Source organism: Pseudolysinimonas kribbensis (assembly GCF_039531715.1).
GTDB classification, from domain to species: Bacteria; Actinomycetota; Actinomycetes; order Actinomycetales; family Microbacteriaceae; genus Pseudolysinimonas; species Pseudolysinimonas kribbensis.
Map to the genome: position 1 here is coordinate 93,754 of NZ_BAAAQO010000003.1, position 57,671 is coordinate 151,424.

Annotated in this window: 46 protein-coding genes and 2 pseudogenes (1 of these 48 running past the window's edge); 28 read left to right on the top strand and 20 right to left on the bottom strand. The window is 69.7% G+C overall.

Annotation, left to right across the window (positions count from 1 at the left end; all coding sequences use genetic code 11):
* Nucleotides 1–270 precede the first annotated feature (270 nt).
* The 3 genes from ABD285_RS07070 to ABD285_RS07080 all read right to left on the bottom strand — a co-directional run bounded on the left by ABD285_RS07070 (nt 271) and on the right by ABD285_RS07080 (nt 3,059).
* A complete protein-coding gene (locus ABD285_RS07070) occupies nt 271–510 on the bottom strand; it encodes an acyl-CoA carboxylase epsilon subunit (RefSeq protein WP_344201468.1) in 240 nt (79 codons plus the stop codon).
* 151 nt (nt 511–661) lie between these two features.
* Complete coding sequence (locus ABD285_RS07075) at nt 662–2,263, bottom strand: acyl-CoA carboxylase subunit beta (RefSeq protein WP_344201471.1); 1,602 nt, start codon at nt 2,261–2,263, stop codon at nt 662–664.
* 4 nt (nt 2,264–2,267) lie between these two features.
* Nucleotides 2,268–3,059: a polyprenol monophosphomannose synthase gene (locus tag ABD285_RS07080; RefSeq protein WP_344201474.1), complete on the bottom strand. Its 792-nt coding sequence runs from the start codon at nt 3,057–3,059 to the stop codon at nt 2,268–2,270.
* A 45-nt stretch (nt 3,060–3,104) separates the two neighbouring features.
* Between ABD285_RS07080 and ABD285_RS07085 the strand changes: the two genes are divergently transcribed.
* Entirely contained in the window at nt 3,105–4,424 is a 1,320-nt protein-coding gene (locus ABD285_RS07085; RefSeq protein WP_344201477.1) for a UDP-glucose dehydrogenase family protein, read from the top strand.
* Nucleotides 4,421–5,188 (top strand): biotin--[acetyl-CoA-carboxylase] ligase, encoded by a 768-nt coding sequence (locus tag ABD285_RS07090; protein ID WP_284253262.1) that lies wholly within the window; start codon nt 4,421–4,423, stop codon nt 5,186–5,188. The genes ABD285_RS07085 and ABD285_RS07090 overlap by 4 nt, the downstream gene beginning before the upstream one ends.
* A 103-nt stretch (nt 5,189–5,291) precedes the next feature.
* Here ABD285_RS07090 and ABD285_RS07095 read toward each other — a convergent pair whose 3' ends face one another.
* On the bottom strand, nt 5,292–5,798 hold the full coding sequence (locus tag ABD285_RS07095) for a GtrA family protein (RefSeq protein ID WP_284253261.1): 507 nt from the start codon (nt 5,796–5,798) through the stop codon (nt 5,292–5,294).
* 66 nt (nt 5,799–5,864) lie between these two features.
* Here ABD285_RS07095 and ABD285_RS07100 point away from each other — a divergent pair, with 66 nt between their 5' ends.
* The 3 genes from ABD285_RS07100 to ABD285_RS07110 are packed head-to-tail and all read left to right on the top strand — an operon-like array spanning nt 5,865 to nt 9,072.
* Complete coding sequence (locus ABD285_RS07100) at nt 5,865–6,974, top strand: 5-(carboxyamino)imidazole ribonucleotide synthase (RefSeq protein ID WP_344201480.1); 1,110 nt, start codon at nt 5,865–5,867, stop codon at nt 6,972–6,974.
* 17 nt (nt 6,975–6,991) lie between these two features.
* Complete coding sequence (gene purE, locus ABD285_RS07105; protein WP_344201483.1) at nt 6,992–7,561, top strand: 5-(carboxyamino)imidazole ribonucleotide mutase; 570 nt, start codon at nt 6,992–6,994, stop codon at nt 7,559–7,561.
* On the top strand, nt 7,558–9,072 hold the full coding sequence (locus ABD285_RS07110) for an LCP family protein (RefSeq protein ID WP_344201486.1): 1,515 nt from the start codon (nt 7,558–7,560) through the stop codon (nt 9,070–9,072). The genes purE and ABD285_RS07110 overlap by 4 nt, the downstream gene beginning before the upstream one ends.
* 15 nt (nt 9,073–9,087) lie before the next feature.
* Here ABD285_RS07110 and ABD285_RS07115 read toward each other — a convergent pair whose 3' ends face one another.
* Both ABD285_RS07115 and rfbB read right to left on the bottom strand, forming a co-directional pair.
* Nucleotides 9,088–10,206: a glycosyltransferase family 4 protein gene (locus ABD285_RS07115; protein WP_284253257.1), complete on the bottom strand. Its 1,119-nt coding sequence runs from the start codon at nt 10,204–10,206 to the stop codon at nt 9,088–9,090.
* Between the two features lie 4 nt (nt 10,207–10,210).
* Nucleotides 10,211–11,197 (bottom strand): dTDP-glucose 4,6-dehydratase, encoded by a 987-nt coding sequence (gene rfbB, locus ABD285_RS07120; RefSeq protein WP_284253256.1) that lies wholly within the window; start codon nt 11,195–11,197, stop codon nt 10,211–10,213.
* 71 nt (nt 11,198–11,268) lie between these two features.
* Here rfbB and ABD285_RS07125 point away from each other — a divergent pair, with 71 nt between their 5' ends.
* The 6 genes from ABD285_RS07125 (at nt 11,269) to ABD285_RS07150 (ending at nt 17,939) form a co-directional block, all read left to right on the top strand.
* Nucleotides 11,269–11,871, top strand: coding sequence for a dTDP-4-dehydrorhamnose 3,5-epimerase family protein (locus tag ABD285_RS07125; protein WP_344201490.1), 603 nt, complete (start codon nt 11,269–11,271; stop codon nt 11,869–11,871).
* Nucleotides 11,868–12,734 (top strand): glucose-1-phosphate thymidylyltransferase RfbA, encoded by an 867-nt coding sequence (gene rfbA / locus ABD285_RS07130; protein WP_284253255.1) that lies wholly within the window; start codon nt 11,868–11,870, stop codon nt 12,732–12,734. Before ABD285_RS07125 ends, rfbA begins: the two co-directional genes overlap by 4 nt.
* 2 nt (nt 12,735–12,736) lie before the next feature.
* The gene (locus ABD285_RS07135; protein WP_344201494.1) at nt 12,737–14,107 is read left to right on the top strand and encodes a polysaccharide biosynthesis protein; all 1,371 of its coding nucleotides are present in this window, start codon (nt 12,737–12,739) and stop codon (nt 14,105–14,107) included.
* Nucleotides 14,104–14,919 carry an NAD-dependent epimerase/dehydratase family protein gene (locus tag ABD285_RS07140; protein ID WP_284253254.1) on the top strand — a complete coding sequence of 272 codons (816 nt, stop codon included), beginning with the start codon at nt 14,104–14,106 and terminating at the stop codon, nt 14,917–14,919. Before ABD285_RS07135 ends, ABD285_RS07140 begins: the two co-directional genes overlap by 4 nt.
* A 9-nt stretch (nt 14,920–14,928) precedes the next feature.
* Nucleotides 14,929–15,714 carry a hypothetical protein gene (locus ABD285_RS07145; protein ID WP_344201498.1) on the top strand — a complete coding sequence of 262 codons (786 nt, stop codon included), beginning with the start codon at nt 14,929–14,931 and terminating at the stop codon, nt 15,712–15,714.
* A gap of 167 nt (nt 15,715–15,881) precedes the next feature.
* Entirely contained in the window at nt 15,882–17,939 is a 2,058-nt protein-coding gene (locus ABD285_RS07150; protein ID WP_344201501.1) for a cell wall-binding repeat-containing protein, read from the top strand.
* Nucleotides 17,940–17,958: 19 nt separating this feature from the next.
* On the opposite strand, the gene ABD285_RS07155 is transcribed toward ABD285_RS07150, so the two are convergent.
* The 3 genes from ABD285_RS07155 to ABD285_RS07165 are packed head-to-tail and all read right to left on the bottom strand — an operon-like array spanning nt 17,959 to nt 20,913.
* Entirely contained in the window at nt 17,959–18,810 is an 852-nt protein-coding gene (locus ABD285_RS07155) for a glycosyltransferase family 2 protein (protein WP_284253250.1), read from the bottom strand.
* Nucleotides 18,807–20,003, bottom strand: a complete 1,197-nt coding sequence (locus tag ABD285_RS07160) for an ABC transporter ATP-binding protein (RefSeq protein ID WP_284253248.1) — start codon at nt 20,001–20,003, stop codon at nt 18,807–18,809. Before ABD285_RS07160 ends, ABD285_RS07155 begins: the two co-directional genes overlap by 4 nt.
* Before the next feature lie 10 nt (nt 20,004–20,013).
* On the bottom strand, nt 20,014–20,913 hold the full coding sequence (locus ABD285_RS07165; protein ID WP_284253247.1) for an ABC transporter permease: 900 nt from the start codon (nt 20,911–20,913) through the stop codon (nt 20,014–20,016).
* Nucleotides 20,914–21,027: 114 nt separating this feature from the next.
* On the opposite strand from ABD285_RS07165, the gene ABD285_RS07170 reads away from it, so the two are divergent.
* From ABD285_RS07170 to ABD285_RS07205, 8 genes are read left to right on the top strand one after another with little or no spacing between them, the layout of a single operon-like run.
* Nucleotides 21,028–23,496, top strand: a complete 2,469-nt coding sequence (locus ABD285_RS07170; protein WP_344201506.1) for a glycosyltransferase — start codon at nt 21,028–21,030, stop codon at nt 23,494–23,496.
* The gene (locus ABD285_RS07175) at nt 23,493–25,502 is read left to right on the top strand and encodes a DUF7657 domain-containing protein (RefSeq protein ID WP_284253244.1); all 2,010 of its coding nucleotides are present in this window, start codon (nt 23,493–23,495) and stop codon (nt 25,500–25,502) included. Before ABD285_RS07170 ends, ABD285_RS07175 begins: the two co-directional genes overlap by 4 nt.
* A complete protein-coding gene (locus tag ABD285_RS07180; protein ID WP_344201509.1) occupies nt 25,499–27,523 on the top strand; it encodes a DUF7657 domain-containing protein in 2,025 nt (674 codons plus the stop codon). Before ABD285_RS07175 ends, ABD285_RS07180 begins: the two co-directional genes overlap by 4 nt.
* Entirely contained in the window at nt 27,520–28,584 is a 1,065-nt protein-coding gene (locus ABD285_RS07185; RefSeq protein WP_344201512.1) for an NAD-dependent epimerase/dehydratase family protein, read from the top strand. Before ABD285_RS07180 ends, ABD285_RS07185 begins: the two co-directional genes overlap by 4 nt.
* A gap of 34 nt (nt 28,585–28,618) precedes the next feature.
* A complete protein-coding gene (gmd, locus tag ABD285_RS07190; RefSeq protein WP_344201515.1) occupies nt 28,619–29,647 on the top strand; it encodes a GDP-mannose 4,6-dehydratase in 1,029 nt (342 codons plus the stop codon).
* Nucleotides 29,644–30,579, top strand: a complete 936-nt coding sequence (locus tag ABD285_RS07195; RefSeq protein ID WP_284253239.1) for an NAD-dependent epimerase/dehydratase family protein — start codon at nt 29,644–29,646, stop codon at nt 30,577–30,579. The genes gmd and ABD285_RS07195 overlap by 4 nt, the downstream gene beginning before the upstream one ends.
* Nucleotides 30,576–31,772 (top strand): DegT/DnrJ/EryC1/StrS family aminotransferase, encoded by a 1,197-nt coding sequence (locus tag ABD285_RS07200; RefSeq protein WP_284253238.1) that lies wholly within the window; start codon nt 30,576–30,578, stop codon nt 31,770–31,772. The genes ABD285_RS07195 and ABD285_RS07200 overlap by 4 nt, the downstream gene beginning before the upstream one ends.
* The gene (locus ABD285_RS07205) at nt 31,769–32,671 is read left to right on the top strand and encodes a glycosyltransferase family 2 protein (protein ID WP_284253237.1); all 903 of its coding nucleotides are present in this window, start codon (nt 31,769–31,771) and stop codon (nt 32,669–32,671) included. Before ABD285_RS07200 ends, ABD285_RS07205 begins: the two co-directional genes overlap by 4 nt.
* 583 nt (nt 32,672–33,254) lie before the next feature.
* Here the strand turns inward: ABD285_RS07205 and ABD285_RS07210 are convergent.
* The gene (locus ABD285_RS07210) at nt 33,255–33,692 is read right to left on the bottom strand and encodes a hypothetical protein (RefSeq protein ID WP_284253236.1); all 438 of its coding nucleotides are present in this window, start codon (nt 33,690–33,692) and stop codon (nt 33,255–33,257) included.
* A gap of 48 nt (nt 33,693–33,740) precedes the next feature.
* Nucleotides 33,741–34,139 (bottom strand): annotated as a pseudogene (locus ABD285_RS16985) (CHAP domain-containing protein); the annotation flags it as partial.
* A 173-nt stretch (nt 34,140–34,312) separates the two neighbouring features.
* Here ABD285_RS16985 and ABD285_RS07215 point away from each other — a divergent pair.
* Nucleotides 34,313–35,293 (top strand): annotated as a pseudogene (locus tag ABD285_RS07215) (IS481 family transposase).
* Here the strand turns inward: ABD285_RS07215 and ABD285_RS07220 are convergent.
* On the bottom strand, nt 35,290–36,138 hold the full coding sequence (locus ABD285_RS07220; protein ID WP_284253235.1) for an NAD-dependent epimerase/dehydratase family protein: 849 nt from the start codon (nt 36,136–36,138) through the stop codon (nt 35,290–35,292). The pseudogene ABD285_RS07215 and the gene ABD285_RS07220 overlap by 4 nt on opposite strands.
* 130 nt (nt 36,139–36,268) lie before the next feature.
* On the opposite strand from ABD285_RS07220, the gene ABD285_RS07225 reads away from it, so the two are divergent.
* On the top strand, nt 36,269–38,173 hold the full coding sequence (locus tag ABD285_RS07225) for a rhamnan synthesis F family protein (protein ID WP_344201521.1): 1,905 nt from the start codon (nt 36,269–36,271) through the stop codon (nt 38,171–38,173).
* Entirely contained in the window at nt 38,170–40,290 is a 2,121-nt protein-coding gene (locus tag ABD285_RS07230; RefSeq protein ID WP_284253232.1) for an acyltransferase family protein, read from the top strand. Before ABD285_RS07225 ends, ABD285_RS07230 begins: the two co-directional genes overlap by 4 nt.
* Nucleotides 40,291–40,338: 48 nt before the next feature.
* Here ABD285_RS07230 and ABD285_RS07235 read toward each other — a convergent pair whose 3' ends face one another.
* Genes ABD285_RS07235 through ABD285_RS07245 form a run of 3 tightly spaced genes read right to left on the bottom strand, consistent with a single transcriptional unit; the run spans nt 40,339 to nt 43,926 of the window.
* Entirely contained in the window at nt 40,339–41,589 is a 1,251-nt protein-coding gene (locus ABD285_RS07235) for a glycosyltransferase family protein (RefSeq protein WP_344201524.1), read from the bottom strand.
* Between the two features lie 36 nt (nt 41,590–41,625).
* Nucleotides 41,626–42,759: a glycosyltransferase family 4 protein gene (locus tag ABD285_RS07240; protein WP_284253228.1), complete on the bottom strand. Its 1,134-nt coding sequence runs from the start codon at nt 42,757–42,759 to the stop codon at nt 41,626–41,628.
* 3 nt (nt 42,760–42,762) lie between these two features.
* Nucleotides 42,763–43,926 carry a glycosyltransferase family 2 protein gene (locus ABD285_RS07245; RefSeq protein ID WP_284253227.1) on the bottom strand — a complete coding sequence of 388 codons (1,164 nt, stop codon included), beginning with the start codon at nt 43,924–43,926 and terminating at the stop codon, nt 42,763–42,765.
* A gap of 99 nt (nt 43,927–44,025) precedes the next feature.
* On the opposite strand from ABD285_RS07245, the gene ABD285_RS07250 reads away from it, so the two are divergent.
* The 3 genes from ABD285_RS07250 to ABD285_RS07260 are packed head-to-tail and all read left to right on the top strand — an operon-like array spanning nt 44,026 to nt 47,464.
* On the top strand, nt 44,026–45,261 hold the full coding sequence (locus ABD285_RS07250; RefSeq protein WP_344201528.1) for an acyltransferase family protein: 1,236 nt from the start codon (nt 44,026–44,028) through the stop codon (nt 45,259–45,261).
* Entirely contained in the window at nt 45,258–46,496 is a 1,239-nt protein-coding gene (locus ABD285_RS07255) for a hypothetical protein (protein ID WP_344201531.1), read from the top strand. The genes ABD285_RS07250 and ABD285_RS07255 overlap by 4 nt, the downstream gene beginning before the upstream one ends.
* Nucleotides 46,493–47,464 carry a glycosyltransferase gene (locus ABD285_RS07260; RefSeq protein ID WP_344201534.1) on the top strand — a complete coding sequence of 324 codons (972 nt, stop codon included), beginning with the start codon at nt 46,493–46,495 and terminating at the stop codon, nt 47,462–47,464. Before ABD285_RS07255 ends, ABD285_RS07260 begins: the two co-directional genes overlap by 4 nt.
* On the opposite strand, the gene ABD285_RS07265 is transcribed toward ABD285_RS07260, so the two are convergent.
* Together ABD285_RS07265 and ABD285_RS07270 are read right to left on the bottom strand one after the other, a co-directional pair.
* A complete protein-coding gene (locus tag ABD285_RS07265; RefSeq protein WP_284253221.1) occupies nt 47,461–48,741 on the bottom strand; it encodes an O-antigen ligase family protein in 1,281 nt (426 codons plus the stop codon). The two genes, ABD285_RS07260 and ABD285_RS07265, sit on opposite strands and share 4 nt — an antisense overlap.
* Nucleotides 48,738–50,048 (bottom strand): O-antigen ligase family protein, encoded by a 1,311-nt coding sequence (locus tag ABD285_RS07270; RefSeq protein WP_344201539.1) that lies wholly within the window; start codon nt 50,046–50,048, stop codon nt 48,738–48,740. The genes ABD285_RS07265 and ABD285_RS07270 overlap by 4 nt, the downstream gene beginning before the upstream one ends.
* 140 nt (nt 50,049–50,188) lie before the next feature.
* Here ABD285_RS07270 and ABD285_RS07275 point away from each other — a divergent pair, with 140 nt between their 5' ends.
* Nucleotides 50,189–52,648, top strand: coding sequence for a cell wall-binding repeat-containing protein (locus ABD285_RS07275; RefSeq protein WP_344201542.1), 2,460 nt, complete (start codon nt 50,189–50,191; stop codon nt 52,646–52,648).
* 6 nt (nt 52,649–52,654) lie between these two features.
* Here ABD285_RS07275 and ABD285_RS07280 read toward each other — a convergent pair whose 3' ends face one another.
* Nucleotides 52,655–53,842, bottom strand: a complete 1,188-nt coding sequence (locus ABD285_RS07280) for an acyl-CoA dehydrogenase family protein (RefSeq protein ID WP_284253216.1) — start codon at nt 53,840–53,842, stop codon at nt 52,655–52,657.
* Between the two features lie 82 nt (nt 53,843–53,924).
* Between ABD285_RS07280 and manA the strand changes: the two genes are divergently transcribed.
* Together manA and ABD285_RS07290 are read left to right on the top strand one after the other, a co-directional pair.
* On the top strand, nt 53,925–55,052 hold the full coding sequence (gene manA / locus ABD285_RS07285) for a mannose-6-phosphate isomerase, class I (protein ID WP_344201545.1): 1,128 nt from the start codon (nt 53,925–53,927) through the stop codon (nt 55,050–55,052).
* Nucleotides 55,053–55,190: 138 nt separating this feature from the next.
* Nucleotides 55,191–56,516 (top strand): HNH endonuclease signature motif containing protein, encoded by a 1,326-nt coding sequence (locus tag ABD285_RS07290; protein WP_344201548.1) that lies wholly within the window; start codon nt 55,191–55,193, stop codon nt 56,514–56,516.
* Between the two features lie 17 nt (nt 56,517–56,533).
* On the opposite strand, the gene ABD285_RS07295 is transcribed toward ABD285_RS07290, so the two are convergent.
* Nucleotides 56,534–57,550: a Gfo/Idh/MocA family protein gene (locus tag ABD285_RS07295; RefSeq protein WP_284253213.1), complete on the bottom strand. Its 1,017-nt coding sequence runs from the start codon at nt 57,548–57,550 to the stop codon at nt 56,534–56,536.
* A protein-coding gene (locus ABD285_RS07300) for a Gfo/Idh/MocA family protein (RefSeq protein WP_344202459.1) crosses the window boundary here: on the bottom strand, nt 57,547–57,671 show its end. Its footprint extends 910 nt past the window's final position; 125 of the gene's 1,035 nt are visible here — the last part of the coding sequence; the start codon falls outside the window, past its right edge; its stop codon occupies nt 57,547–57,549. The genes ABD285_RS07295 and ABD285_RS07300 overlap by 4 nt, the downstream gene beginning before the upstream one ends.

Consider the following 57,671-nt stretch of genomic DNA (forward strand, 5'->3'; position numbering starts at 1 on the left):
ACCCGAATATCGCCCTGACCCGCCCCCACGTCATCGGCTCGCTTACCCTTGTCAGCCGATGAATGGCGGCGTGCACTGAGAGGCACGCCTGACATGACCACTATGCGCGATCCGGGAAATCCTGTGCAGTCATCATTTCGGGGGACACGTCGCCCGGAATTCCGGGGAAGTCGGCGAAACCGGGGGACAGGGTGCCCGGGGACCGTGCAGATGGACGGCCGACCGGCATCTGGACAACCGGATCCGTCGCAAAGTCGACGGAAACCGTTGTCAGCGGATGGGATGCCGCCAGTCTCCGCGGTTCAGCGGGCGCCGTACCCCGCGCCGGCTGAGTTCCCAGGGGGTGGGCGTCTCATCCTCGCGCCGCCGGTCCTCCTCGGCCAGCTGCTCGAGGGCCGCGGCGACGACGGCGGTGACCGCCGCGACCTCCACGGGGGTCGGCGATCCGGATGTCACACGGATCCGCGCCGCGTAGTCGACGGCATCCGGATCGTCCTGCGGGATCGTCATCGTGCGCTCACAGCGGGACCGATGCGTGCGCTCACAGCGGGATGTTCCCGTGCTTCTTGGGCGCGCTGGAGCTGTAAGCGGACGTCCTTTCGGACGTCCGCCGCGACGCCAGCGCCGACGCCCGTCCCGGGCGGCGGGTACGGATGCGCGCTCACAGCGGGATGTTCCCGTGCTTCTTGGGTGGCTGTTCCGCGCGCTTGGTGCGCAGCGCCCGCAGCGCCTTGACCACCACGATGCGCGTGGCCGCCGGCTCGATCACGCCGTCGAGCTCGCCGCGCTCCGCCGCGAGGAACGGCGACGCGACGTTGTAGAGGTACTCGTTCGCGAGCCGGGAGCGCACGGCCGCGATGTCCTCGCCCGCCGCCTCCGCCTGCTTGATCTCGTTGCGGTACAGGATGTTGACCGCGCCCTGACCGCCCATCACCGCGATCTCGGCGGTCGGCCAGGCGTAGTTGAGGTCGGCCCCGAGCTGCTTGGATCCCATGACGATGTACGCGCCGCCGTAGGCCTTGCGGGTGATGACGGTCACGAGCGGCACGGTCGCCTCCGCGTAGGCGTACAGCAGCTTCGCCCCGCGCCGGATGACGCCCGTCCACTCCTGGTCGGTGCCGGGCAGGTAGCCGGGCACGTCGACGAGGGTCAGGATCGGGATCGAGAACGCGTCGCAGAAGCGCACGAAGCGCGACGCCTTCTCACCTGCCTCGATGTTGAGGGTGCCGGCCATCGCCTGCGGCTGGTTGGCGATGATCCCGACCGAGCGGCCCTCGATGCGCGCGAACCCGATGACGATGTTCGGCGCGTACAGCGGCTGCACCTCGAGGAAGTCGGCGTCGTCGACGAGGTGCTCGATGACCTCGTGCACGTCGTACGGCTGGTTCGGCGAGTCGGGGATGATCTGGTTGAGCCGCTGGTCGGCATCGGTGATCTCGAGCTCGACCTCGGTCTCGTAGTGCGGCGGGTCGACGAGGTTGTTGTCGGGCAGGAACGACACGAGGGTGCGCGCGTAGTCGAGCGCGTCGTTCTCGTCCGAGGCGAGATAGTGGGCGACCCCGGAGGTCTTGTTGTGGGTGAGGGCCCCGCCGAGCTCCTCGAAGCCGACGTCCTCGCCCGTCACGGTCTTGATGACATCCGGGCCCGTGACGAACATGTGGCTGGTCTTGTCGACCATGATCACGAAGTCGGTGAGCGCGGGGGAGTAGACGGCACCGCCCGCGGCCGGGCCCATGATGATCGAGATCTGCGGGATGACGCCCGAGGCCTTCGTGTTCAGCCGGAAGATCTCGCCGTACTTGCCGAGCGCGACGACGCCCTCCTGGATGCGCGCCCCGCCCGAGTCGAGCATGCCGATGATCGGCACGCCGGTCTTGAGGGCCAGCTCCATGACCTTGATGATCTTCTCGCCGGCGACCTCGCCGAGCGAGCCGCCGAAGATGGTGAAGTCCTGTGCGTAGACGGCGACCTGGCGGCCGTGGATGGTGCCCGTTCCGGTCACGACCGCGTCGCCGTATGGGCGGTTGCGCTCCATGCCGAAGGCGTGGGTGCGGTGCCGCACGAACTCGTCGAGCTCGACGAAGCTGCCCTGGTCGAGCAGCTCCTCGATGCGCTCGCGGGCGGTCTTCTTGCCCCGCTTGTGCTGCTTCTCGATCGCGGCCTCGCCGCTCGCCGTCACGGCCTCGTGGTACCGGACCTTGAGGTCGGCGATCCGGCCCGCGGTGCTGGACAGGTCGGGCGTCGGGGTGGCGTCGGGGGTCACCCGGTCAGCCTAGCGAGCGCTCTGCGGCCGATCCGTTGGAGGTTCTCGACAAGGATCGGGGCCGGAACCAGCGGCGCAGGCCCCACTGCGTCACCCGCAGCATCGCCTCCGCGACGATGCCCGAGCTCATCTTCGAGGTGCCGCGCAGCCGATCGCGGAACGTGATCGGCACCTCGGCGACACCGAAGCCGGCATCGAGCGTGCGCAGCGTCATGTCGATCTGGAAGCAGTAGCCGTGCGAGTGCACGTCGTCCAGCGGGATGGCGCGGAGGGTCTCGGCGCGGTACGCGCGGTAGCCGGCGGTCGAGTCGCGCACCCGGATGCGCAGGGCGATCCGCGCGTACGCGTTCGCCCCCTCGCTCAGCCACCGCCGGCGGGCGGGCCAGTCCACGACCTCGCCCCCGGCGACCCAGCGCGAGCCGATCACGACGCCGGGGCGGTCGGCGGCATCGAGGCGGGCGAGGAGCGCGGGGAGGGCCGATGCCGGGTGCGAGCCGTCGGCATCCATCTCGACCAGCACCTCGTGGCCGGCGGCGAGCGCGGTGCGGAAGCCCGCGAGGTAGGCCTGGCCGAGCCCGGCGCGCTCGGTGCGGTGCAGCACCGTGACCCGGGGATCGGCGGCGGCGAGCCGGTCGGCCAGGGCGCCGGTGCCATCCGGGCTGTCGTCGTCGACGACGAGGATGGCGACATGCGGGTCGGCTGTGAAGACCGCCGCGACCGCCCCCTCGAGATTCTCGATCTCGTCGAAGGTGGGGATGATCACGACGGTACGGGCGGGAGCCGATCCGGGGACCATGATCCGTTCAGCGTATGGGAACGACTCACGGCATGATGGACGATCGTGATCATCTCCGTCATCGGATGCGGCTACCTCGGTGCGGTCCATGCGGTCGCCATGGCCTCGCTGGGTCACCAGGTGATCGGCGTCGATGTCGACGGTGAGAAGGTCGCGAGACTCTCCGCGGGTCGAGCACCATTCTTCGAGCCCGGTCTTGATGAGTTCCTCACCCAGGTGATGGCCACGGGCCGCCTGACGTTCTCGACCGACATGGCGCAGATCCATCCGGCTGAGGTGCACTTCGTCGCGGTCGGCACACCCCAGAGCGCGACCGGGGCCGCCGACTTGCAATACGTGGACGCCGCCGTGGACGCGGCCCTGCCGCACGTTGTGGCGGGATCGCTGTTCGTCGGCAAGTCCACGGTGCCGGTGGGAACGGCGGATCGCCTCGCGACCGCGATCTCGCCGAGCGGCGCCCGGGTCGCCTGGAATCCCGAATTCCTCCGCGAGGGCCATGCCATTCAGGACACGCTCAGGCCGGATCGGATCGTCTACGGGGTCGGAACGGGTGACGAGGAGTCGGTGCGGATGCTCGATGCCGTCTACGCCGACGCTCTCGCGCACGGCGTTCCCCGCATGGTCACGGACTTGCGCACGGCGGAACTCGTGAAGGTCGCGGCGAACGCCTTCCTGGCGACGAAGATCTCGTTCATCAACGCGATGGCCGAGGTCGCCGAGACGGTGGATGCGGACGTTGTGGCGCTGGCCGACGCCATCGGGCAGGACGCGCGGATCGGTCGGCGCTTCCTCGACGCCGGCGTCGGTTTCGGCGGGGGGTGCCTGCCGAAGGACCTTCGGGCGTTCATCGCGCGCTCCGAGGAGCTCGGCTCCGGCGAGGCCACCTCCTTCCTCCGAGAGGTCGATCGGATCAATTCGCGCCGCCGTCAGCGGGTCGTCGACGTCCTCGCCGAGGAGCTCGGCGACCTGAACGGTGCGAGGATCGCCGTGCTCGGCATCGCGTTCAAGCCCGAATCCGACGATGTGCGCGACTCGCCGGCGCTCGAGGTCGTGCGTCGACTCGTGGAGGCGGGCGCCCATGTGACGGCGACGGACCCGCGCGCCATCGCATCGGCTCGTCGCGCTCATCCGGAGCTCACTGTGGACTACCGGGAATCCGCGGAGGAGACGATGCGCGACGCCGACGCGGTCGTCCTCCTCACGGAGTGGGTCCAATTCCGCGACCTCGATCCTCGCGCGGCACGGGCGCTTGTGCGCCGCGCCCTCCTCGTCGACGGACGCAATGCTCTCGACGCGACGGTCTGGGCAGACGCCGGCTGGCGTGTCCGCGGATTGGGCCGAGCTGCCGTCGGCCCCGGCCGGTGAACCTCAGCCGCGCCCGTCATTGTGCGCCCGAGCTCATCGTGCTCGACGAGGCCGGGTCGACCAACGATGAACTCGCCGACCGGGCGGCCGTCGAAGCTCTGCCGCCGTACACGGCGCTCGTCACTGCGCACCAGACCGCGGGCCGCGGGCGGCGCGATCGCGGATGGAGCACTCCGGCCGGCCGGGGCCTGGCGATCTCGGTGCTCCTGCCGTCGCCGCCGCCCGGTGAGGCGGCGTGGCTGCCGCTCGCCGCGGGACTCGCGATGCGCGACTCCGTGGCGGCGCTGCTGCCGCACTCCGACGTGAACGTGAAGTGGCCGAACGACGTACTCGTGGGTGAGCGCAAGGTGTGCGGGGTGCTCGGTCGGCTGACGGCGCAGGGCGTCGTCATGGGTGCCGGCGTGAACGTACGGCTGCGCGCGGACGAGCTGCCCGTCCCCACCGCGACCTCGCTCGTGCTGGCGGGGGCCGCGGACGGGCCGGACCTCGACGACCGGCTGCTCGCGGGTTACCTGGCGCGGATCACCGAGCTCGTCGGCGGGCTGCTCGAGCGGGGTGCGGAGGCGTCGGGGCTGCGCTTGGCCGTCACCGCCGCGTGCGGCACCCTCGGCCGCGAGGTGCGGGTGGAGCTGCCCGGCGGCTCCGAGTTCCGGGGGCGGGCGGTCGCGATCGCGCCGGATGCCCGCCTCGTCGTGCGCACGGCATCCGGCGATGAGAGCGTCGCCGCGGGCGATGTCGTGCACGTGCGCCCGGCGTCGTCGTAGCGCGGGCGAACCGATCGACCCCTCGCCATCCGATCAGGCCCGCGCGGCCTCGATCCGATGGCAAACCGGCGATCGGTTTCTGGAGACCGGGGGCCTGCAGGAGTCAGGCAGCGGGCTCCCCGGTGGCGGGAGCCGGATCGGGGTCGTCGGCGCCGACGGGCGGGAACACGGCGGGCGCCGGGTCGCCCCGGCGGGGGCTGAACACCCACAGCCGGTAGAACGTGAACCGGAAGATCGTGCCGAGCCCGAGGCCGACGACGTTGTTCGCGATGTTGTCGGCGAGCTTGCTCTCGAACCCCAGCACGCGGTGCGAGATCCAGAGGCAGGCGAGCCCGATGAGCAGCCCGCCGAGACTCACGAGGCCGAACTCCACGCCCTCGCGCAGGAGCTGGCGGCCCCGGTGGGCGCGGAAGGTCCAGTGCCGGTTGCCGATCCAGTTGACGACGATCGCGACGAGCGTCGCGATGACGTTCGCATAGAGCTCGCCGTACGCGACCCGCTTCGGGTCGAAGACCGTGAAGAGCAGCAGGTTGAAGACGCCGAGGTTGACCAGGAAGCCGACGGCTCCGACGACGCCGAAGCGCGCGAACTGGCCGAACAGGGTGCGCATGGGGCAGGGGTCTCGATCCGGGATGATGGGGATGTCCGCGCAGTTTAACGACGTCAGGAGGAGCGCGTGCGCGTCGGGGTGATCGGGGGCGGCCAGCTCGCCCGCATGATGGTGCCGCCGGCGATCGCGCTCGGGATCGACATCCGGGTGCTCGCCGAGGCCGAGAACAGCTCGGCCGCGATCGCTGCCACGGCCGTCGGCGACTACACGGATGCCGCGACCGTGCTCGCATTCGCCCGCGATGTCGACGTGGTCACCTTCGATCACGAGCACGTGCCGCAGGACGTTCTCGCCGCCCTCGTCGCGGACGGCGTCGTCGTTCGTCCCGCACCGGATGCGCTGGCGGTGGCGCAGGACAAGCTCGTCATGCGCCGCCGGCTCACGGCGATCGACGCACGCGTGCCGGACTGGGCGGAGGTCGCCGACGCGGAGCAGCTCGGCGCGTTCCTCGCCGATCACGGCGGCCGCGCCGTCGTGAAGACCCCGCGCGGCGGCTACGACGGCAAGGGCGTGCGCGTCGTCGATGCTGCCGACGGCGCGGACGACTGGTTCGCGACCGGCGGCACGCTGCTCGCCGAGGAACTGGTCGACTTCCGCCGCGAGCTCTCGCAGCTCGTCGCGCGCCGCCCGTCCGGCGAGGTGCGGGCGTGGCCCCTCGTGGAGACGGTGCAGCGCGACGGGGTGTGCGCCGAGGTCTTCGCCCCGGCACCGCGGGCGGGCGAGCTGCCCGAGAGGGCGCGCCGCCTGGCGACCCGGATCGCCGAGCGGCTCGACGTCACGGGGGTGCTCGCCGTGGAGCTGTTCGAGACCGCGGAGGGCGGCCTCGCCGTCAACGAGCTCGCGATGCGCCCGCACAACACCGGCCACTGGTCGATCGACGGCGCCGTCACGAGCCAGTTCGAGCAGCACCTGCGGGCGGTGCTCGACCTGCCGCTCGGCGACCCGTCGCCGACCGCGCCGTGGAGCGTCATGATCAACGTGCTCGGCGGCCCCGAGGGGCAGACGATGCCGGAGCGCTACCCGGGTGCCATGGCCGACCGGCCCGAGGTGAAGCTGCACTCCTACGCCAAGACGTCGCGGCCGGGGCGCAAGGTGGGGCACGTCACGGCGACCGGCGACGAGCTGGACGACGCGCTCGCCCGGGCGCGCGCGGCTGCCGCGTTCTTCCAGGGCTGACCCGTACCCTGAGGGGCGTGACCGCCCCCCTCGATCGCACGCCGGCCGGCTCGAGCCCCCTCGACCCGTCGTCGCGAGGCCTCGCTCCGCAGGTCAGTGTCGTCATGGGCTCCGACTCCGACTGGAGCGTCATGGCCGACGCCGCCGCCGCGCTCGACGACTTCGGCATCGCGCACGAGGTCGAGGTCGTCTCGGCGCACCGGACGCCGCGGAAGATGATCGACTTCGGCTCCGAGGCCGCGGGCCGCGGCATCCGGGTCATCATCGCCGGCGCCGGGGGAGCGGCCCACCTGCCCGGCATGCTCGCCTCGGTCACGACGCTGCCGGTCATCGGGGTGCCGGTGCCGCTCGCGAAGCTCGACGGCCTCGACTCGCTGCTGTCGATCGTGCAGATGCCGGCAGGCATCCCCGTCGCGACGGTGTCGATCGGGGGCGCCCGCAACGCGGGGATCCTCGCGGCGCGGATCCTGGCATCCGGAGATGCCGCCCTCACCGCCCGCCTCGCCGCCTACGCCGCCGACCTCGAGCGCCTCGTCGCCCAGAAGAGCGAGGCGCTGAAGAACGCGAAGCTGCAGCCCGACCGGTGAGCCAGAACGCGCTCCGCGCGGCGGATCCCGCGTCGCCCGAGGTCATGAGCAAGCGGGCCTGGTGGCTCGTGGGGCTCAACATCCTCGTGCCCGGGTCGGCGCAGACCCTCGCAGGCAACCGGCGGTTCGGCCGGTTCGCGATGGGGCTGTCGATCCTGTTCTGGATCCTGCTCGCGGCGACGATCGTCGCCGCGCTCGTGCTGCGCGGGCAACTGCTCCTCGTGCTCGCGAACCCGATCGTGCTCTGGGCGCTCGCGGCCGTGCTGGGCCTCTACGGGCTGCTCTGGGTCGTCTGCACGCTCGACACGGTGCGGCTCAGCCGGCTGGTGCGGGTGCGACCCGCGTCGCGGGCGGGCGTCGCCCTGCTCGCGATCGTGGCTCTCGTCGCGACCGGCGGTGCCGCCTTCGCCGGGGCCGCGTTCGCGGGGCGTGCGGCCCACGTGCTGGCCGAGGTCGGCTCCAACACGATCCAGATCATCGGACCCGACGGCAAGCCGATCCAGGTGGGACCGTTCACGGGCAGCGCGAACGTGCTCCTGGTGGGCAGCGATTCGGGCGATGGGAACCCCGCGTACGGGGAACGCGGCGAGGCGCTCAACGACGTCACGATCCTCATCCACCTCTCGACGAAGTCGCAGTCGGCGACGGCGGTCAGCATTCCCCGTGACCTCTACGTGGGTCAGCCCGCGTGCCGCAAGCCGGATGGCACGACCGTCCCCGCGGTGCAGCAGGCCCGCTTCAACACGGCCCTCTCGCGCGGAGGGCTCAGCTGCGTGGTGGCCGCCGTGCAGCAGCTGACGGGCCTGACCATCCCGTACGCGGCTCTCGTGCAGTTCGACGGGGTCGTCGCGATGAGCGACGCCGTGGGCGGCGTGACGGTGTGCCTCGCGGCGCCGATCGACGACCCGTACACCGGGCTCAAGCTGCCCGCGGGGGCGAACACGCTGCAGGGTCAGACCGCGCTGTCGTTCCTCCGGACGCGACACGGGCTCTCGACCGGCAGCGACCTGCAGCGGATCAGCAATCAGCAGGTCTTCCTGTCGGCGCTCGTGCGGCAGATCACGAGCGGGAACACCCTGGGCGACCCGAACAAGGTGCTCGGCCTCGCCGATGCCGCCGCCAAGAACATGCAGCTCAGCACGCAGCTCGGCCAGACCGGCACCCTCGTCTCGATGGCGCTCGCACTCAAGAGCATCCCGTTGGAGCGGATCGCGTTCGTGCAGTACCCCTCCGCGCCCACCTACATCAACGGGCAGAGCGTGACGAGGCCGCTGGCCGACGACGCCGCCGTGCTCACCCAGGCTCTCGCGGACGACAGGGCCGTCGCGGCGGGCGGCCTCGGCGGCGCCGCGGTCGAGAACCCGGCGCCGCCGACCTCCCCGTCGAAGAACGCCTCGGCGAGTCCCAGCCCGACGCCCACCGGCGCCGCAGGGCAGACGCCCGTCAAGCTGCCGTCGTCGATCTCGGGGCAGTCGGCGCAGCAGCGGACCTGCTCCGCCGGCCGCGGCTGAACGGGCGACGCGGCGTTACAGGTCGGCGTGCAGCTGCCAGACCTTCTCGCCGGCGTCGCGCCAGCTGAACAGGCGGGCGCGGTCCGCGGCGGCGACCGCGAGCCGCTCGCGCAGGGCGTCGTCGTCGAGCACCCCGCGCAGCGCGTCGGCGAGGCGGGCCGGGAAGCGCCCGGCGTCGCCGCGCTCGACGACGAGGCCGGCATCCGCGGCCACCTCCACGAGCGCCGGGGCGTCGGAGAGCACGACGGGCAGTCCGAACGCGAACGCGTCGATCATCGCGAGGCTGAAGCCCTCGGCGAGGCTGGGCTGCACGAAGACCTCCGCGCCGTCGAGCACGGCCCCGAGGTCGTCGTCGCCGAGCCGATCGAGCACGTGCACGCGCTCGACCGCTCCCGCCTCGGTGGCCGCGGCCAGCACCTCGTCGTGGGCGGCGGCGGCGCCCACCACGACCAGGTCGCGGTCGCGGATGCGGCTCATCGCCGTCAGCAGTGCCGCCAGACCCGTGCGCGGCTCCCACCCGGTGACCGCGAGCACGTAGCGCGCGGGCAGTCCGAGGGCGCCGCGCCGTGCGGACGCGTCGACCGGGCGGCTCAGGGTCGTGCTCGGTGCCCCGCCGATGACGCGCAGCCGGTCTCCGAGTCCGAGCTCCTCGTCGAGGTCCGCGGCGACGGCGTGAGTGGGGACGACGACGGCATCGGCATACCGCTCGGCGCGCCGGGCCATGGCGCGCGTCCACGAGACGGTGCGTGCCGGGAGCAGGTCCGGCTGGGTCCAGGCGATCGCGTCGTGGATCGTCACGGCGATCTGGGATGCGGGATCCGCCGCGCGGTCGTGTCGTCGCAGCGGAGCGAGCAGGCTCGTCGCGTGCACCATGCCCGTCCCCGGCAGGACCGTGATCCCGCGCTGCCAGGCGGCGGCGAGTTCCCGGCGGGCGAGGGCGCTCTTGCGCAGCGGCAGCCCGGGCAGGCGCTCGGCGAGCAGCCGGTCCGCCTCCGGCGACGACGCGACGATGCCGGTCACCTCGGTGCCGGGCGGACGCGTCGCGACGACGGCGCGGGTGAGCTCCTCGGCATAGCGCGCGACACCGGCCGTGCCGTTCACGATCTCGTCGACGATCACCCGCAACGGGATCATGCGCTCATCGCAGAGCCGCGCGGGCCTTGAGCGGCTCCCACCACGCACGGTTGTCGCGGTACCACTGCACCACGTCGGCGAGCCCCTGCTCGAACGCCACCTGCGGCTCGTAGCCGAGCTCGGCGCGGATCTTCGAGATGTCGACGGAATAGCGCAGGTCGTGGCCCTTGCGGTCCTCCACCTGATCGACATACGACCAGTCGCGTCCGGTCGCCTCGAGCAGCTTCTGCGTCAGGTCTCGGTTGCTGAGCTCAGTGCCGCCGCCGATGTTGTAGGTCTCACCGGCCCGCCCGCGAGCCGTGACCAGCGCGATCCCGCGGGTGTGGTCGTCGACGTGCAGCCAGTCGCGGATGTTCTCTCCCGTGCCGTAGAGCGGCACGTGCGCGCCGTCGATGAGGTTCGTGACGAACAGCGGGATCAGCTTCTCGGGGAAGTGGTAGGGCCCGTAGTTGTTCGAGCAGCGCGTGATCGAGAGGTTCATGCCGTGTGTGCGGAAGTAGCTGCGGGCGAGCAGGTCGCTGCCGGCCTTGCTCGCGGAGTACGGGGAGTTCGGCTCGAGCGGGCGGTCCTCGGCCCAGGAGCCCTCGGCGATCGAGCCGTACACCTCGTCGGTGCTCACGTGCACGAATCTCCGGATGCCGGCCCGCAGGCTCGCATCCAGCAGCCGTTGGGTGCCGAGCACGTTCGTCTCGACGAAGATGCCGGAGTCGCGCACGGAGCGATCGACGTGCGACTCGGCGGCGAAGTGGACGACCGTGTCGATGCCGGGCAGCACGTCGTCGAGGGCACCGGCGTCGCGGATGTCGGCCTGGACGAACGTGTAGCGCGGGCTGTCGGCCACGGGCGCGAGATTCGCGAGATTGCCCGAGTAGGTGAGCGCGTCGTACACGACGACCTCGGCTCCCTCGAACCCGGGATACGCGTCTTCGAGGGTGCGTCGGACGAAGTTGGAGCCGATGAATCCGGCTCCGCCGGTGACGAGGATCTTCACGACGGGATGCTCTCTTTCCAGGGCGGGGGCCGCCCGGAAGTCTATCGGGAGGCCGTTGCTAGGATCGCCGGGTGCAGATCCGAGAGCTCTCGATCCCGGACGCCTACGAGATCACCCCGGTACAGCACCGTGACGACCGGGGGGTCTTCCTCGAGTGGTACCGGTTCGATCGACTGGCGGAGGCGGTCGGGCACTCGCTGGACCTCCGGCAGGGCAACACCTCGGTGTCCCGTCGGGGATCGGTGCGCGGCATCCACTTCGCCGACGTCCCGCGCGGTCAGGCCAAGTACGTGACCGCCACCCGCGGCGCGGTCCTCGACTACGCCATCGACATCCGGGTCGGCTCGCCGACGTTCGGGCGGTGGGACAGCGTGCTGCTGGATGACGTCGACCGCCGGGCCATCTACGTGGCCGAGGGTCTCGGGCACTGCTTCGTCGCCCTGACCGACGACGCGACCGTGAGCTACCTCGTGAGCGACACCTACAGTCCGACGGCTGAGCACGGGGTGAACCCCCTCGACGAGACGATCGGCCTCGTCTTTCCGCCTGAGGCCGGTGAGCCGCTCCTGTCGCCGAAGGACACCGAGGCACCCGGGCTCGAGCAGGCGGTCGCCGCCGGCCTGCTCCCCGACTTCGCCGCCGTGCGCGCCTACTACGAGGACCTGAGTCGGTGAAGGGCATCATTCTCGCCGGAGGCACCGGCAGCCGACTGTGGCCGATCACGCAGGCCATCTCCAAGCAGTTGATGCCCATCTACGACAAGCCGATGGTCTACTACCCGTTGTCGACCCTCATGATGGCGGGCATCCGCGACATCCTGATCATCACGACCCCCGAGCATCACGAGCAGTTCCGCGGTCTCCTCGGGGATGGGTCCCGGCTGGGCATCGAGGTGCAGTACGCCGTCCAGCCCTCACCCGACGGTCTCGCCCAGGCATTCATCATCGGCGAGGACTTCATCGGTGAGGACTCCGTGGCCCTGGTGCTCGGCGACAACATCTTCCACGGCGCCGGTCTCGGCTCATCGCTGCGCGGCAACCTCGACCTCAGCGGGGGACTGATCTTCGCGTACCAGGTGGCCGATCCGGAGCGGTACGGGGTCGTCGAATTCGACGACCAGTTCACGGCGCTCTCGATCGAGGAGAAGCCGGAGCATCCCAAGAGCCAATACGCCGTGCCCGGCCTGTACTTCTACGACAACGAGGTCGTCGGGATCGCGAAGACGGTCGAGCCCAGCGCGCGCGGCGAGATCGAGATCTCGACCGTCAACGAGCGTTACCTCCAGGCCGGACGCCTGCGGGTGCAGGTGCTCGACAGGGGCACCGCGTGGCTCGACACGGGCACCTTCGAATCGATGATGCAGGCGTCGGAGTACGTGCGTGTGATCGAGGACCGCCAGGGCTTCAAGATCGGCTGCATCGAGGAGATCGCCTGGCGCAACCGCTGGATCGATGACGAGCAGCTCGCCGCCCTGGCGTCGCCGCTCGCCAAGAGCGGCTACGGGCTCTACCTCGAAGGGCTGCTGGGCGGTCGGTGAGCGTGGCCCAGCGGATTCTCATCGTCGGGAGGGGCACGGCTGGCACCTCTCTCGCGCGGAGCATCCGCGAATCCGGCGGCGAGGTCGTCGGATTCCTCGATGACGCCGTCGTCGACGACGAAGTGCTCGGCACGCTCGCCGACGCGTCGCGGGTCATCGCGCAGCACGAGGTCGGGATGGTGTACTTCGCCATCCCATCCGTCGATGCGGGAGTGCTGCGGTCGTTCCTCGACTCCGTCGATTCGGATCACGTCGAGATCGCGATCGTGCCGCGCACGTACCGCACCCTGGCCAAGGAGCAGGTCGATCTCTCCGACTTGACGGATGTCGACGTCCTCGACCTCGTCGGACGTAAGCCGGTCAAGCACGACCTCCTCGAGTCGGCCGCCTTCCTCCGCGGACAGCGTGTGCTCGTCACGGGTGCGGCCGGATCGATCGGCTCGACGCTCGTGCGTCAGATCGCGACCATGGATCCCGATGCGATCGTCTGTGTCGACTGGTGGGAGAACGGGATGTTCTTTCTCGAGCAGGAGTTCGCCGACGATCCGCGGATCTCCTATCATGTCGCGGACGTCAAGAGCTCCGCACGCCTGAAGGCCGTCTTCGCCGAGATGCGGCCGACGGTGGTGTTCCACGCAGCCGCCTACAAGCACGTGCCGATGATGCAGCGTGACCCGGTCGAGGCCATCAACAACAACATCGGGGGCAGCGTCGCCGTCATGCGCACGGCGGTCGAGGCCGGCGTACGGCACGTCGTCTATGTCTCGACCGACAAAGCCGTCAATCCGGTGAATGTCATGGGCGCGACCAAACGCATCGGCGAGATCGCCATGACGGACCTCGCGCGCCATTCGTCCGCCACTTCGTTGACCGCGGTGCGGTTCGGAAATGTCATCGAGAGCAACGGAAGCGTCATGCAGACCTTTCGGAGCCAGCTCGCGCGCCGCGCTCCCCTGACGGTGACGGATCCCGAGGTCACCCGGTTCTTCATGACGCTCGACGAAGCGGCGCAGCTCGTGATCCAGTCCGCGTTCATCGGCGCCAGCGGCGACATCTTCGTGCTCGACATGGGCGAGCCGGTGCGGATCATGGACCTGGCGGCGAGCCTGTCGAGACTCGTCGATCCCCCCGCCGACATCGAGATCATCGGGCTGCGGCCGGGCGAGAAGATGTACGAAGAGCTGAGTTACGAGCCCGATCGCATCGCGCCGACCCGGAATCCCAAGATCTTCGCCGTCACCGACGACGTCGTCACCGACCCGACAGCATTCATGCTCGGCGTCGCGGATCTGCTGGAGCGCGCACAGCGGTTCGAGATCAGCAGGGCGGAGATCGTCGACGCCCTCCGGGTCCTGGGCTTCGCGATCCGATGACGGTTCGGGTGCTCGTGACGGGCGCCGACGGCCGCATCGGCGCCCGACTGCCGCAGACGCCGGGCGTCAGCTGGATCCGCGCTTCTCATGCCGAGCTCGACGTGGCCGATCGTGCAGCCTGGCGTGAGGCGCTCACGGCGAAACGGCCGGAGGTGGTCGTGCAACTCGCCGGAATGACGAGCGCAGGCACGGATCCCGGCGCGATGCGCCGCGTGAACGTCGACGCCGTCCGCCTGCTCGCCGAGGAGGCGGCGAGGGCCGGTGCCGGCATCGTGCTCGCGTCGTCGGCCGCCGTCTACGGCGACCGCCACGAGCGTCCGGTCGACGAATCATCGGCCCTCGACGGCGTCGGACCCTACGCCGAGTCGAAGATCGCCGCCGAGGAGCTGCTCTCGACCGCCGTCGTACGCGGTGACCTGCGCGCAGCCGCAGCGCTGCGGATCTTCAACGTGTTCGGCCCCGGGATGCGGGACTCACTGGTCAACAGGCTCCAGTCGGCCGTCGCCGGTCCGCCCGTCCCACTGCGCGGTCCACGCGGTTTCGTCCGCGACTACGTGCACGTCGACGATGTCGGCGAAGCGCTGGCGCGTGCGGCTCGTGGCCTCGAGCCCGGATGGCTGCCGGTCAACGTCGGCCGAGGCATCCCCGTCGACAATCAGGACCTCGCCGGATCGCTGGGGCTGACCGAAGGCGTCGCGTTCGTCTGGGCGGACGGGCCGCCGAGTTTCAGTTGCGCCGTGGTCGACCGCGCGGCCGCGGTGTTCGGGGTCCGTCCCGCGCGCGGACCCACCGCAGTCGGTGGAACACTCTAGGCTCGACGCGTGCGTGCGCGACTGAAGCACATCGCCGCCACGACGGTCCGGCTTGCGCTCAGACACGGGATGTTCACCTCCCGTGGCACCAGGTGGTCGTTGACGGGGCATGAGACCCCGGTGCTCATGTGCCTGTGGAATCGTCCGGAGCGGATCGGCGCCGTGCTCGAGCAGCTCGACCGGCAGGACCATCCCGACGGCGTGCGTCTCTATCTCTGGAACAACCGCCGATCGGACCACGGCCGATATCTCCAGGCCATCGATGCGTTCCGGCCCGCGGGCTCCCTCCATGCCGTCGACATCGCGAAGAGCCCGTTCAACCTGGGGTCGATCGCCCGCTTCTACTGGGCGCGCCGGCTGCAGCGCCGGGGGCGTGATGCACCCGTGATCGTCCTCGACGATGACGAGCAGATCCCCGACGATTTCGTCTCCATCGCTCTCGCGGCCTATCGGCCCGACGAGGTGGCCGCGTTCTGGGCGTTCAGGGTACTGGGCGACTATTTCGACCGAGCGCCGGTGGCTCCCGGCGAGGAGGCCGACCACGTCGGGCCGGGTGGCATGGTCTGCTCGCTGCGGCTGTTCTCCGACCTGCGCTTCTTCACGAAGATCCCGGCGCGCTACTGGATGCTCGACGACATCTGGTTCACCCACTTCGCACGTCACTCCGGTCGCCGTCTCGTCAAGCTCCCGGTCGAACTCGAGTTCGTGCTCGAGGAGACCAATCAGCACTGGGGCCAGTCGGGGGAGAAGATCGAGTTCTACCGGGAGCTGCAGCGAGCATCGCCGCTGGACTGAGGAGCGCTCGAGTGGATTGACGCGCCGCGCTCCGCGCCGCAGGTGTCGGGATCGCCGGGTACTGTCGGGCGGGGATGCGATCGGCGGGGATCATGGCGGTAGGAGACGGCAGGACGAAGCGGCGGCGCGCTCGGGGGCGGCGCGCACGCGGGTTCGGATTCGTCACGATGGTCGCGGCACTGGCGACCGGAGCCGTCATCGCGCTGGTCCCGGTGACGCCGCTGACGTCCGCGGCTCCCGCTCAGGCGGCGGTCGCGAGCCAGTTCAACCCGGGCTTCATCGTGACGGATCAGAACTTCTACGACGGCAACGCCATGTCGATCGCGGACGTGCAGAACTTCCTCAACTCGAAGGTCTCCTCGTGTGCGGCGGGGTACGTCTGTCTGAAGAACTACGTCGACACGACACGAACCGTGCCGGCCACACCGATGTGCTCCCAGTACAACGGCGGGGTCCCGGAGAGCGCCGCCACGATCATCGTCAAGGTCGCGCAGGCGTGCGGCGTGAGTCCGAAGACCATCCTGGTCACCCTCCAGAAGGAGGAAGGGCTCGTCACCAGTACCGCCCCCAGCGCGGGGCGTTATCGGATTGCCATGGGGTACGCCTGTCCCGATACGGCGGCGTGCGACTCCCAGTACTACGGCTTCTTCAATCAGGTGTTCGCCGCGGCGTACCAGTTCAAGCGATACACGATGCCGCCTGGCACCGGCGCCGGCACGATCTACGACACGCGCTGGGATCTCTCCTACCCGGTCGGCAAGGTCTCCGCCGTGTACTGGAGCCCCAATCACGCCTGCGGCGCCAGCAATGTCTTCATCCAGAATCAGGCGACCCACGCGCTCTACCTGTACACGCCGTACACACCGAACGCCGCGGCGCTCGCGAATCTCTACGGGACGGGCGACGGATGCTCGTCGTATGGCAACCGGAACTTCTGGGTCTACTGGAGCGACTGGTTCGGCTCCCCCACCAACAACAACTCGCCGTACGGCGAGATCACGGCGACGACGCCGAAGCAGAACGCGATCGGGGTGCACGGCTGGGCGGTCGACCCGGACACCGGGGCCAACTCCGACGTCTCCCTGTCGGTGCGCCTGTACGTCGACGGCGCCGACGCGGGACTCTACGTGGCCGACAAGACCGACGCGGCTCTCGCGCAGCGGTACGCGTACTACGGAACCAAGCACGTCTTCGACGTGACGCTGTCGGGCGTCTCACCGGGCATCCACTCGATCTGCGCCCGTGCCGTCAACATCGGCGCCGGCGCCAACAACACGTTCGCCTGCACAACGTCGGTGTCCCAGTTCTGCGGCACGAATCCCGTGTGCCCGAGCGCCCAGCGCACGGCCGATGACAACCGGTTCTCGCAGGCGGTCGCGATCTCGCGCGCCGCGTTCCCGACCGGCGCGCCGGTCGTCTATATCGCGAGCGGTCTCAACTACCCCGACGCGCTGAGCGCCGCTCCGCTCGCGGCGAGAGCCGGCGGACCGCTGCTCCTGTCGGCGAGTACCTTCCTCCCGCCCGAGACGTCCGCCGAGATCTCCCGGCTGCACCCGTCGTCGATCGTGATCGTGGGCGGACCGAATTCGGTGAACGCGGCCGTCGAGTCGTCCTTGAACGCGATCGCGCCGACCACCCGGATCACGGGAGCCGATCGGTACGAGGTCTCTCGCAACGTGGCGTCGAAGTTCGGCACCTCCATCCCGGACCTCTACATCGCGACAGGTGACAACTTCCCCGATGCGCTCAGCGCCGACAGCGTCGGCAGCTATCTCGGGCGCCCCGTCATCCTCGTGCCAGGCGGCGCGGCGACGCTCGACCCCGCGACGGAGCAGTTCATCCGGACGCACGGGGTGCAGCGCGTGACGATCGTCGGGGGACCGGTGTCGGTGACGCCGGGGATCCAGACCGCGCTCAACGCGATCGTGCCGACCACTCGCGCCACCGGGTCCGATCGATTCGAGGCGTCGGAGGCGGCGAACCACGCGGTGTTCACGAACGCATCCCAGATCTATCTGGCGACGGGGCTGAACTTCCCCGACGCGCTCGGAGGCGCGGTCCTGGCGGCGAAGAAGGGGGCGCCGTTGTTCCTGGTCGCGACCAACTGCATCCCGGCATCCATCACGCAGGACATCGTGTCGATGCACGCGACCACCGTCACGCTGCTCGGCGGCGTGAACTCGCTGGCGCCCACGGTGCAGCAGCTGGCGCGCTGCAACAGCTGAGCGCCGGGACGCCGGCGGCTCAGTGCGAGCGGCTCAACCAGCGGCTGCGCGCCTCGAGACCGATTCGAAGCGCCGCTCGCAGCGGCAGCAGATACCACGAGGCGTACTTCCGCGACAGATAGCGGTACGCGCTCTGGTGATGCACCCGCTCCATCGCGCGGGAGTCGTTCGTCGTCGAATGCGCGCCGGTGTGGGTGACGATGGCACTCGGAAGGTAGACGTTCTGCCAGTGCGCCTTCTGCATCCGGGCGCCGAGATCGACGTCCTCGAAGTACATGAAATACTCGGCGTCGAATCCGCCGATGGCGTCGTAGGCGGAGCGGCGCAGAAGCAGGCAGGCACCCGAGAGCCATCCGGTCGCCCGCTCGCGCGTCACGTCCGGCGTCGCGCGATAGACCCGCGTCCACGGGTTGGCGGGCCACATCCGTACGAACAGGGCGTGTCCGAGCCCGACCCGTAACGAGGGCAGCGGACGCGCCGAGGGGTACAGGGCGCCGTCGCCCTCGAGCACCCTGGGTCCGAAGGCACCGCCCTCCGGGTGGGCCGCGGCTCGATCGAGCAGCTCGTCGAGGGCGCCGGGAGTGAACGTCACATCGGGATTCGACGCGAGCACGAACGGGATCTCGGGGTCGAGCTCCTCGATCCCGGCCTCGATGCCGGCGCCGTACCCGACGTTCCTGTCGAGCACCAGGAATCGTGCCCCGTGCTCGGTCGCGATCGCGCGAGCCGGCTCCGGATCCGCCGACGCGTTGTCCACGACGACGACGTCGACCTCGCGGCCGGTCGCCGAGGCCAGTGACGAGAGGAACGCGCGCAGCGTCTCGCCGGTGTTGTAGGTGACGGTGACGACTCCCACGGCGGCCGGGCTCACGGGACCTCGCGGAATTCGGGGGTGGAGTGGACGACACCGACGGACAGGCCGTCGTCGCTGGTGTTGAAGTCGGCCACCTGGCTCGCGTCGTGCAGGTGTCGTCCCGCGAAGTCCATGACCGAGACGTTGATGAAGTACTTTCCGGGGCCGAGTCGCAGGTCATCGAGCACGAGCTGGACCGTGCGGCGGCCGTCGAGCGGTCCGAAGAGCGTCCCCGTGCGCTTGGAGGTGGTCGCATAGACGATCTGCCCCAACTCGCTGCCGATCTGCACGGCACAGATCCAGTCGGCGAGGCCGCTGCGGTCGTCGATGACGGCGCGCACCACGAGGCGGTCGCCGGGCTGTACGGCATCGCCCGCCTGCCGTCCCTGTGCGATCGCGGAGACCTCCACGATGCCTCCGCGCCCCTCGACACCCAGCTCCTCTCGCCGGCGCGATTCGAGGAGGTCGCGGAAGAGCCGCACGGCCACGCTCGGATCCCCGTCGTGCACGACCTCGCCGCGATTGAGCAGAACGACGCGGTCGCACAGCTCCTGGATCTGCGCCATCGAATGACTGACGACGATGATCGTTCGTCCCTCCTCCTGGAAGGACCGGATCTTGTCCATGCACTTGCGTTGGAACGCCTCATCACCGACGCTCAGCACCTCGTCGACGAGGAGCAGATCCGGGTCCGAGTGCACGGCCACCGCGAATGCCAGGCGCACGTACATCCCCGAGGAATAGAACTTGACCTGCGAGTCGATGAACTCGCCGATGGACGCGAACGCGAGGATGTCGTCGAGTCGCGCGTCGGTCTCGGCGCGGCTGAGCCCCAGTATCGAGGCGTTCAGGTACACGTTCTCGCGGCCGGTGAGATCCGGGTGGAATCCGGCGCCCAGTTCGAGCAACGCGGCGATCCGCCCGCGACGCTCCACCGATCCGGTCGTCGGGTCGATGATCCCGCCGAGCACCTTGAGCAGCGTGCTCTTGCCGGAGCCGTTGTGCCCGATCAGGCCGACCGTCGCTCCCGCCCGGATCGTGAGATCGATGTCCCGCAGCGCCCAGAAGTCCTCGCGGTGGCGGCGTCCCAGACGCCCGAGGGTGACCAGCCGCTCCTTGAGGGAGTTGTCCTTGCGCACAACGAAGCGCTTCGATACGTTCTTCGTGCGCACGATGTCGGGGCGCTCGACGGCGGTCACCGGATCAGTCATCGGGGTCGCCTCACAGCTCCTGCGCGAAATTGCCCTGCAGCCGCGAGAACACGCGCTGGAAGACGACCAGCAGCACGAGCCCGACTACGAAGGCGATGACGAGACGCATCAACAGGAGGCCGGGGTAGGGCGTGCTGTCACTCGAGGTCCAGAAGGCCTTCTGGAATGCGAGCACCGACAGCGTGACGGGGTTGTCGGTGTAGATCTCCAGTAGCACTCCGTTGCCCAGCACGTCGCGCACGAACCGCCACGCGTAGACGATCGGCGATGCCCACAGGAGCAGGAGCAGGAGCACCTCGACGAGGTAGCCGATGTCGCGCAGGTAGACGTTGACCGCCGAGAGCAGCAGCCCGAACGCGAGCCCGTAGACGAGGAGCACGAGGATGCCCGGGATCGCGTACAGCAGGTCGACATCGAACGGCACGTGCCAGGTGACCACCGTCGCCAGCAGCAGGATCGCGAGCTGCATGATGAAGTTGAACAGGGCCGAACCGACGCTCGCGATCGGGAACACCTCGCGCGGGAGGTAGACCTTCTTGATCAGGCCCGAGTTGCCGACGATCGAGCTGGTGGCGCTGCCGATGACCTCCGAGAAGAGGCTGTAGGCCGTGAGTCCGGCGAAGATGTACACCGCGAACTCCGGGATGCCCCGCTCCGCCTGCAGGAACTTGCCCACGACGACGTAATAGATGACGAGCTGGGTCAGCGGGCGGATCAGGGTCCAGACGAAGCCGAGGGCGCTGTCCTTGTAGCGCGACTTGAGGTCGCGTCGCACGAGCAGCCCGAGCATCTCGCGGTGCCGCAGGATCTCGCGGAGCGAATGGATCGTGCCGGCCAGCGAGGTGACCGATGCCGTCGAGACGAAGGGTTGCTTGTCGAGCAGTCGGTAGCGATCCTCGGCAGTGGTCATCAGCTCTTCTCGGCCAGGTGGCGGGCCGGGCAAGTATAGCCTCGGGCACTCCGCGAACGTCGGGCGCCCCCTTGGTAGAGTGGGGCGCGTTTTGTCCGCCGTCGAAGGGCCGCCATGCCACAGGCACGACCCGACGTCGTCTCGGTCGTCCTCGTCAACTTCCGCGGTTCCGCCGACACGATCGAGGCGGTCGCGCGGCTCCGCGAGCAGAATTGGCCGGCCGAGCGGCTCGAGATCGTCGTCGTCGAGAACGGATCCGGTGACGACAGTCTCGAACGGCTGCGCGCCGGCGCCCCCGGCGTCGTGCTCGTCGAGTCGGCCGACAACCTCGGGTTCGCCGGCGGATGCAACCTCGGCGTGGCCCGCAGCTCCGGCGGTGTGATCGCCTTCCTCAACAACGACGCGCGTCCGGACCCGGACTGGATCGCGGCCGCGATGCGGGAGTTCGACCGCTCGCCCCGAGTCGGTGCCGTCGCGAGCCGGGTGCTCGACTGGGACGGCAAGCTGGTCGACTACATCGGCTCGGCGATGACCTGGTTCGGCCAGGGGTACAAGCCGTTCACGGCGGAGCCTGCGCCGACCCGGCCGGACGCGGCGCGGGACGTGCTCTTCGGCACGGGATCGGCGATGTTCGTCCGCCGCTCGGCCTACGACGAGCTCGGGGGCTTCGACGAGCGCTTCTTCATGTTCTTCGAGGACGTGGACTTCGGCTGGCGCCTGAACCTGCGGGGATGGCGGTTCGCCTACGTCCCGGAGTCGCTGGCGTTCCACAAGCACCACGCGTCCATGACCTCGTTCGGGGCGCACAAGGAGCAGTACCTGCTCGAGCGCAACGCGCTCTTCACCCTGTACAAGAACGCGTCCGACGAGACGCTCGCCCAGGCGCTCCCCGCGGCCATGGCGCTCGCGGTGCGCCGCGGCATCACGCGGGCCGGCCTCGACTCGGCCGAGTTCGAGCTCACCCGCGGCGGTCCCGACGACGCCGCCGAGACGGTGCCGCGCCAGGGTCTCGTGCCGCTGTACGCCATCGACCGGTTCGTCGAGGAGCTACCCGGCCTGAAGGCCGCGCGCGACGCCGTCCAGGCGAGCCGCGTGGTCTCGGATGCCGCGATCTGGCGGCTGTTCGGCAGCGCCGACGAGCCGGTGCTGCAGGACCCCGACTTCCTGCGCGGATACGAGAACATCGCCGGTGCGTTCGACGTCACCGAACCGCCGACCGCGACGCGCGTTTTGGTGGTGACCGGGGATCCGATCGGTCCGCTTCTGGCCGGCCCTGCCATCCGGGCCTGGAACATCGCCGAGCGCCTGTCGGCCGACAACGACGTGACGCTGCTCACGATGAGCCGTCTGGAGCGGGTCCCGGCGCCGTTCGAGCTCGCGCGCGTGCTGGCCGGCGACGACCGGGCGTTCGCCCGCTACGAGCGCTGGGCCGACGTCATCGTCTTCCAGGGCCAGGCGATGGCCGTCTTCGAGCCGCTGCGCACCACCGACAAGGTCGTCGTCGTCGACATCTACGATCCGATGCACCTCGAGCAGCTCGAACAGGGACGCGAGCTCGGCTCCGTCAACTGGGCCAAGGCGGTCGAGGACGCCACAGACGTGCTCAACCAGCAGCTCGAGCGCGGGGACTTCTTCCTTGTCGCGTCCGAGCGCCAGCGCCACTTCTTCCTGGGCCAGCTCGCCGGGCTGGGCCGGGTGAACCCCTCGACCTACGAGGGCGATCCCGATCTGCGCGGCCTCGTCGACGTCGTGCCCTTCGGGCTGTCCCCGGAGCGCCCCGCGCATCGCGAACAGGTGCTGAAGGGCGTGCGGCAGGGCATCGGCGCCGACGATGCGGTCGTGCTCTGGGGCGGCGGGCTCTACAACTGGTTCGACCCCGCCACCCTGATCCGTGCGGTCGCCGACCTCGCGACCCGGCGCCCGAACGTGCGCCTGTTCTTCCAGGGCACCCGGCATCCGAACCCCGATGTGCCCGAGATGGACATCGTCGCGTCGTCGCGGGAGCTCGCGCAGCAGCTGGGCGTGCTCGACCGCAACGTGTTCTTCAACGACGCCTGGGTCGCCTACGCGGATCGGCAGAACTACCTGCTCGAGGCCGACGCGGGGGTGAGCACCCACTTCGCGCACGTCGAGACCACGTTCTCGTTCCGCACCCGGATCCTCGACTACCTGTGGGCCGGATTGCCCATGGTCGTGACCGCCGGCGACCACTTCGCGGAGCTGGTGGAGCGCGAGGAACTCGGGGTCGTCGTCCCCGCGGAGGACGACGCGGTGCTCGCCGACGCGCTCGAGAAAGTCCTGTTCGACGATGCGTTCCGCGCCCTCGCCCGCGCGAACATCGAGCGGGTGCGCTCGGACTACACCTGGGACCGCGTGCTCGAACCCCTCGTGCGGTTCGTCGCTGAGCCCCATCCCGCGCGCGACCGTGGCGGTGTCGTCAGCGCGTCCGCGCAGCGGGCGCGGCGCCGCCGGTCCCGAAGCGGTCTGCGGCACGACGCCGGACTGGTGCTGCACTACCTGCGTCACGGCGGTCCCCGGGTCGTCCTCTCCAAGGTGAGCCGCCGCCTGCGACGGCGACGGTGAAGGAGAGCGTCCGCACGCGGTGGACGCGGTGGGTCGAGCCGCGATCCGACGGGCTGCCCAACTGGCGGGTTCTCGCGTGGTTCCCCGCGCTCGCAGCGCTCGCGACCGCCGTGCTGATCCTGCTGCGCATCAGCGGCACGTCGTCCGGCATCCACTTCCGCACCTTCGGAACGGGGCACGATCCTCGCCTGCTGCTCGGCACGCCGCGGCTGATCCGCTCCGACGAATGGCTCGACAACCAGGGGTGGACGGTCTCCCAGGCGCACTCGGGGTTCCCCGTCGTCAATCCGGTCTTCCCCGGGGGCATGGATGCCACGGTCCTCCAGGAGCTGCCCACCCGCGACTGGTCGACGGTGTTCCGTCCTCACGAGTGGGGTTACCTGCTGTTCGGCCTCGACACGGGCATCGCCTGGTTCTGGTGGGTCCCCGCACTCGCGCTCGTCGTGGGGGCGTACCTCGCCATCATCACGTTCCTGCCCCGCCGACCTCTGAGCGCGGCTCTCATCGCCGGCGCGGTGTTCTTCTGCCCGACGTTCCAGTGGGACTGGGGGCCCAATGTGCTCTGGCCCGCCGCCTGGGCGCTCCTTGCGATGGCCGCGATCCGGTGGACGCTCGCGACCTCGAAACGCCACGGCGGCTGGGTCTGGGCGGCGATCATCGGCTGGTCCGCCGTGACGACGGCCATGGGGCTGTACGTGCCGTTCATCGTGCCGTGCGTCGCGGTGGTCGTCGCGTTCGCGATCGGCGCGATCGCCCAGCACCGGTCCGAGACGCGCGAGAGCTTCCTCGCCATCGGCCGCCGGCTCATCCCTCTGGCGATCGCGGCGGTCGTCGCGGCCGGGGTGCTGGCCGCCTGGGTCGCGACGCGGGCCGCGACCTTCGCGGCCGCCACCGGGACCTTCTACCCCGGACAGCGCTCCGTGCCATCCGGCCAGCTGCCCGCCGCCGACCCCGGCCTCGCGGGCTCCCTCGGCGCGGTGTTCGGGCAGTCGCTCAACGACGATTCCCTGAACACCGTGCTCGGATCGAGCGCCTCGATCGCCGCCACGGTCCCGCTGTTCGCGGCCTTCGTCATCCCGGGTTTGGTTGTGCTGGTCGTGCGCGGGTTCCGACGCGACCGTCGGATCGACTGGCTTGCCGTCGCCGTGATCGCCATGTGCGTGGTGGTCGCGGTCTACCTCCTCGTGCCAGGCCTGGACTTCGTCGGCAAGGTGCTCCTCTTCGACCGGGTGACGCCGACGCGATGGCGCGTGATCCTCGCCGTGCTGCTGCCCCTCCTCTTCGTCCTGGTGGTACGCCACGTCGATCGGGAGCGGTCCCGGTGGTTCAGCCTGTCGGGGCTCGCGGGTGCCCTCCTCGTGGTCGGCTCGACCGCGTGGGTCGGGCGCGAGATCCTCCGTCACAGCCCGCAGCTGCTGGCGGCCGGTCCGCTCTGGCCCGTCGTCCTGGTGGCCTTCGCCGGCGCGTGCTACCTCGTCTTCGTGCGTCGCGGCGTTCCGGTCGCCGCTGCTCTGCTGCTCGTGACCTGCGTCGGGATCGGCGGTGGCGTGAACCCCGCGTACGTCGGCGTGTACGACCTGAACGACACTCGCACGGGCCAGGCCATCGATCGCATCGACGCGCGAGATCCCGGCACCTGGGTCGGTGTGGGCGGCGCTGAGATGATGGCGCTCGTGATGGAGACCGGCGTCCGGGGGTACAGCGGCCTGCAGACGTATCCGCCGGCGAAGATGTGGTCTCAGATCGACCCCGACCGTTCGGAGTACTCGGTCTGGAATGCACTTGCCCACGTCTTCTGGCAGTGGGGACCGGGCGCGCCGAAGGTGCAGCAGTACCGCCAAGACACGATCGTGAACACCCTGGATCCCTGCTCGGCCTTTGCGCAGCGGCACGTCGACTACGTCGTGAGCGACACCGCCGCCCCGGATGCCACCTGCCTCACCCGGATCGGCCGCATGTCGGAGGGGGCCTCCCGGGTCTGGATCTACGAGGTGACGAGGAGGTGAGGCGAGTGATCGAGGGCTACCGCCGATGGGTGGAGCCGCGCGCCTGGGGCCTGCCGAATTGGCGGGTCGTCACGTGGTTCCCCCTCCTCGCGGTGCTCGGCTCGGTGCTGTTCATCGTGCTCGAGATCAGCGGGACCTCGTCGGGCGCCTACTGGATGTCGTTCGGCACCGGCACGGACCCCAACGCGCTCCTCGGCGGTCCGCGGCTGATCCGCTCCGACGAATGGCTGGTGCAGCAGAGCTGGATCATCTCGCAATCCCGCCAGGGCTTTCCCTCGGTCAACGAGACGTTCCCCGGCGGCATGGACGCGACGGTGCTCATGGAGCTGCCGAACACGGACTGGTCGACCCTGTTCCGTCCGCACATGTGGGGCTACCTCCTGCTCGGGCTGCAGCACGGCTCGGCATGGCAGTGGTGGATCCCGGCCCTCGGACTCGTGAGCGGCGCCTACCTGCTCCTCGTCGTGCTGATGCCGCGTCGCCCGCTCACCGCGGCCCTGGTGGCGACCGCGGTGTGGCTCTCGCCGATCTTCCAGTGGTGGTACGGACCCAACTCGCTCTGGCCGACCGCGTGGGCCCTTCTCGCACTCGCCGGAACGATCTGGATGCTGCGGGACGACCGCCTCTGGCCCCGGATCGTCTGGGCGGTGGTGATCGGGTGGCTCGCGGTGACGGCCGCGATCGGGCTGTACGTGCCGTTCCAGGCCCCGCCGGTGCTGATCTTCGTGTTCTGCTTCGTCGGGCTGGTCCTCAACGAGAGGCCCTGGCGGAAGGGCCGGCTGCGGCGCGCCGTGACGCGACTCGCGCCCCTGCTGATCGCCGGGGCCGCGGCGATCGGCGTCGTCGTGACCTGGGCGCTGACGCGCTCGTCGGTGCTCACGGCCGTGCAGTCGACCGTCTACCCCGGCGCCCGTTCCGACCCCACCGGCCAGCTCCTGAACCAGGACCCGACCCTGCTCGGGATCGCGGGCGCGCCGTGGGGGCAGACCTTCTCGACGGTCGGAGCGCCGACCGCGCTGGGCCCGAATCCATCGGAGTCGGCGACCGCCATCCTGCTCGCGGTGTTCGTCGTGCCCGGACTGATCTACCTCGTGGTGCGCGCCGTGCGCCGCGGGAGCCGGGTCGACTTCCTCGACATCGCGGCGATCGCGGTCCTGCTCGTGGTGCTCGCGTTCCTGCTCGTGCCCGGCTGGGATCCCGTGGCTCGTCTGCTCCTGCTCGACAAGGTGCCGGTCGCGAGACTCCGAGTGGCGTTCGCGGCGCTGCTACCTCTGTACTTCGCGCTCGTGGTTCGGCGGGTGGACGAGATGCCATCGCGCCGGCTAGCGATCGTCGGGGGGATCTCGGGGCTCGCCGTCGCGATCCTCACGGTGGTGCTGTGGCGGGAGCTGGCGGCCGTGAGCCCCGCCGTCCTCCAGGCCGCGCGACTCTGGCCCGTCGCCGCTGTCGCGATCGTCGCGACGGTGTGCCTGACCTTCGTCCCGCGTGCCGCCCCGGTCGCCGCCGGGACGCTCCTCGTCGCGTCGCTCGTGATCGGGGCGGCCGTCAATCCGTTCTACCGGGGCGTCTACGACCTCAACACGACCCACGTGGGCAAGGCGATGGATGCGGTCGAGAAGGCGAAGCCCGGAACCTGGGTCGGAGTCGGATCGTATCTCACCATGGCCCTCGTCATGCAGACCGGGGTGCGGGGTTTCGACGGCGTGCAGACGTATCCGCCCGAGAAGATGTGGCACGAGATCGACCCCGGCGATACCGACGAGCAGGTCTGGAACCGGCTCGCCCATGTGCGGTGGACCTGGGGCTCGGGGGAGCCCGACTTCGCGGACCCCCAGCGCGATCAGATCCTCGGTAACTTCGACGCGTGCTCGGCGTTCGCCCAGAAGTACGTCGACTACGTCGTCAGTGACGAGGCTCCGCCCGCCCGGTCGTGCCTGAAGGTGCTCGACGACGTCGACCAGGGCGCGACCGAGATGCAGATCTACCGCGTCGTCCCCGGCGTGCGAAAGGGAGCACCATGAGTTCGAGCCCGAATGTCCTGGTGACCGGCGGCGCCGGCTTCATCGGCTGCGCCCTCGCCGAACGCTGGGCGGACCGGGCCGATCGCTGGGTCGCCTTCGACAACCTTCACCCGCAGGTGCACGCGGGCCGGCGACGGCCCGAGGCTCTCGCGCAGCGAGCGGAGCTGGTGATCGGGGATGTGACCGACCCGGGGGAGTGGGACCGGCTGCTCGAGGGCTTCCGTCCCGATGTCGTGATCCACCTCGCCGCCGAGACCGGCACGGCGCAGTCGCTCTCGGAGGCGACCCGTCACGGCATGGTCAACGTCGTCGGAACGACGGCGATGCTCGACGCCTTCGGGCGAGCCGGGTGGACCCCGGGGCACGTCGTGCTCGCCAGCAGTCGCGCCGTGTACGGCGAGGGCCAGTGGCGACGCTCCGACGGCTCGCTGTTCTCGCCCGGCCAGCGCTCGCACGCCCAGCTCGCGGCGGGCGAGTGGGATTTCGCCGACGCGACCCCCCTGCCCAGCCGCGCCGATCGCACGCCCCCCGCGCCGACCAGCGTGTACGGGGCCACCAAGCTCGCGCAGGAGCACCTGCTGATGGCGTGGGCCGGCGCGCACGACGTGATCACGACCGTCTTCCGGCTGCAGAACGTCTACGGTCCGGGCCAGTCGCTCACGAACAGTTACACCGGGATCGTCTCGCTGTTCTCGCAGCTCGCGCGCCGCGGGGAGTCCATCCCGCTCTACGAGGACGGCGCGATCACCCGCGACTTCGTGCTCATCGACGACGTCGCCGACGCGATCGCGTCGGTGCTCGATCGTGCCGATGCGCCCGCGGGGCCGCTCGACATCGGCACCGGAGTGGCGACGACGATCAGCGACCTGGCTCGTTCGATCGCCGAGTTCCACGGGGCACCGGCTCCGCACCTGACCGGAAAGTTCCGGGACGGCGATGTGCGCCACGCGGCCTGCGAGATCGCGCCGACCGAGGAGGCGCTCGGCTGGGCGCCGCGGTTCGATCTCACCGCGGGTGTCGCCGCCCTGCAGGAGTGGATCGACCGGGTCGATCCGCGCTGAATCTAGACTCGACGTGCCCGCGAACGGAAGAGACATGAGCGAAACCCCCCGCAAGAAGGCCGTGATCACTGGCATCACCGGCCAGGACGGCAGCTACCTCGCCGAGCTTCTGCTCGACAAGGGCTACGAGGTGCACGGCTTCATCCGCCGCGCCTCGACGTTCAACACCGAGCGGATCGACCACATCTACCAGGATCCGCACGTGCAGGACCACCGCCTCTTCCTGCACTTCGCCGACCTCACCGACGGGTCGCGCCTGACGACGCTTCTGCATGAGATCAACCCCGACGAGGTCTACAACCTCGCAGCCCAGTCGCACGTGCGGGTGAGCTTCGACGAGCCGGAGTACACGGGGCAGTCGACCGGCCTCGGCACCGTCCGTCTCCTCGAGGCGATTCGCGCGGCGGGGGTCTCGCCGCGGTTCTACCAGGCGTCGAGCTCAGAGATGTTCGGGGCGACACCGCCGCCGCAGAACGAGCTCACGCCCTTCTACCCGCGCTCGCCCTACGGGGTGGCGAAGGTCTACTCGTACTGGATCACCCGCAACTACCGCGAGGCGTACGGGCTGTTCGCGGTCAACGGCATCCTCTTCAATCACGAGTCGCCGCGCCGTGGCGGTACGTTCGTCACCCGCAAGATCACCCGGGCGGTCGCGCGCGTCGCCGCCGGCGTGCAGTCCGAGCTCTACCTCGGCAATCTCGACGCCGTGCGCGACTGGGGCTACGCCCCCGAGTACGTCGAGGCCATGTGGCGCATGCTGCAGCACGACGAGCCCACCGACTACGTGGTCGCCACGGGAGCGGCCTACACCGTGCGCGACTTCCTCCGGTTCTCGTTCGAGCACGCCGGGCTGGACTGGGAGAAGTACGTGCGCTTCGACGAGCGCTACCTGCGGCCGACGGAGGTCGACTCGCTCATCGGCGACCCGACGAAAGCGGCCGAGCTGCTGGACTGGGTGCCCAAGATCCACACGCCGCGCCTGGCGCAGATCATGGTCGACGCCGACCGTGCCGCCCTGGAGATCGAGGGCGCGCACCACGTCGACGTCGTCGCGACCCGGTGAGAGTCGTCCTCACCGGGGCCGGTGGGATGCTCGGCTCCAGCATCGTGCGGTCGTGGGCGAGGCAGCGTCCCGGTGACGAACTCGTGCCCTTCACGCGCGAGCGCGTCGACCTGTGCGACGCGGCGGCCACGGCGGCGGCGCTCGCCGAGGAGCGGCCGGATGCCGTCATCCACGCCGCCGCTCGCGTCGCCGGCATCGCCGACAAGCTCGCCGGACCCGATCGCTTCCTCGCGGAGAACCTCCGCATCGACGACGCGGTGATCTCGGGCGCGGTCGCCGCCGACGTGCCCGAACTCCTCTACGTCTCGAGCGGAGCCATCTATCCGGCGGACGCCGAGCAGCCGATCCGGGAGGACGCGGCTCTCACCGGCTCCCTGGAGCCGGCCAACGAGAGCTACGCCTTGGCGAAGATCGTCGGGGGCCGCCGCTGCGCCTACCTCAGCGCCCAGCACGGATACGCCTACCGGGTCGCCATCCCCAGCAACCTGTACGGGCCCGGCGACGACTTCTCCGCGGGACGCGCGCACCTCGTGCCCGCGGCGATCGCGAAGGCGCACGCCGCGGTCGTCGACGGCTCGTCGTCGATCGAGGTGTGGGGCGACGGCACGGCGCGTCGCGAGTTCACCTACGCGGGCGACCTCGCAGACTGGCTGGTGACCCAGATCGGAGGCCTCGCCGGATGGCCGGCGGCGCTGAACCTGGGCGCCGGAGCCGACCACACGGTGCGCGAGTACTATGAGCTGGCTGCGGAGGTGACCGGGTTCACGGGAGACCTCGTCTTCGATTCGACCAAGCCCTCCGGAGTCGCCCGCCGCCTCCTCGACTCATCGGCTGCGGCCGCCCTCGGCTGGACGGCGCCCACACCGCTCCCGGCCGGCTACGCCGAGTCCTACGCCCAGTACCTCGCCTCGGAACGGAAGGCCTCGCGATGACCGACCCCGCTCGGGAGACCCACCCCGCCCTCCCGCTCGCGACGTCCTCGTGGGACGACGCCGAGTACGACGCGATCCGGCAGACCGTCGACAGCGGCCGCTTCACGATGGGCCCGAAGGTGCGGCAGTTCGAACGCCACTTCGCCGATCTGTTCGGCGCTCGGCATGCCGTCATGGTCAACTCGGGTTCCAGCGCGAACCTCCTCGCGGTCGCGGCGGCGGTGCTCGACCCCCGTATCGACCTGAACGCCGGCGACGAGGTGCTCGTGCCCGCGGTGTCCTGGGCGACCACCTACTCGCCCCTCGCGCAGTACGGGCTGCGGATGCGCTTCGTCGACGTCGACCTCGACACCCTCAACATCGACCTCGACCTGGTCGAGACGGCGGTGACGCAGGCGACCAAGGCGATCTTCGCGGTCAACCTGCTCGGCAACCCGATCGCATTCGGCCGGCTGCGCGAGATCGCGGACCGGCATTCGCTCGTGATCCTCGAGGACAACTGCGAATCGCTGGGCGCGCGGGCCGACGGCGTCTGGGCGGGCACGGCGGGGCTGATGGGCACATTCAGCGCGTTCTTCTCCCACCACATCTCCACCATGGAGGGTGGGGTCGTCCTCACCGACGACGAGCAACTGCACCAGGAGCTCGTGTCGCTGCGCGCCCACGGATGGACGCGGGAGCTGCCCGAAGACAACCACGTGTTCCCGAAGACGGGCGAGGAGTTCGACGACCTGTTCCGTTTCGTGCTCCCCGGATACAACGTGCGCCCGCTCGAGATGAGCGGTGCCATCGGAATCGAGCAGGCCAAGAAGATCCCGGGCCTCGTGGCCGGTCGCCGCGAGAACGCGGCCCATTTCGTCGACCGGTTCGCGGATGCGCCGTTCGTGCGCATCCAGCGCGAGACCGGAGAGAGCAGCTGGTTCGGCTTCTCGTTCATCCTCGAGGGCCCTCTCGCCGGCCGCCGTCCCGAGGTCGTCGAGGCACTCGTCGCCGCGGGGGTCGAGTGCCGCCCGATCGTCGCCGGCAACTTCACCCGCAATCCCGTCATGCGCCACTACGACGCCGTCGTGCCAGAGGCACTGCCCGCGGCCGACCGCGTGCACGTCGACGGACTGTTCATCGGCAACCACCACTTCCCGGTCCACGAGGGGATCGACCGGGTGCACGAGGTGCTCGCCGGCCTGGCGCGGTGACGTTCCACATCCTCCTGCCGTTCTACGGCCGGCCGGATCACCTCCGGCTGGCGGTCGAGAGCGTGCTCGCGCAGACCGACCCGGATTGGCGTCTCACCGTCGTCGACGATCGGTATCCCGACGAGGCACCCGGAGAGTGGGTGCGCTCCCTCGGCGATCCGCGGATCGAATACGTGCGCAACGAGCAGAACCTGGGCGTCAGTCGTAATTACATCGAGTGCGTCTCCCGCATGGAGGGCGAGTTCTCCATGCTCTTCGGTTGCGACGACATCATGCTGCCCGGCTTCGTGGCACGTGTCACGGAGCTCCTGCGCGAGCATCCGGATGCGGCGATCGTGCAACCGGGCGTCGAGGTCATCGACAGCGACGGCTCCGTCTACCTGCCGCTGCCGGACAGGTTGAAGTGGATGCTGCGGTTCCGGGGCACGGGAGCGCGTGTCTACGCGGGGGAGGAGCTCGCGGCGAGCCTGCTGCGCGGCAACTGGACGTACTTCCCGTCGCTCGTCTGGCGGGTGTCGGAGCTGCGCCGATATGGATTCGAGCCCGACCTCGACGTGGTGCAGGACCTCATCATGCTGCTGGACATCGTCGCGGACGGGGGTTCGCTCGTGCTCGACGACCGCGTGGTGTTCCAGTATCGGCGGCATCGCGCGAGCGTGTCGTCGGCGAAGGCGGTGGATGGCAGCCGCTTCGTGCAGGAGCGCCGGCTATTCGACTCCGAGGCCTCACGATTCGCCGCGCTCGGGTGGAACCGGGCGGCCGCGGCGGCCCGGCGTCACTGGTCGTCGCGACTGCACGCGCTCACCCGTCTGCCGGCGGCGATCCGGGGCGGATCGGCGAGCGGCGTGCGCATCCTGCTGCGTCACGGGCTGGGCGGACGCGACCCGGGAGCGGCCTGAGCCGCGGAATGTACCCCGGTCGGGTGCGGAGCGAACTTCCCGTAATTGCTCTAGGACGACGTGGTTGCCGGCCCACATGAACGGCGCCGTGCCCCTCGTGAGCGGATCGGCGTCGACCCGGCCGGGCGGTGTTCGGCCGGTCGCTGCACGAGTCGCAGCGACTCTCGGGCTCGGACCGGTTCGAGACCGGCGATAAACCACGAGGCCCACACGGCCGACACCGTCTCCCTGGCGACGGGCTAAACCTCTCCGACGAGGCCGATACCCGGAGAGGACACCACACAGCACGCCTAAATCTTCGTCAACGGCGGGGCCTTCGCCAGGGCTGCCGCCCACCGCGATTGCTCCGCGCTGCCGCCGGCGAACACAACGCCGACTGCAATGACTCGCCACCTGGCCTCAGGCGCAGGCCTGGGTCCAGCTCTACCACCCGCACTGCGGCGACAGCGTCGACTCTGACGCGGACAATGATCACATCGAGTGCGAGAGTCCTCCTGGTCGCAAATCCTTGAGGGTGTTGCGCGCGATGCTCGGGTTCCCAATCGCCGCGAAGCGTCAAACCCTACGCCAACCGGGCAGGTTGCTACCCGATCGAGACCTTGGGGTAAAACGGTGTCTCGCTCCCGTAGAAGACCCGACCGGTAACGACCAGCGTTGGCGGCGTGCCCGCCCACTCCGCACAGCCCACACTCTGAGCGAGCTGGCGGATCGTGTTGCCGGGCACCGCGGCGAGTCGCAACGGGACCTGGGAACCGGTGGGAGCGCCCCCGCCCGCGTTGCCGTTGTCGTCGTAGCCTCCGAACCAGAGCAGGTTGTGTCGCTGGTAGGCGGTCAGGGGCCGGATCGGGCCAATGCCGCTGTCGAGAAATGCCCATCCGCTGGGAATCACCCCGTCAGTCGATGCGGAGGTGGTCAAGTAAAGGACGCTCATGTCGTCATCGTCTCCTGTCAGTTGCGGTTCGCTGGACGAGTAAGCAGGCCGGCGATAGACCGGCGAATCGAAGTTGTTGCCTTCATTCACGCGAGTCCCCATTGGCGGGGCCCCTGTCGAGACCCGGTTGCCGTCGAGGATTCGGATTCCGCCGCTGACCTGAGACACGAAACCGATGTGGTACGTGCCGAAGACCGCCAGGTCTCCGACCTGCGGCGATGCGCTGGCTGGAAGGAAATTGAAGTCCGTTGCGTACGTGCGTTCGCCATATCCGAGCCCTCGAAGGCACCAGGACACGTACCACGCGCACCAATCCGCGTCTGGGTAGTTGGACCAGGGAGGCGTCGTAAGGGGTCGCATCTGAGACAGGGTCATATTCAAGTACGAGCGGCCTGCCGCAATGACACCAGCCGCGCTTACCGATGCCGCAAATGCGGGGGACGCCAGCGTTCCTAAGCCAAGGACCGTCCCTGTGATGGCCGCGGTTCCGCCGACGAGCAGCGTGCGACGTGAGAGTGGGAGTCCAGGCTCAACCATAAGGCTTCATTTTTTCATGAAGGCCGAACCTGTCTACCCCCCCTTCGGGGCCAGGTAGGCACGGAGCTCGCTGTAGTGCCCAGGGACGTTGTTTGATCTGGATGCCCTGATGTGACGAGAACCTCCTCGGCAAAGTGGAGCGGCTACTACTCGCTCTGGCCCAGGAGGTTCTCGTGTCTCACGGTGATGCGACCCTGACGCCGCGTCATCGGCTTCGTCTTGCTCGCCAGATCGTTGATGAGGGGTGGTCAGTCGCGGCGGACTTCTTCCGGGTGTCGTATCCGACCGCGGCGAAGTGGGCCAAACGCTATGTCGAGCTCGGCGCTGACGGGATGGCTGACCGATCGTCGCGTCCGCATTCGCATCCGAACAAGACTCCGCAGCCGGTGGAAGAAGATCGTGCATCTGTCGATCCGGAAGCGGCTGGGTCCGGTGCAGATTGCCGGACGGCTCGGGATGTGGCGTCAACCGTTCACGCGGTGCTGGTCCGTTGCCGCCTGAACCGGCTCTCGCATGTCGATGTGAAGGCCGGAGAACGGGCCCGCCGTTACAAGCACGAGTTGCCAGGTTCGTTGATACATGTCGATGTGAAGAAGCTCGGCATCATTCCCGATGGCGGCGGCTGGCGGGTCGTCGGCAAGCAGCAAGGCGACCGGAACCGGGGCGGCGACTCCGGGCAAGGCCTGCAGCAAGCATCGCGGTGTGCTGATGCGGCACGTATTCGTGCACACCGTCATCGAGGACCACTCCTGCGCCGCCTACGACGAGATCCACGACAACGAAACCGCAGCCACCGCGATCGGAGTCCTCCAACGAGCCGTGTCATGGTTCGCCGACCGCGGCATCACGGTCCAGAGGGTGCTGTCCGACAACGGCTCCGCCGACAAATCCCACGCCTGGCGCGACGCTTGCATGGGCCTCCACATCACCGCGAAAAGACCCGTCCCTATCGCCCGCAAACCAACGGCACGATCGAACGGTTCCACCGAACCCTCGCCGACGGCTGGGCCTTCAGCCGCCACTGCAACAAACGAATCAGCCCGCCGAGCCGCACTCCCAGCCTGGCTGCACTTCTACAATCACCACGACCCCCCGCCACCGGCAAGCTCCCGCCCATCAGTAGACTCAACAACCTGCCTGGGCACTGCAGCTAGCCGAATTCGGCCATGATCCGGCGGATGTCGCCGGCATCGCCCCAGGTGCCGGGCGAGTCGTACGGCCGATCCGGGTAGGCGCCGAACTCGAGCGTGATCGGCAGCCGGTTGGTGTCGATGAAGCCCTGCACCGCGTCGGCCAGCGACATCGGATCGCCGGTGCAGCAGTTGATCGTGCCGGTCACCCCGGGCGCAGTGGCGGCCACGGCGATCTGGCGGCCGAGTTCGGCCACGTCGATGAAGTCGTAGAGGTTCTTGCCCGACGTGAACGGGAACGTCGTCTGCCCCCGGTCGACGGCTTCGAGGATGCGCGTGAAAATCGACTGGTTGTTCCGGTCATCGCCGTAGATGTAGTAGCAGCGCAGCCACTGCAGCTCGACACGGTCTCGCAACGCGATGTCGGTGGAACGGCGGAGCGCGTCCTTCGCGACCCCGTAGAGCGAGAGCGGGTTCGTCGGAGTGTCCGCCTGGATGGCTCCCTCCCAGTAGCCGACCTCGTGCATCGTGCCGAGAACGGCGATCCGTCCCACGCCCGAGTCGGCCAGCCCGGTCAGGAAGCGGAAGTGATCGGTGAGCCGCAGCAGGTGCGACGGCGCATTGTGGGTGAAGCCGTCCTGCCAGGCGAGATGGATGGCGGTCGCGGGTGCGGGGCTCCCGAGGTCGGCCAGCCGGAAATCCGGATCGAGCACGTCGGCGGCGACGACCGTCGCACGCGGGTCGACGTCGGCCCTCGAGCCGGGTCGCACGGTGGCGACGACCTGCGCACCGCGATCCAGCAGCGCTTTCACGACGTGACGTCCGACGTATCCGGCAGCGCCAGTCACCAGGACGGTGGTGGCAGACATGGTGCTCCTGATCGCTTGCGGCGGGCGGCGCAGCAATCCCGCAGGTGCGCCTCGCGTACGATCAGACTATCGATCGGCGTCGGCGCGCCCTCCTGTCGCCACAGCCCCCTCTCTTTGGAACCATGCATCTATGAGGACTGAGACGACGTTCCCGCCCGGAAGGCGACGCGTCCTCTTCTACCTCTTCTACGACGTGCGCGGTGTCGTCGACGACTACATCCCGTACAAGCTCGAGCGGTTGCGGCCCTTCGCCGATCACATCGTCGCGATCGTCAACGGGATCATCACCGCCGAGAGCCGCGGGCGACTCGCAGCCGTGACCGACGAGATCTTCCAGCGCGAGAACGTCGGGTTCGACGCCTGGGGCTACAAGGAGGCTCTTGACGCCTTCGGAGAGGATCGGCTCGCCGACTACGACGAGGTGCTGCTCGTTAACTACACCTGGTTCGGGCCGGTCCGCGATCTCGCGCCTCTCTTCACGCAGATGGATGGTCGCGAACTCGATTTCTGGGGGATCACCGACCATGGCGCGGTGGAGTCTCACCCGCGCAATCCACGCCTCGCGCTGCCGGTGCACATCCAGTCGCATTGGATCGCGGTCCGGCGCCGCATGGTCGCCTCCGATGCGTGGCGGCGCTACTGGCGCGACATGCCGCGCGTCGTGTCGTACGACGACTCGATCACGCGGCACGAGACCCGATTCACCCCCTATTTCGCCGAGGCCGGGTTCACATGGGCAGTCGCCTACCCGCACGAGAACTACGCGGCCACCCCGCACCCCGCGTTCGACGCCGCCCTGCAGCTGCTGTCGGACGGCTGCCCCGTGCTCAAGCGCCGGCCCTTCTTCCACGATCCGCTCTATCTCGATCGGGAGGCGATCATCGGGCGCTTGCTGCTCCAGTCGGCGACCGCGGAGGGCTATCCGGCCGACCTGATCCTGCAGAACCTCGCCCACACGGCAGCGCCGAAGATCCTCAACACCTCTGCGTCGCTGCTCGAGATCCTTCCGGACCGGATGGACGGCTACGATCCCCGGAAGCCGTTCCGGATCGCCGCCGCCGTGCACGTCTACTACCTCGACCTCGCCGACGAGCTGCTCGACCGCCTGGAGATGCTGCCGTCGAGCTATGACCTGTACGTCACCACGAGCGACGAGGAGAAGGCCGAGACTCTGCGGGGAATCCTCGATCGCCGCGACGATGTGCGGAGGGACAGGACCGAGGTGCGGGTCGTTGGATCCAACGACGGCCGCGACATCAGCGCCCTCTTCGTCGGCCTGCGCGACGTCCTGATCGGTGGTCGCTACGACCTGATCGTGAAGGTCCACTCCAAGCGCTCGACGCAGGAGAAGGCGGCGGTGGGCGACTTCTTCCGAGCGCAGCAGCTGGATAATCTGCTCAAGTCGCCGGGCTATGCGGCGAACCTGCTGGGCCTGTTCCAGCGTGAGCGCGGGCTGGGTCTCGTCTTCCCTCCCACCGTGCACATCGGGTTCCCGACGCTCGGCGGCGCCTGGTTCACCAACAAGGATCGGGCGGCCGAACTGCTCGCCCGGCTCGACGTGCACATTCCGCTCGATGAGATCTCACCGCTTGCGCCGCTGGGATCGATGTACGTCTTCCGCCCGCAGGCTCTGCTGCCGTTGACCCGCATCGAGTGGACGTGGGACAACTACTCCGACCAGGGCTACGCGGATGGCGGCCTTGCGCACGTGCAGGAGCGGATCCCGGCGTATGTCGCCGGTGAAGGCGGGTACCACGCGCGCACGGTCGCCAATGCCGAGTACGCGGCGATCAGTCACACCTTTCTCGAGTACAAACTCGACCAGCTCAGCGCACCTGTGCAGGGGTACGCCATCGACGAGGTGGTGGACGCCCGGTTGCACGCGGACACCTACCGCCGGGTCGGGACCCGGCTCGGCTATCTCAAGGACTATCTCGTGCGCTACCACCCGTCGACGGTCCGGGCACTCGTCCGGCTCCGCAACGGGCTGCGATCGATGGCCGGTCGCTCGGTGCGAGAGACGACGGTGCGATGACGGCGACCCAGGCTGCGACCACCGAGCGGCCCGCCGCGGCTCGCCCGCGTCCGCGCGAGAAGACCCTCCTCGAGGTCCAGGCGCTCCGCGCGCTCGCCGTCCTGCTTGTCGTCGCTTACCACCTCTGGCCCGGCAGGATCGGCGGCGGGTTCATCGGCGTCGACGTGTTCTTCGTCATCTCGGGTTTCCTCATCACGGCGCACCTCCTGCGGGAGTACCAGCGCGACGGTCGGATCCGGATCACCGCCTTCTGGGGTCGCCGCATCCGCCGCCTGCTGCCGGCAGCGTTCCTCGTCCTCGCCGCGTGCGTCGTGGCGGCGTTCACCGTCCTTCCCGCCGTCGTGCGGGAGCAGACGCTTCGCCAGGTCGCCGGAGCGTCGGTCTACGTGCTCAACTGGCTCCTCGGGTTCGACTCGGTCGACTACCTGGCCCAGAACAATCAGGCCACGGTGGTCCAGCACTATTGGACGCTCTCGGTCGAGGAGCAGTTCTATGTCCTGTGGCCGATCCTCCTGATCCTCGCCGGGCTGCTTCTCACGCGCGTGTTCCGCGTCCGGGTCCGCCCGGCGACGTGGTTCGGCGTCCTCGCGTTCGCGGTGGTGATCGCCTCACTCGCCTACTCGATCTACTTCACGTTCGTCACGCCCGCGTTCGCGTACTTCTCGACGTTCACCCGTGCATGGGAATTCGCGGCCGGCGCGTGCCTCGCCGCCCTTGTCGCGCGACGGCCCGAGGCGCTGCATCGGCTGCGCGCAACGCCCGTGATCGGGTCGGGCCTGCTGACCGTCGTCGGCGGCCTCGTGATCCTCGTCTCCGCGTTCGTGCTCAATGGCCAGATGCCCTTCCCGGGATGGCTCGCCGCGATCCCCGTGGTGGGCACGCTTTTCGTGATCACGGGCGGCATGCCGCGGTGGCGCCCCGTGGCGGGCGTGGTCGCCTGGAGGCCGACGCAGTTCGTCGGCGACATCTCCTACTCGCTGTATCTGTGGCACTGGCCGATCGTGACCGCCCTCGTACTGGTGCTGGGACGCCGCCCGCACTGGTACGAAGGTCTCGTCATCCTCGCGGCGAGTCTCGTGCTCGCCACCCTCTCGAAGTACCTCGTGGAGGATCCGGTACGACTCAGTCGTCGTTTCTCTCGCCGAGTGCTCCCCGCATTCGTCTTCGCGGTGTGCGGCGGCCTGCTGTTCGGCTCGGTGGTGGTTGGAGATCGCGTCGTCTCGGCCCAGCAGCTCGTGGCGCATCAGGCGGTCATCACCCACGAGGTCAACGATGGCTCCGGGTGCTTCGGCGCGAACGCGCTGCTCGGCGACGGTCATTGTGCGAACACGTTCAAGCTCACGCCATCGGTGGACCTGAACGCCGCCAGCAAGGACCTCGACACGGCGCACTGGTGCCTCACCTGGTATGACAAGGACTGGTCCAGCTGCGTGTTCGGCGATCCGAAGGCGACCAAGGGGACGATGGCGGTCGTCGGAGACTCGCACGCGGCGGCGATGATCTCGGCGCTGAGCGACTACTACGCCCAGAAGGGCTGGAAGATCGTCAGCTACACCCGGTTCGGGTGTCCGGGCCTGTTCCAGACCATCCCCGCCGTGGAGGGACCGACTCTGGAGGATCAGCAGCAGTACTCGTGCCGGGTCTGGACCAAGCGGGTGCGTGACGAGCTTGCCTCGCGCACCGACATCACGAAGGTGCTGTTCCTGAACTTCACGAGCGGCTATCTCGTGCCGCAGCAGCACTACAGCCTGACCACGAACGACGTGGTGGAGACCTGGAAGCAGATCCTGGCCGAGGGCAAGTCGGTGTACGTGATCAAGGATTGGCCTCGCACAGTGGGCGAGAGCATCCCGGTGTGCCTGGCCTCGCATGTGGGAGAGACGGCGCCGTGCTCCGTACCGCGCTCACAGGGCATCGTGCCCACACCGGAGGACGCGGCGCTCCAGCAGCTCGGGTCCGCCGTGAAGAGCGTCGACATGAGCGACGCGTTCTGCGACGCCGCTCGCTGCTACTCGGTGATCGGCGGCGTCGTCGTCTACGCCGATGTCAACCACATCTCGGGGACGTACGCGCGCACGATCATGCCCTATCTCGGCAAGCGGCTCGGCATCTCCTGAGCCGCTTCGGATTCCACGCGAGGCCGCAGTGACGCACGCGCGGCCGCGTCAGCGCCGGCCGACCAGCCGTCGCGCCAGTCCGAAGACCGGGACGATGACCCGGCGTGTGATGCGATACGAGGACGAGGAGCGGATGTCGTCGAGCTCGGCACGGACGCGGCCGTAGTCGTCGACGACGTCGAAGTACCGCGTGCGCCACTCGTCGCGCTCGACCTCCAGCTCTCTTCGCTTCTCGCGTTCCAGGGTGACCCAGCGGATGAGAGACGAGCGCCTTCCGGGATGAACCGACTCCGCGAGGGCCGTCTCCAGCAGGGGCCGCACCAGTTCCGCCCGCGCCACAGCGCTGTGCTGCGCCACGACCACGTCGCGCAGTCGTGCGGCCCGTGCGCGCGTCGCCGCGGGGTCGGCCACGAGCTCGCCCACGATGCGCGCGAGATCCTCGGGGTCGCGATACACCGGCACCTCGTCGAGTCCCAGCTCGGCCAGGCCGTTCCCGGTGTTCGTCACGACCATCGCGCCGCAGGCGAGGGCGTCGAAAAGCCGGCTGTTCTGATTGCCGTAGCGCGCCGCCGAGTCGATGACGTCGTCGACGACGACGAGCCACCGCGAGTAGATGCCGGGCAGCGAGAAGTAGTCGACGGCATCCCGGTGGTCGATGCGGCCGCTCAGCCGGAGGTGCCGCGAGTTGGCGCCGAACCAGGTGACCGGGTTCTGCTCGGCGACGTGCTCCAGGGCGGCCGTCAGCCCCCGCTCCACCCCCCAGAAGTTCGCCGTCGCCACGATCTCGGGGGCGCGTGAGTCCTCATCCGACGGGCGGAAGAGCTCGGTGTCGGTCGCGATCGGCACGACGTGCACGGGACCGTCGAAGCACTGCCGCATGCGCTGCGCCGACGCCTCGGAGCTGCACCAGATCTGCGAGAACTCGTCGAGGTAGGGCAGCTCCGCCCAATGGTCCGCCCAGTTGCGCACCCAGGCGATCGCCTTGGTGCGCGGACGGATCATGCCGGGAACGAACGACTCGATCATGACGATCGCGACGTCGACGTCGTCCGGCGACTCGTCGACCAACCGCGGCGTCGGCCACAGCGAGACGCCCCACCCGGCCGCGAGCAGCCCGCGCCCGAGACTCAGCGCGACGAACAGGTCGCCGCGACCGTCGGACAGCTCGTCGGTCGACACGCAGAACATGACGTTGCCGCGGTCACCGGCTCGGTGCTCTCCGTCGACGATCGACTGGTAGAGCTCGCGGGCGGCGTCGTCGAGCGGGAGATCCGACGACGGATCGCTGCGAAGGGGCATCGGCGCCGTCCTGCTCAACTGTGGGGGTGCTGCATGCTATCGCACGGCGCGACGGCGCACGGACATGGCTCGACGGGGATCGGCGAGCGCCCGATCGAAGGCGCTCAGGGTCGCATCGGCGGTCTTCTGCCATGTGAAGAGGGCCGTGCGGGCACGGCCGAGGGTCGAGAGCTCGGCGAGCCAGTCGGGCTCCGCGGCCGCCTTCAGCATGGCCGCGGCGATCGAGCGGTCGTCCGTCGGGTCGAAGTAGCCGACGGCCTCGCCGCCCACCTCGTGATAGACGGGGATGTCGGACATCAGCACGGGTAGCCCGACCAGCATCGCCTCGAGCGCCGGCAGGCAGAAGCCGTCGCAGTAGTTCGGCACCATCAGCGCGCTGGCGTGCTCGTACAGCCACTGGAGCTCGGTCTCGTCGACCCAGCCCTTCAGCTCGACGGCGTCCCCCACCCCGAGATCGTCGACCAGGGGACGCAGCGGGTCGTCGCCGCGGCTGCCGGTGATGATCAGACGGGGCCGCTGGTCGACCGGGATCGTCGCCATGGCTCGCACGAGGCCTGCGAAGTTCTTGTGGGGCAGCCGGTTGCCCACGGCCAGCAGCAGGTCGCGCTCGCGCGGTCCCGGATCGCCGGAGACCTGCACCGGCATCGTGCCGGCGAGCGGGATGACGTCGACGGCATCCCGCGGGAACCTCAGGTAGCGCCCGATGTCCTCCGCCGACGCGACGCTGTCGGTGAGGATCAGGGTCGCGTTGCTCGCCGCCCGCTTCTCGAGCCAGCGCATGGGGCGGGTGTAGAACGGCGTCGCCATCAGCTCCGGCGCGCGGAAGTACAGCATGTCGTGCATCGTGTAGACGGCGGGCATGCGCGAGCGCCACGGTCCGAGGGTCGCCGGCGCGTGGATGAGGTCGGCTCCGCGCCGCCGGGCGGCACGCGACACCATGAACAGCTCGGCGAACGCCCACGCGTAGCGGTTCTCGCCGCTGAACCCCGAGGAGATGACCTCGCCGGGGAACCAGCTGTGGTCGCGCTCCATGAACTCGGTGCTGCCGAAGCCGATGAACTCGTGGCCCGTGTCACGGCGGCCGAACTCCCGATAGAGCTCACGCGCGTACGTCTCCATACCGCCCTTCGTGCCGGTGTACGACATGAAGTTGACCAGAACGCGCGCCACGGATCAGCTCTTGTGGTCGATCGAGAGGATGCCGAGGAACATGCCGGCCATGATGGTCTGGGCGCCGAGGATCATCAGCAGCGCTCCCGGCACCGCGAGCCGGACGGTCTGCGCCGTGTCGAGGGCGCCGAAACCGGACGCGGCCCAGGCGATGAACTGCGCGACGGCGATGCCCAGCCCCACCACGAACGCGATCACGCCGACGAGCACGCTGCTCTCGACCGAGATGCGCTGGGCGATGGCCGAGAAGAGGCGGCTGCGCGGCAGAGCGAATCCCTCGCGCTGGCCGTACGCCTTGGTGAGGAACCAGAACACGACGCCCTGGTACCCGACGATCGCCAGCGCGGAGAGGTAGAGCTGACTCGAGACGTCCAGGCCCACACCGCCCACGGCGACCGGACCGAACAGGAGCGCCAGCGAGCCCACCACGCCGAGGATGAGGGCGACCATCCCGGGGTACAGGAACAGCCACTTGGGGCTGAAGATCAGCAGGAACCGCAGGTGCCGCCACCCGTCGCGCCAGCTGCGCAGGTGCGGCGGGCGGCTGCGCCCGTCCTTCTTGAGCGTCGTGGGGACCTCGCCGATGCGGAGCCCCGCGAGCGTCGACTTGACCACGAGCTCGCTCGCGAACTCCATGCCGGTGGTGCGCAGCCCGAGGTCGAGGATGGCGTCGCGATCGAAGCCGCGGAGGCCGCAGTGGAAGTCGCGGATCCTGCTGCGGAACAGCACGCGGCCGAGCCAGGAGAGCACCGGATTGCCCAGGTACCGGTGAAGGGGCGGCATGGCCCTGGGCGCGATGCCGCCGCGGAAGCGGTCGCCCATGACGAGCTTGTCGCCCGCGCGGAGCGCCTCGACGAACAGGTCGAGGTGCGCCAGGTCGTAGCTGTCGTCGGCGTCGCCCATGATCACGAACCGGCCGCGGGCGGCCTCGATGCCTCCCATGAGCGCGCTGCCGTAGCCCTTGCGCGGGATGTCGATGACGCGGGCGCCGTGATCGGCGGCGATGCGCTGCGATCCATCGGTGGACCCGTTGTCCGCCACGATCACCTCGCCCGCGACGCCGGAGCGCTCGAGATAGGAGCGCGCCTTGTCGACGCAGATCGCGAGCGTCTCCGCCTCGTTCAGGCACGGCATGACGATCGACAGTTCGAGCTGATCCGTCGCCATGTACCTGCTCCTCAGAGGTCCCGGGGCCGCAGCGGGCACACCATCTGCAACTATAATTCATGGGGTCCCGGCCCTCCGCCGGTTGGAGAGGAGGCCCGGATGTCGCTGCGCGAGGCGCTCAACGGCCACCGGAACTCGCTCGGCATCATCCGACTCGTGCTGGCGGCGTTCGTCATCCTCGACCACGCGTTCCCGCTGGGCGGGTGGGGCGAGGCGCCCTTCCTCGCGATGACCCGCCAGCAGCAGTCGCTCGGGGGAGTGGCCGTGCTCGGCTTCTTCGCGATCAGCGGCTACCTGGTGACCAAGAGCGCCCAGTCCAGCGACGCGCTGCAGTTCGTCTGGCGCCGGTTCCTCCGGATCTTCCCCGGCTTCTGGGCGGTGCTCCTGGTCGGCGCCTTCATCGTCGGTCCGATCTACTGGATGCTCGAGGGGCACGCGCTCGGGGCCTACTTCGGCTTCGGCCCGGGAAGCCCGTGGGCCTACCTGTATACGAACGCTCTCTTGAACATCGGGCAGTACCAGATCTGGGACATCTGGTCGGCGACGACGCCGTACGGCCTGGCCGGCAACGGCGGGCCGATCAACGGCTCCATCTGGACTCTCGTGTACGAGTTCACGTGCTACCTGCTGATCGCCGGGCTCCTCTTCTTCCTGGTGCTCAAGCGCGCGAAGGTGCTCGTGCCGATCATTGCGGCGTGCTTCCTCCTGCTGCAGGTCGTCAACCTGCTGAGCGGCGAGGGCACCGGCTCCTCCGAGGCCGCCCGGATCGTGCCGTATCTGGGTTCGTACTGGCCGACGAACTTCGGCCTCATCTTCTTCCTGGGCGCCACCCTCGCCATCTATGCGGATCGGGTTCCGTACTCGAACTGGCTGGGGGCCGGCGCAGGCCTCGTGTCGCTCGTCACCCTGCGCTTCGGCGGCTTCAACACGCTCGGGTACTTCACGACGGCGTACTTCGTCCTGTTCCTCGCGGCGCGGCTGCCCAAATTGTTCCAGCGGGTGGGCGCGCGCAACGACTACTCCTACGGCGTCTACCTCTACGGGTGGATCATCGAGCAGGTGCTGGCGTATGCCGGTGTGAATCGCTGGGGCTATGTTCCCTACGTGTTCCTCTCCCTCGTCGGAGCCGGAGCCTGCGCCGTCGTGAGCTGGCACCTCGTCGAGAAGCAGGCGCTCAAGTTGAAAGACGTCGGCCCCGGGGTCGGCTTCGCCGGAATCGCGACCGCCGCCCGCTCCATGGCAAACCGCCGCCGACGGGAAGAGGGCGACCTGCCGGCATCGCAGCCCGTGGAGCCACGGGCGCAGCCCGCTGAGCCGCGGGAGACGTCGGCGTGAGCCCCGTGGCCGCGCGCCTGGCCGGACCCGCCCTCCTGCTCCTCGCCGCGACCGTGGTCTCCGGAGGATGCGGCTACCTGGTCGGTGCCCTCGTTCCGCTCCGAACCGGTGTCGGCGTCTACGCCGCGTTCGCGGCGCTGTGGTCGGTGCTGTTCTTCCTCGTCAGCGCCATCGGGGGATTGCAGCAGGAGCTGTCCCGCGCGACCACCCCGGCCTCCGGGCTCGTGGTCCCCCCGGGCCGCCGGCCGTGGCCGTTCGCGCTGGTCTCCGCGCTCATCGTAGCCGTGGTGGTGTTCGCCTCGGCGTCGCTCTGGGGCGCGCTGCTGCCGGGTGGCGTGAGCGTCGTCGTCGTCGTCGCGGTCGCCCTCGGTGTCGCCTTCTACGCCGTCGTGGCGGTCGTCTGCGGCGCGCTCTACGGTGTGCAGAGCTGGCGACCGCTCGCCGCGATGATCGGGCTCGACGGCGCGCTGCGATTGGCGGGGGTCGCGATCGTGCTCGCCGCCGGGGGCGGGATCGGGCCGCTCGCGGTGGCGCTCGTGGTGCCCTTCCCGCTCGCCCTCGTGCTTGTCGTGCCCCTGGTGCGCGTGCGGTTGCGCACGGCCGTGGTGGACGTGACGACGGCGCGGCTGGGGTGGAACGGGCTGCGACTGATCGCGACCGCGGCGGCGACCGGGATGCTGGTGAGCGGCGCGGTGCTGGTGATCCGGATCGGCATCCCCGATATTCGCGCGCACGACTTCGCGCCGCTGGCTCTCGCCCTGACGCTCACGCGGGCGCCGCTGGTGATCCCGGCGCTGGCACTCCAGAGCTATCTCATCGTCCTGTTCCGCGAGCGCGGTGCCGCCCGCGCGCTCCCCTGGAGCGGTCTCGTGTTCGGCGCCGCCGTCGCGATCGCGGCTCTGGTCGCCCTCGTCGGCCCGCCGGTGATCCGCTGGATCTTCGGCCCGGCCTATGCCATCGATCCCGTCACCCTCGGCCTCATCGTCGGAAGCTCAGGGGGCCTCGCCGCACTCATCGTCGTGGGTGCTGCGCTCGTGGCGCGCGGTCGGCACGGATTCACGACCATCGCCTGGCTTGTCGCGGTAGCCGTGACCTTCGTCCTGATGCCCGTGCCCCTCGCGCATGGCACCGCGGTTGGAGTCGCGTTCGGCGGCGGAGCGATCGCCGGATTCGTGGCCGGGTGCGTCCTGCTAGTCGTCGCGGGGCGGCGCGCGGCCGCCGAGGTGCGGGCATGACCCGCGTCTCGGTCGCGATGGCGACGTTCGATGGCGCACGATTCGTCGAGGCGCAGGTACGCAGCATCCTCGACCAATCGCGGGCGCCCGACGAGGTCGTCGTCGGCGATGACGGATCGCGCGACGGCACTCTCGACCTCGTGCGGCGCATGGTCGATGAGCACGGCGGCAGCGCGATGCTGCGGATTCTGAGCCCGGGCGATCGCCTGGGCGTGGCCGGCAACTTCGCGCGGGTGCTCGATGCGGTGTCGGGCGAAATTGTGGTGTTGGCCGATCAGGACGATGTCTGGCGCTCCGACCGCATCGCCGTCGCGCTCGACGCGCTCGCCGATCGCGCCGCCTCCCTGGTCTTCGGGGACGCAGACCTCATCGACGGCGAGGGGGCGGTGCAGCCCGAGACGCTCTTCGGCACGCTTCCCGTGCATCAATCGGAGTTGCAGAGAGTGGACGCGGGGGACGCGTTCGGCGTACTCCTTCGTCGCAACATCGTGACGGGTGCAACCGTCGCGGTGCGCCGTTCTCTCATCGAGAGCGCCCTGCCGATCCCGCCCGAGTGGCTCCACGACGAATGGCTCGCGATCTGGGCGGCGGCGTTCGGCGGGGTGCGGCGGACGCCCGAGCGCCTCGTCGGCTACCGCCTTCACGGAGCCAACGTCATCGGAGTGTCCGCACCCACGCTCACGCGTCGGATCCGTCGCGTGCTCGAGCCCCGCGGGGAGCGCACCCGGACGCTGGCCCTTCGCTCCGCCGCCCTGGCGGCGCGGCTGGCGGCGGCTGGCGCCGATCCGGAGCGTGTGCGTGGCGCCGAGGGCAAGGCGCGGTTCGAGGCGGCGCGCGCGGAGCTGCGGCCGGCCCGGCTCCTGCGGCCCCCCGGCGTCATCCGGATCGCCGCGACAGGGGATTACGCGCGTTTCGCGAGCCAGGGGTCGCTCGACATGGTTCGCGATCTGCTGCAGCCGGCTCTTTAGGTGGTCGGCCGACGCAGCGCGGTGCGCCAGGACAGCTCCTGCGAAGCCTTCAGACAGCAGATCACGAAGCACATCCACGCGAACTCGGTGAGGATCGAGCTCTCGGCCAGCGACAGCACGCCGAGCGCGATCATGATGGCAGCCGGCCACGCGTAGACGACACTGCGACGGCGTCCGGCGAGAAGCCAGGAGCGGGAGAAGGTCAGGCCGACCATCCCGGCGAAGAGCACGAGGCCGATGATGCCGAGCTGGAACCACACGTCGACGAATGCGTTCAGCGCGGTGTTGGTCGGTCGCGAGGCGCTGTCGAGCGTGCTGAAGGGTGCGATCTGGGTCTGCCACTGGCCGATCCATCCTGTGCCCTGCAGCGCGGTGCCCTGCGTGCCCATGGCGGCGACGATGCGCTGCCACAGCTCGAGGCGGAAGTTGAGCACCCCCGATGCGTTGAACAGCCGGACGATGGGTCCGCGTAGGAACCAGGCTGCGATGAGGGCGACGATGGTCAGGCCCAGGATGATGAGCTGCAGCATCCGCCGGCGCTCGACCGGAACACGACGCACGACGTAGATGAGCGCCGCAGCGACCGCGACCACGACCGTCGCCCCCGCGACGATCGGCGAGAACGTGAAGACGATGCATGCCGTCGCGACGGTGAGCGACAGGATCGAGATGCCGCGGCGCACGGACTGGGTTCGCAGCTCGGTGGCGAAAGTGATCGCGGCGACGACGGCGAGCAGTCCGAGCTGGTCGCGCGCCGAGGTCAGGGCCGCGATCGGCTGGAGGAGGGCGATGCCGCCTTTGGCCCCGAGCGCCGGAATCGGCGCGTTGATCACGATGCCCGACAGCACCTCGAGCACGAGCGAGCCGACGAGCACGACGCGGAGGACATCGCCGAAGGCACGCACGATCTGAATGGTGTCGCGCGACAACGCGATGTAGAGCCCGACGAGGGTGAACGCGAGCAGGTAGGCGAGTCCGCCGACGGTCGCCCACTGATACTGGCTCCAGACAAGGGAGCAGGTCGCCCAGACGAGATAGGCGAGCAGCGAGATCGGCAACAGGCCCCGCCACTCGAGGTGCTCACGTCGGGCGACGAAGGAGGTGCCCATCAGCCCGAGCAATGTGACGAGCGCGGCGATGAGCCCCGGCCATCCGATGAGCTGCTGCAACGGGAAGACCAGCGCGGCGAGCGCGATGCCCGTCGTCGCCAGAGCCTGGGCCATCCGCGGCGACGCCAAGAGCTCGACGAGGGGATGAGACTCCGCGCGGGTGCTCATCGGCCCACCGGCACGGGATCGCGCGGCGCGGTCCGAGCGGACTCGTGGCGAGCGGTGAGCACGCTGCAGATGACGAGCAGGGCGAACCCGATCTCGATGAGCATCCGGCTCTCGGCGATGCTGTGGACGAGCAGCAGCACGAGCACCAGGAGAGGGAAGACATCGACGACGTCGCCGACCGGGCGGCTGCGGATGGCGAGCGCCCACGAACGCACCAACGTGGCGAGCACGAACAGACCGAAGACGACGAGGCCGATGACCCCGAGCTGGAGGAGGACGTCAAGCCACGCGTCGTGCGCCTGCGAGTACTGCACGCCCTTGATCGTGAAGGCGGGATCGTCGAAGGGGGGAATGGTCGGCACCCAGTAGCTGATCCACCCCCACCCGGCGGCCGGGCGCTGCGCTGCGTAGTGCAGGACGGTCTGCCAGATGTGGGTGCGGCCGGTGAGCGTGTCCGACTTGCCGAGCACCTCGAGGAGTGGCCCGTGGGCCAGCACCGCCACGGCCCCGCCGAGGACGACCGCGGTCGCCCCCCCGAGGTAGGTCACTCGTCGGGCTCGCCCGGTCGTGCGCCGCAGGATGATGAGGAACGCCCCCACGAGGAGCACCGCCGCCGCGGCGACGAGCACCGTGCCCGACCGGGTGAGCGCGAGCACGCCGATCGCGATGATGATCCAGAACCCCAGCCAGAAGCGCGACGCGGAGCGGGCGGCGAACTGGATCGCGAACACGAGGAGCGCGAGGAGCGCGGCGAACGCCAGCAGATTGGCGTTGCCGACGATCCCCTGGATGCGCCCGCCCGAGAGCAGCAGGTCGCGCGACCAGTAGAACGCGGCCGGGATCCTGTGCACGTCGGCGTAGTCGATCCCGGGGGCCGGGAACAGCGGCAGAACGTGCCGGCGGATGACGAGCGAGACGACGAGCTCGAACACGAGGGAGAGGGCGAGGATCCAGCGCAGGGCGGACCCGAGGCAGCGCAACAGCGTGCGCAGGTCGAACGCGGCACCGAGAAAGATACCGAAGGTCGTGGTGACGAGGGTGGCGACGACCGCGACCGCCGTCCAGCCCTGGTAGGCCGACCAGGCGACCGAGACCAGGATCAGCGCGAGGAACGCGAGGAGGGTCACGGGCATCCGGCGGACGTCGAACCGCTCCCGCACCAGCTCGATCACGGCGAGCACGAGGAGCACCGCGACGATCGCGCCCCACCCCCACCAGCTCAGCAGGAATCGCCAGAAGTCGCCGGCGGCGAGGGTGAAGAAGCCGAGGGTGGCGAGGAGGCGGCGATACAGCGAGACCTCGGGCATGACGCAAGGCTACTGATGGCACACCTCTCGGGCACCGGTGCGCGCCCCTGCTGGGGGGTACCGTGCGGCACCCCCCAGGGTTAGCCTGGGCCCAGCCGGAGCGGGGGTTCCGACGGTCCGTGTGACGCTGGGGGGCTCACATGCTGAGAGGGCGTGGCCGCGCGGGCCTGCTCGCGTTCGGAACGCTGATCGTGGCCGGCGCGCTCCTCGCGGCGACCATGGCGACGCCCGCCGCGGCTGCCGGGATGGTCGACGCGCCGACGGCGGTCGCCCGGATCCTGGCCGATACCAACGCGCTGCGCGCAGCCAACGGCAAGGCCCCGCTCGTCGAGAACGTCGACATCGACCGCGTCGCCGCCGCCTGGGCGCAGCGGATGTCGGTCCCGACCTCGCAGGGCGGGCCCGGGTTCGTCCACAACGCCTCGTTCTTCACGCAGATGCCGTCGGGCGCCACCTCCGGCGGCGAGAACATCGCGGCCGGCTTCACCTACCAGAACGTCGTCAGCGCGGGCTGGGCGAAGTCGCCGGGGCACCTCCAGAACATGCTCGGCGACTGGACCGACATCGGCATCGGCTACTGGCAGTCGGCCGACGGATCGACCACCTACTTCGTGCAGGACTTCGGGTACTACCCCGCGCACGTGGGCGTGGCTCCGGCGGCGCCCCCGGCATCCACGTCGACCGCGCCGATCCCCGAGGTGGTCGGGAACTCGCTCGTCGACAGCCGGACGGGAGCCCGCTGGGTCGCGCACGCCGTCAACTGGCCGAGCTTCGAGTACGCGTGTCAACAGGGCTGGGCCGATGCTTCGGGAGGTCGCTCGACGGCCGCGGCACAGGCCATGGTGTCCTGGGGCGTCACCGCGGTGCGCCTGCCGCTGAACCAGGATTGCTGGCTCGGCACCGACGGTTCGCCGCGCTTCGGCACAGCCGCGGGCTATCAGGCTGCCGTGCGGAGCTGGGTCGACATCCTCAACGCAGCAGGCCTCGTGGTCGTGTTCGACCTGCACTGGTCGGCGCCCGTCGGCGTCGACTCCGACGGGCAGCGCGCGATGGCCGATCCGCAGTCGATCGAGTTCTGGAGGCAGGTGGCCGGCGCGTACTCGAAGGTGCCCTCGGTCATGTTCGACGCCTTCAATGAGCCGTACTCGCGCCAGTCTGCGGTGCTCTCTTGGAGCTGCTGGGCGGATGGCGGCTGTGCGATGCCGTCCTCCGCCGACACCCAACCGATCGGCACGTCCACCTTCACCGCGGTGGGGATGAGGCAGATCGTCCAGACCATCCGGGCTGCGGATGCGGCGCAGCCCATCCTGCTCGGCGGCCTCGACTACTCCAACGATCTCCGCGGCTGGGTGGCCGCTACGCAGTCGTTCGGCGACGACCAACTCGTCGCGAGCTGGCACAACTATCCCGGTCAGCGCTGCGACGACGTCACGTGCTGGAATGCGGAGGTCGCTCCCGTCGCCGCCCACGTGCCCGTCATCGCCACGGAATTCGGCGAGACCGACGGCGGAACATCGTTCCTCACGACCTTCATGGACTGGGCCGATCAGCACGGCATCGGCTACGCCCCGTGGGCGTGGTGGTGGACCGACTCATCCGACGGGGCGGAAGCCAACGCCTACGCGCTGGTACAGAACGGCACCTTCACCCCGAAGGCGCCCGAGGGCACCACCTACCACGATCATCTGGCGGGGCTCGCCGTGGGTCGGGTCGATCGTGTCTCGGGTGCCGACCGATATGCGGGCAGCGTGGAGGTGTCGCAGCGCTCGTATCCCGACGGCGCCTCGACGGTCTACGTCGTCACCGGCCTCACGGCTCCCGACGCGCTGTCGGCCGCCGCCGCGGCCGCGACGACCGGGGGGCCGGTGCTGCTCACCCCGCGGGACGCGCTCCCTGACGAGGTCGCCGCCGAGATCGTCCGACTCGCGCCGCAGCACATCGTCGTGGCTGGTGGCCCCGCCTCGGTATCGCCCTCGGTGTTCGACCGGCTGAGCGACCTCGTGCCCGACACGATCCGGATCGGCGGGGCCGACCGGTACGAAGTGTCGCGCAACGTACTGGCCCACGCGGTATCATCCGTCGCGTCGCTCTACGTGGTGACCGGCGAGACCTTCCCCGACGCGCTCTCGGCATCGCCGGCCGCCGTCGCGGAGGGCGGTGCCGTGCTTCTCGTGCCGGGTCGAGCCGCCGGGCTCGACGCCGCGACGACGACGCTGATCCGCTCGCTGAGTCCCGCGCGGATCCGCATCGTCGGGGGGACCGCCTCGGTGTCCCCGTCGATCGAGGGGCAACTGAATCGGATCGCGCCCACCACACGACTGGCGGGGGCCGACCGGTATGCGGCATCCGTCTCGGTCAACGCCGCCGTGTTCCCGCACTCCGACACGGTCTATCTGGCCACGGGCGACAACTTCCCGGATGCGCTCACGGGCGCCGCATGGGCAGCGCGGGGCCCGGCGCCGCTGCTGGTCGTGCCGTCGACGTGCGTGCCCACGGCGACGCTCGCCGAGATCCGCGCGTTGGGTGCGACGAAGGTGACCCTCCTGGGTGGGCCGAAGTCGCTGACGGAGGCCGTGCGGGGGCTGACGCCCTGCGGGTGACCGCGCTCAGACGAACGCGGCCTTTCCCGTGATGGCGCGCCCGACTATGAGTGTATTCATCTCGCGTGTGCCCTCGTAGGAGTACATCGCCTCGGCATCCGCGAAGAATCGGATGACGTCGTTGTCGAGCACAATGCCGTTGCCGCCCATCGACTCCCGCGCCCACGCCACCGTCTCGCGCATCCGGGAACCCGCATACTCCTTCGCGAGCGCCGCATGCTCGTCGCGCTGGATGCCCTCGTCGAGCATCTCGGAGACGCGGGTGCACATCGCGATCGAGGCGGTGATGTTGCCGAGCATCTTCGCGTAGTGCTCCTGGATGAGCTGGTGCGAGTCGATCGTCTTGCCGAACTGCACCCGCTGTGAGCCGTATGCGACGGCCGTCTCGTACGCGCCCATCGCGTTGCCGACGGTGGCCCAGGCGACCTCGGCGCGGGTGAGCCGCAGCACCGCGGCCGTCTCGCGGAACGAGTTGACGTTCTGCAGCCGGTTCGCCTCCGGCACGCGCACCTCGTCGAGCGTGATGTCGGCGTTCTGCACGATGCGCAGCGCCTGCTTGTTCTCGATCTTGGTGGCCGTCCACCCGGGAGTGTCGGTCGGCACGATGAAGCCCTTCACCTGGCCGTCCTCGGCCGACTTCGCCCAGACGATCGCGTGGGTCGCGATGGTGCCGTTGCCGATCCAGCGCTTGCTGCCGGAGATCAGCCAGTCGTCGCCGTCGCGGGTCGCGACCGTGCGCAGGCCCTGCGCGCTGTCGGACCCGGACAGCGGCTCGGTGAGCGCGAAGCAGCCCAGCAGCTCGGCGCTCGCGAACCTCGGTAGCCATTCGGCCCGCTGCTCCGCCGACCCGCCGACGCCGATAGCGCCCATCACGAGGCCGTTCTGCATGCCGACGAGCGTCGCGACCGACGCATCGACGCGGGCGAGTTCGAGAGCGACCCAGCCGCGGAAGACCGCCGAGTTCTCGAACGGGCGGGTCTCCTCCCACGGCATCCCGAACATGTGCAGCTCGGCGAGCCCGTCGACCACGAAGCGCGGGAAGAACTCGGCGCGCGCCCAGTGGTCGTTGACGATCGGCTTGACCTTGCTCTCGAGGAACTCACGCAGGCGCGCGAGCACGCCCTTCTCCTGGTCGGTCAACAGCGACTCCGACTGGTAGAAGTCGGCGGCGAGGGGCGTGAGGGTCGACGGCATGTCCGGGACGATACGCGGCCCGCAGGATGCGGCCCAACGCGGTTGGTACGTTGCTCCAAGCGATGCCTAGGAGGCCGAATACGTGTTCGTGGAGATCACCAACACTCCGCGCGATTACGCGTGGGGTTCCCCCAGTGCCATCGCCGAGTTGCTGGGTCGAAGGCCCAGCGGGCGCCCCGAGGCGGAGCTCTGGCTCGGCGCGCATCCCGGATCGCCGGCGCGGCTGGTCGGGCGCGACGGCACGCTGCTGGACGTCGTGCACGGCCGGCTGCCCTTCCTGCTCAAGGTGCTCGCCGCCGAACGGCCGCTCTCACTGCAGGCGCATCCGACGCCGGAGCTGGCGGCCGCGGGATTCGCGCGCGAGGAGGCGGCCGGCATCCCGATCGACGCGCCCGAGCGCAACTACAAGGACCCGTTCCACAAGCCGGAGCTGATCTACGCGCTGTCGGATCCGTTCCGGGCGCTGTGCGGGTTCCGGCCGGTCGCCCAGACCCGCACGCTGCTCGAACCGGTCGCGGGCGACGAGCGGATCGCGCCGCTGCTCGACCGCCTGCGCACCGACGCCGACCTCCGGCCGGTGTTCGAGTGGCTCGTCTCCCGCGGCGACGACGTCGACGACCTGGTGGTGGCTCTGGTCGAGACCTCATCGGTCGCCGACGACGTGTCGTGGGATGCCGTCCGCCGGCTCTCCGAGACCAACCCCGGCGATCCGGGTATCGCGATCTCGCTCCTGCTGCACACCGCGGTGCTGCGCCCGGGCGAGGCGCTCTACTTGCCGGCGGGCAACATCCACGCATATCTGGATGGTCTTGGGATCGAGCTCATGGCCGCGTCGGACAACGTGCTGCGCGGCGGGCTGACCTCCAAGCACGTCGACGTGGCGGAGCTGGTCTCGGTGCTGGACTTCACGCCCCGGCGGGTGCCGCTTCTGCGGCCGGAGGAGCCGCGGCCGGGGGTGCGCGTGTTCCGGCCCGATGTTCCCGATTTCGTGCTGACGGTGGTCGACGGGGTCGCGGCGGAGGTGCCGCTCGGCGGTGCGGCGATCGCGTTGTGCGTGCGGGGGGAGACGCGGGTCGACGGCGGGCCGACGCTCGGCCGCGGGCAGGCGGCCTATATCGACGGGGAGTCGTCGGTGCGGCTCGACGGTGACGCGCTGACGTTCGTTGCGACCAGCGGTGTCGGGGGCGGGACGCCGGTCGGCTCCACGTAGGCGACGTCGATCTGTGGGTCGGCCGCGGATGCGTACGTGAGGCTTCGGTGCCCCTCCACAACCCGCAGTCGGTCGACTTCTCTACAGAATGGGCGTTCTAGCTTTCGAAGGTGTCTTCGATTGCGGGACTATTGACGCATGTCGACGGCCCCCCTTCTCACGGCGATGCGCGGTGCGCTCGCCGTGCTGGAGGCCGCGCCGGGCACGGACCTGTCGACGGCATCCGACGCCGACCTGGGCGCCCTCGTCACCGTTGAGACCTCGTTGCGGCGGATCGTCGAACGCCATGCCGCTCTGACGACGGGAGAGGTCTCCCGGCGCTCCCGGCCGGAGCTCGGCCTGAGCGGGTTCGCGCAGCGCGCCGGGCACCGCACGGTCGAGGAGTTCCTGAAGGTCGAGACCGGGATCTCGGGGCGGGACGCGGCGGCGACGGTGCGCGTGGGCGTTCTCGCGACATCCAGCGGCGTCCTCGGCGACGCCGTGCGCGACGGGCGGGTCAGCGTCGCGGCGGCGGATGCGATCCACGCAGGGCTCGGCGCCCCGACCGATACCCTTCCGGCGGAGGTGCTGGAACAGGCATCCGACCGACTGTGCGACGAGGCGGACGCGCTCGACCCCGATCGGCTCCACAGGCGTGCTCGCGAGGTGCGGGACGAGTTGGACGAGGCCGGCATCGCGGATCGTGAGCGTGCCCGTCGTGCGGCGCGATCCTTGCGGCTCGTGCGCCAGCCCGATGGCATGACCCGCATCGTGTGGCTGCTCGATCCGGAATCGGCGGCGATCGTGACCACCGTCTACGATCGCGCGACATCGCCGCGACGAGGCGGTCCTCGGTTCGTCGACCCGGCGGCGCGCGAGAAGGCGGCGCGCGTCGCCGACGACGAACGCACGACGGAGCAGCTCGCCTCCGATGCGTTCACGGAGCTGCTGCGGCAGTCGGGCACGTCCGACCACGACGTGCTGGTCGGCGGAGACGAGCCTGCGGTGCGGATCCTGGTCGCGGCGAGCTCGCTCACCTCCGGCGACGGGCACGGAACCTTGGATTCGGGCGAAGCAGTCTCCCTGACGACGGTGCATCGCCTCGCCTGCGCGGGCGGCACGGTGTCGATCATTCTCGATTCAGCGGGGCAGGTGCTCGACATGGGCCGCGAGCAGCGGTTCTACACCCGGCATCAGCGCCGGGCATTGGTCGCCCGTGACGGTGGATGCATGTGGCCGGGCTGCGACCGGACGCCGTCCTGGACCGAAGCGCATCACACCCGACGATGGAGCGACGGCGGCAGAACCGATCTCGCAGACGGGATCCTCCTCTGCCGACATCACCACCTCCGGTTGCACGACGAGGGGTGGACCATCAGTCGCCGGGCAGGCCGCTATTGGCTCGAGCCCCCGCCCGGCAGCGGGAAGACGGGCGCCCTCCTTCACACCAAGTCGCGGGCGGTCCGTGAGCTGCTGCGCGCATGACGCCGACCGCAGCGGGCTCAGCTCGACCGGGTGGGCGCCACCGGCGCACCGCTCGCGATCGACGCGTAGGCCGCGAGCACGACCTCGAGCGCACGCAGCCCGTCGCGCCCGCTCGGCACGGGCTGGCGTCCTTCGGTGATCGCGCCGAGGAACTCGTCGATCATCGCGGCGTCGAGGTCGGAGCCGTAGGAGAGCCAGAGGGGAGCCCGATCCGTTTCCGAGAAGCCGTCCACCCGCTGGGCGAATGGCGCCAGCTCGGCCACGCCGCCCTCGGCGATCACCCGCATCGTCAGGCCGCCCCAGGTCGGATAGTGGTCGGGCACCGACCAGCTGCAGTCGATCACGGCCGTGACGCCGTTGGAGTAGCGGATCGAGACGAACCCGGCGGTCTCGGCCTCGCGGTCCGGGCGCAGCAGGCGGTTCGCGACGGCGTAGACCTCCTCGGCCTCGGCATCCGGGAACAGGCCGAAGACCAGGTCGGCGATGTGCACGGTGTGGTCGGCGACCGCACCGCCGCCCGCGAGGGACGGGTCGGCGAACCACGCGCGTTCCACGGGCAGCTGGCCGTTGTTGGCGCCGCTGATGCTCATGACCCTGCCGAAGCCGCCGCCCTGAATCCGGTGCCGCAGCTGCGCGTACTCCGGCGTGAAGCGCACGGGGAAAGCCGTCATGAGCCGCACCCCGGCCGCATCGCACGCGGCGATGATGCGCTGCGCGTCGTCGAGCGTCGTCGCCAGCGGCTTCTCGCACAGCACGTGCGCGCCCGCCTCTGCCGCGCGCACCGCGTATTCCCCGTGCCGGGTGTTCTCCGAGCAGACGACCACGGCATCCGGTCGCCACGCCAGCAGCTCGTCGAGCGTGTCGACGTAGGGCACGCCGAGCGTCTCGGCGAGCGGGCGTCCGCCGGACTCGCCCGCGGGACGGTCGGCGTGATCCGGATCGGTGGTCAGCAGCTCGACGTCGGGGCGATCGCGCAGGATGGCGGCGTAGCTGAACGCGTGAGTGTGGGCGAACGAGATGATGCCGACCTTCATCGCACGTCCTCCAGGGGGATCGCCCGGCCCTCGTCGAGCGAGCGGTTGACGGCCGCCGCGATGCGCACTGCCTCGAGACCGTCGCGGGCCGTGACCCGTGCGTCGTCGCCGTCGCGGATGG

What these genes read in the sequence shown, in the direction of transcription:
- ABD285_RS07070 (WP_344201468.1), bottom strand. Translation starts at nt 510, where the DNA reads ATGACGATCCCGCAGGACGATCCGGATGCCGTCGACTACGCGGCGCGG.
- ABD285_RS07080 (WP_344201474.1), bottom strand. Translation starts at nt 3,059, where the DNA reads ATGGTCCCCGGATCGGCTCCCGCCCGTACCGTCGTGATCATCCCCACC.
- ABD285_RS07095 (WP_284253261.1), bottom strand. Translation starts at nt 5,798, where the DNA reads ATGCGCACCCTGTTCGGCCAGTTCGCGCGCTTCGGCGTCGTCGGAGCC.
- ABD285_RS07115 (WP_284253257.1), bottom strand. Translation starts at nt 10,206, where the DNA reads ATGATCCCGTTGCGGGTGATCGTCGACGAGATCGTGAACGGCACGGCC.
- ABD285_RS07140 (WP_284253254.1), top strand. Translation starts at nt 14,104, where the DNA reads ATGACGGTTCGGGTGCTCGTGACGGGCGCCGACGGCCGCATCGGCGCC.
- ABD285_RS07150 (WP_344201501.1), top strand. Translation starts at nt 15,882, where the DNA reads ATGGTCGCGGCACTGGCGACCGGAGCCGTCATCGCGCTGGTCCCGGTG.
- ABD285_RS07160 (WP_284253248.1), bottom strand. Translation starts at nt 20,003, where the DNA reads ATGACTGATCCGGTGACCGCCGTCGAGCGCCCCGACATCGTGCGCACG.
- ABD285_RS07165 (WP_284253247.1), bottom strand. Translation starts at nt 20,913, where the DNA reads ATGACCACTGCCGAGGATCGCTACCGACTGCTCGACAAGCAACCCTTC.
- ABD285_RS07170 (WP_344201506.1), top strand. Translation starts at nt 21,028, where the DNA reads ATGCCACAGGCACGACCCGACGTCGTCTCGGTCGTCCTCGTCAACTTC.
- ABD285_RS07185 (WP_344201512.1), top strand. Translation starts at nt 27,520, where the DNA reads ATGAGTTCGAGCCCGAATGTCCTGGTGACCGGCGGCGCCGGCTTCATC.
- gmd (WP_344201515.1), top strand. Translation starts at nt 28,619, where the DNA reads ATGAGCGAAACCCCCCGCAAGAAGGCCGTGATCACTGGCATCACCGGC.
- ABD285_RS07200 (WP_284253238.1), top strand. Translation starts at nt 30,576, where the DNA reads ATGACCGACCCCGCTCGGGAGACCCACCCCGCCCTCCCGCTCGCGACG.
- ABD285_RS07220 (WP_284253235.1), bottom strand. Translation starts at nt 36,138, where the DNA reads ATGTCTGCCACCACCGTCCTGGTGACTGGCGCTGCCGGATACGTCGGA.
- ABD285_RS07225 (WP_344201521.1), top strand. Translation starts at nt 36,269, where the DNA reads ATGAGGACTGAGACGACGTTCCCGCCCGGAAGGCGACGCGTCCTCTTC.
- ABD285_RS07230 (WP_284253232.1), top strand. Translation starts at nt 38,170, where the DNA reads ATGACGGCGACCCAGGCTGCGACCACCGAGCGGCCCGCCGCGGCTCGC.
- ABD285_RS07235 (WP_344201524.1), bottom strand. Translation starts at nt 41,589, where the DNA reads ATGCCCCTTCGCAGCGATCCGTCGTCGGATCTCCCGCTCGACGACGCC.
- ABD285_RS07245 (WP_284253227.1), bottom strand. Translation starts at nt 43,926, where the DNA reads ATGGCGACGGATCAGCTCGAACTGTCGATCGTCATGCCGTGCCTGAAC.
- ABD285_RS07250 (WP_344201528.1), top strand. Translation starts at nt 44,026, where the DNA reads ATGTCGCTGCGCGAGGCGCTCAACGGCCACCGGAACTCGCTCGGCATC.
- ABD285_RS07260 (WP_344201534.1), top strand. Translation starts at nt 46,493, where the DNA reads ATGACCCGCGTCTCGGTCGCGATGGCGACGTTCGATGGCGCACGATTC.
- ABD285_RS07265 (WP_284253221.1), bottom strand. Translation starts at nt 48,741, where the DNA reads ATGAGCACCCGCGCGGAGTCTCATCCCCTCGTCGAGCTCTTGGCGTCG.
- ABD285_RS07270 (WP_344201539.1), bottom strand. Translation starts at nt 50,048, where the DNA reads ATGCCCGAGGTCTCGCTGTATCGCCGCCTCCTCGCCACCCTCGGCTTC.
- ABD285_RS07275 (WP_344201542.1), top strand. Translation starts at nt 50,189, where the DNA reads ATGCTGAGAGGGCGTGGCCGCGCGGGCCTGCTCGCGTTCGGAACGCTG.
- ABD285_RS07280 (WP_284253216.1), bottom strand. Translation starts at nt 53,842, where the DNA reads ATGCCGTCGACCCTCACGCCCCTCGCCGCCGACTTCTACCAGTCGGAG.
- ABD285_RS07290 (WP_344201548.1), top strand. Translation starts at nt 55,191, where the DNA reads ATGTCGACGGCCCCCCTTCTCACGGCGATGCGCGGTGCGCTCGCCGTG.
- ABD285_RS07295 (WP_284253213.1), bottom strand. Translation starts at nt 57,550, where the DNA reads ATGAAGGTCGGCATCATCTCGTTCGCCCACACTCACGCGTTCAGCTAC.